The 57,671-nt window shown below is 60.2% G+C and carries 44 protein-coding genes and 1 pseudogene (1 of these 45 running past the window's edge); 27 read left to right on the forward strand and 18 right to left on the reverse strand.

Translation table 11 applies throughout. The features are described 5' to 3' along the window. Positions 1-172 precede the first annotated feature (172 nt). On the forward strand, positions 173-1,582 hold the full coding sequence (gene mapR / locus E4O98_RS23080) for a GntR family transcriptional regulator MpaR (RefSeq protein ID WP_005788562.1): 1,410 nt from the start codon (positions 173-175) through the stop codon (positions 1,580-1,582). Positions 1,583-1,659: 77 nt separating this feature from the next. Next, a complete protein-coding gene (locus tag E4O98_RS23085; protein ID WP_032875740.1) occupies positions 1,660-2,115 on the forward strand; it encodes a hypothetical protein in 456 nt (151 codons plus the stop codon). An 8-nt stretch (positions 2,116-2,123) separates the two neighbouring features. Here E4O98_RS23085 and E4O98_RS23090 read toward each other — a convergent pair whose 3' ends face one another. From E4O98_RS23090 to tpx, 7 genes are all read right to left on the reverse strand, one after another. Beyond that, on the reverse strand, positions 2,124-2,870 hold the full coding sequence (locus tag E4O98_RS23090) for an SDR family oxidoreductase (RefSeq protein ID WP_248136338.1): 747 nt from the start codon (positions 2,868-2,870) through the stop codon (positions 2,124-2,126). 54 nt (positions 2,871-2,924) lie between these two features. After that, positions 2,925-5,021 carry an EAL domain-containing protein gene (locus tag E4O98_RS23095; protein WP_032875746.1) on the reverse strand — a complete coding sequence of 699 codons (2,097 nt, stop codon included), beginning with the start codon at positions 5,019-5,021 and terminating at the stop codon, positions 2,925-2,927. Positions 5,022-5,319: 298 nt separating this feature from the next. Beyond that, on the reverse strand, positions 5,320-6,747 hold the full coding sequence (locus E4O98_RS23100) for an efflux transporter outer membrane subunit (protein WP_248136340.1): 1,428 nt from the start codon (positions 6,745-6,747) through the stop codon (positions 5,320-5,322). A 56-nt stretch (positions 6,748-6,803) separates the two neighbouring features. Further along, on the reverse strand, positions 6,804-9,911 hold the full coding sequence (locus E4O98_RS23105; protein WP_032875751.1) for an efflux RND transporter permease subunit: 3,108 nt from the start codon (positions 9,909-9,911) through the stop codon (positions 6,804-6,806). Further along, on the reverse strand, positions 9,908-13,009 hold the full coding sequence (locus E4O98_RS23110) for an MdtB/MuxB family multidrug efflux RND transporter permease subunit (protein WP_194438387.1): 3,102 nt from the start codon (positions 13,007-13,009) through the stop codon (positions 9,908-9,910). Before E4O98_RS23110 ends, E4O98_RS23105 begins: the two co-directional genes overlap by 4 nt. Beyond that, entirely contained in the window at positions 13,006-14,304 is a 1,299-nt protein-coding gene (locus tag E4O98_RS23115; protein ID WP_078821464.1) for an MdtA/MuxA family multidrug efflux RND transporter periplasmic adaptor subunit, read from the reverse strand. The genes E4O98_RS23110 and E4O98_RS23115 overlap by 4 nt, the downstream gene beginning before the upstream one ends. 231 nt (positions 14,305-14,535) lie before the next feature. Next, entirely contained in the window at positions 14,536-15,036 is a 501-nt protein-coding gene (tpx, locus tag E4O98_RS23120) for a thiol peroxidase (RefSeq protein WP_032875762.1), read from the reverse strand. Between the two features lie 159 nt (positions 15,037-15,195). On the opposite strand from tpx, the gene E4O98_RS23125 reads away from it, so the two are divergent. From E4O98_RS23125 to E4O98_RS23170, 10 genes are all read left to right on the forward strand, one after another. Further along, positions 15,196-16,485: a glycosyltransferase gene (locus E4O98_RS23125; RefSeq protein ID WP_248136342.1), complete on the forward strand. Its 1,290-nt coding sequence runs from the start codon at positions 15,196-15,198 to the stop codon at positions 16,483-16,485. Between the two features lie 72 nt (positions 16,486-16,557). After that, entirely contained in the window at positions 16,558-17,463 is a 906-nt protein-coding gene (locus E4O98_RS23130; RefSeq protein WP_032875768.1) for an AraC family transcriptional regulator, read from the forward strand. A gap of 324 nt (positions 17,464-17,787) precedes the next feature. Beyond that, positions 17,788-18,036: a DUF6124 family protein gene (locus E4O98_RS23135; RefSeq protein WP_032875771.1), complete on the forward strand. Its 249-nt coding sequence runs from the start codon at positions 17,788-17,790 to the stop codon at positions 18,034-18,036. A gap of 199 nt (positions 18,037-18,235) precedes the next feature. After that, entirely contained in the window at positions 18,236-19,558 is a 1,323-nt protein-coding gene (locus tag E4O98_RS23140) for a sugar ABC transporter substrate-binding protein (RefSeq protein WP_248136344.1), read from the forward strand. A 152-nt stretch (positions 19,559-19,710) separates the two neighbouring features. Beyond that, the gene (locus E4O98_RS23145) at positions 19,711-20,601 is read left to right on the forward strand and encodes a sugar ABC transporter permease (RefSeq protein WP_005788581.1); all 891 of its coding nucleotides are present in this window, start codon (positions 19,711-19,713) and stop codon (positions 20,599-20,601) included. 10 nt (positions 20,602-20,611) lie between these two features. Further along, positions 20,612-21,442, forward strand: a complete 831-nt coding sequence (locus E4O98_RS23150; protein WP_005788583.1) for a carbohydrate ABC transporter permease — start codon at positions 20,612-20,614, stop codon at positions 21,440-21,442. A gap of 22 nt (positions 21,443-21,464) precedes the next feature. Next, a complete protein-coding gene (gene ugpC / locus E4O98_RS23155; RefSeq protein ID WP_032875775.1) occupies positions 21,465-22,568 on the forward strand; it encodes a sn-glycerol-3-phosphate ABC transporter ATP-binding protein UgpC in 1,104 nt (367 codons plus the stop codon). A gap of 18 nt (positions 22,569-22,586) precedes the next feature. Then, the gene (locus tag E4O98_RS23160; RefSeq protein ID WP_148854504.1) at positions 22,587-24,068 is read left to right on the forward strand and encodes a mannitol dehydrogenase family protein; all 1,482 of its coding nucleotides are present in this window, start codon (positions 22,587-22,589) and stop codon (positions 24,066-24,068) included. Between the two features lie 138 nt (positions 24,069-24,206). After that, the gene (xylB, locus tag E4O98_RS23165) at positions 24,207-25,688 is read left to right on the forward strand and encodes a xylulokinase (protein ID WP_248136347.1); all 1,482 of its coding nucleotides are present in this window, start codon (positions 24,207-24,209) and stop codon (positions 25,686-25,688) included. 12 nt (positions 25,689-25,700) lie between these two features. Beyond that, complete coding sequence (locus E4O98_RS23170) at positions 25,701-26,639, forward strand: carbohydrate kinase (RefSeq protein ID WP_248136349.1); 939 nt, start codon at positions 25,701-25,703, stop codon at positions 26,637-26,639. Positions 26,640-26,700: 61 nt separating this feature from the next. On the opposite strand, the gene E4O98_RS23175 is transcribed toward E4O98_RS23170, so the two are convergent. After that, positions 26,701-26,970 (reverse strand): DUF1652 domain-containing protein, encoded by a 270-nt coding sequence (locus E4O98_RS23175; RefSeq protein WP_032875782.1) that lies wholly within the window; start codon positions 26,968-26,970, stop codon positions 26,701-26,703. A gap of 366 nt (positions 26,971-27,336) precedes the next feature. On the opposite strand from E4O98_RS23175, the gene E4O98_RS23180 reads away from it, so the two are divergent. After that, entirely contained in the window at positions 27,337-27,537 is a 201-nt protein-coding gene (locus E4O98_RS23180) for a ParD-like family protein (RefSeq protein WP_003190946.1), read from the forward strand. Further along, positions 27,537-28,319: a type I methionyl aminopeptidase gene (map, locus tag E4O98_RS23185; RefSeq protein ID WP_032875785.1), complete on the forward strand. Its 783-nt coding sequence runs from the start codon at positions 27,537-27,539 to the stop codon at positions 28,317-28,319. Before E4O98_RS23180 ends, map begins: the two co-directional genes overlap by 1 nt. 67 nt (positions 28,320-28,386) lie before the next feature. On the opposite strand, the gene E4O98_RS23190 is transcribed toward map, so the two are convergent. Together E4O98_RS23190 and E4O98_RS23195 are read right to left on the reverse strand one after the other, a co-directional pair. Beyond that, a complete protein-coding gene (locus E4O98_RS23190) occupies positions 28,387-29,427 on the reverse strand; it encodes a 2-oxoglutarate and iron-dependent oxygenase domain-containing protein (RefSeq protein WP_078821471.1) in 1,041 nt (346 codons plus the stop codon). Between the two features lie 274 nt (positions 29,428-29,701). Then, the gene (locus tag E4O98_RS23195; protein ID WP_148854500.1) at positions 29,702-31,288 is read right to left on the reverse strand and encodes a RimK family protein; all 1,587 of its coding nucleotides are present in this window, start codon (positions 31,286-31,288) and stop codon (positions 29,702-29,704) included. 94 nt (positions 31,289-31,382) lie between these two features. Here E4O98_RS23195 and E4O98_RS23200 point away from each other — a divergent pair. Beyond that, positions 31,383-31,820: pseudogene (locus E4O98_RS23200) on the forward strand (GNAT family N-acetyltransferase); the annotation flags it as partial. Here the strand turns inward: E4O98_RS23200 and sfnG are convergent. Then, positions 31,793-32,902: a dimethylsulfone monooxygenase SfnG gene (gene sfnG / locus E4O98_RS23205; RefSeq protein ID WP_032875795.1), complete on the reverse strand. Its 1,110-nt coding sequence runs from the start codon at positions 32,900-32,902 to the stop codon at positions 31,793-31,795. The pseudogene E4O98_RS23200 and the gene sfnG sit on opposite strands and share 28 nt — an antisense overlap. 264 nt (positions 32,903-33,166) lie before the next feature. On the opposite strand from sfnG, the gene E4O98_RS23210 reads away from it, so the two are divergent. Further along, positions 33,167-34,405 (forward strand): acyl-CoA dehydrogenase family protein, encoded by a 1,239-nt coding sequence (locus E4O98_RS23210; protein WP_032875797.1) that lies wholly within the window; start codon positions 33,167-33,169, stop codon positions 34,403-34,405. A gap of 591 nt (positions 34,406-34,996) precedes the next feature. Here the strand turns inward: E4O98_RS23210 and E4O98_RS23215 are convergent. The 4 genes from E4O98_RS23215 to E4O98_RS23230 all read right to left on the reverse strand — a co-directional run bounded on the left by E4O98_RS23215 (position 34,997) and on the right by E4O98_RS23230 (position 38,713). After that, entirely contained in the window at positions 34,997-35,782 is a 786-nt protein-coding gene (locus tag E4O98_RS23215) for a sulfite exporter TauE/SafE family protein (RefSeq protein WP_032875800.1), read from the reverse strand. Positions 35,783-35,873: 91 nt separating this feature from the next. Beyond that, a complete protein-coding gene (locus E4O98_RS23220; RefSeq protein ID WP_148854495.1) occupies positions 35,874-36,644 on the reverse strand; it encodes a class I SAM-dependent methyltransferase in 771 nt (256 codons plus the stop codon). Positions 36,645-36,703: 59 nt separating this feature from the next. Beyond that, entirely contained in the window at positions 36,704-38,008 is a 1,305-nt protein-coding gene (locus tag E4O98_RS23225; RefSeq protein ID WP_032875804.1) for an ATP-binding protein, read from the reverse strand. A 3-nt stretch (positions 38,009-38,011) separates the two neighbouring features. Further along, positions 38,012-38,713, reverse strand: coding sequence for a response regulator transcription factor (locus tag E4O98_RS23230; RefSeq protein WP_005788610.1), 702 nt, complete (start codon positions 38,711-38,713; stop codon positions 38,012-38,014). 227 nt (positions 38,714-38,940) lie between these two features. Between E4O98_RS23230 and E4O98_RS23235 the strand changes: the two genes are divergently transcribed. The 6 genes from E4O98_RS23235 to E4O98_RS23260 all read left to right on the forward strand — a co-directional run bounded on the left by E4O98_RS23235 (position 38,941) and on the right by E4O98_RS23260 (position 46,263). Then, a complete protein-coding gene (locus E4O98_RS23235; protein WP_103734304.1) occupies positions 38,941-40,083 on the forward strand; it encodes an efflux RND transporter periplasmic adaptor subunit in 1,143 nt (380 codons plus the stop codon). A gap of 6 nt (positions 40,084-40,089) precedes the next feature. Beyond that, positions 40,090-43,188: an efflux RND transporter permease subunit gene (locus E4O98_RS23240; RefSeq protein ID WP_248092303.1), complete on the forward strand. Its 3,099-nt coding sequence runs from the start codon at positions 40,090-40,092 to the stop codon at positions 43,186-43,188. A 154-nt stretch (positions 43,189-43,342) separates the two neighbouring features. Further along, the gene (locus tag E4O98_RS23245; RefSeq protein ID WP_032875813.1) at positions 43,343-43,984 is read left to right on the forward strand and encodes a DUF1345 domain-containing protein; all 642 of its coding nucleotides are present in this window, start codon (positions 43,343-43,345) and stop codon (positions 43,982-43,984) included. Between the two features lie 72 nt (positions 43,985-44,056). Beyond that, positions 44,057-44,896: an AraC family transcriptional regulator gene (locus E4O98_RS23250; protein WP_032875816.1), complete on the forward strand. Its 840-nt coding sequence runs from the start codon at positions 44,057-44,059 to the stop codon at positions 44,894-44,896. Between the two features lie 54 nt (positions 44,897-44,950). Then, positions 44,951-45,550: a LysE family translocator gene (locus E4O98_RS23255; RefSeq protein WP_148853729.1), complete on the forward strand. Its 600-nt coding sequence runs from the start codon at positions 44,951-44,953 to the stop codon at positions 45,548-45,550. A 251-nt stretch (positions 45,551-45,801) separates the two neighbouring features. Next, the gene (locus E4O98_RS23260; protein ID WP_032875821.1) at positions 45,802-46,263 is read left to right on the forward strand and encodes a hypothetical protein; all 462 of its coding nucleotides are present in this window, start codon (positions 45,802-45,804) and stop codon (positions 46,261-46,263) included. Positions 46,264-46,324: 61 nt separating this feature from the next. Here E4O98_RS23260 and E4O98_RS23265 read toward each other — a convergent pair whose 3' ends face one another. The 3 genes from E4O98_RS23265 to E4O98_RS23275 all read right to left on the reverse strand — a co-directional run bounded on the left by E4O98_RS23265 (position 46,325) and on the right by E4O98_RS23275 (position 52,288). Beyond that, on the reverse strand, positions 46,325-48,592 hold the full coding sequence (locus E4O98_RS23265; protein ID WP_032875824.1) for an autotransporter outer membrane beta-barrel domain-containing protein: 2,268 nt from the start codon (positions 48,590-48,592) through the stop codon (positions 46,325-46,327). A 272-nt stretch (positions 48,593-48,864) separates the two neighbouring features. Next, a complete protein-coding gene (locus tag E4O98_RS23270) occupies positions 48,865-50,865 on the reverse strand; it encodes a hypothetical protein (protein ID WP_032875827.1) in 2,001 nt (666 codons plus the stop codon). Positions 50,866-51,043: 178 nt separating this feature from the next. After that, positions 51,044-52,288, reverse strand: a complete 1,245-nt coding sequence (locus E4O98_RS23275) for a hypothetical protein (RefSeq protein WP_032875830.1) — start codon at positions 52,286-52,288, stop codon at positions 51,044-51,046. A gap of 261 nt (positions 52,289-52,549) precedes the next feature. Here E4O98_RS23275 and E4O98_RS23280 point away from each other — a divergent pair, with 261 nt between their 5' ends. From E4O98_RS23280 to E4O98_RS23300, 5 genes are all read left to right on the forward strand, one after another. After that, complete coding sequence (locus tag E4O98_RS23280; protein WP_348984641.1) at positions 52,550-53,611, forward strand: LacI family DNA-binding transcriptional regulator; 1,062 nt, start codon at positions 52,550-52,552, stop codon at positions 53,609-53,611. An 86-nt stretch (positions 53,612-53,697) separates the two neighbouring features. Continuing rightward, positions 53,698-54,480: a sugar phosphate isomerase/epimerase gene (locus E4O98_RS23285; protein WP_248136352.1), complete on the forward strand. Its 783-nt coding sequence runs from the start codon at positions 53,698-53,700 to the stop codon at positions 54,478-54,480. After that, positions 54,473-55,414: a sugar kinase gene (locus E4O98_RS23290; protein ID WP_103734312.1), complete on the forward strand. Its 942-nt coding sequence runs from the start codon at positions 54,473-54,475 to the stop codon at positions 55,412-55,414. The genes E4O98_RS23285 and E4O98_RS23290 overlap by 8 nt, the downstream gene beginning before the upstream one ends. Positions 55,415-55,459: 45 nt before the next feature. Continuing rightward, a complete protein-coding gene (locus E4O98_RS23295; RefSeq protein WP_032875841.1) occupies positions 55,460-56,752 on the forward strand; it encodes an MFS transporter in 1,293 nt (430 codons plus the stop codon). Next, positions 56,749-57,671, forward strand: the 5' portion of a protein-coding gene (locus E4O98_RS23300) for an NAD(P)-dependent oxidoreductase (RefSeq protein ID WP_248136354.1). 58 nt of this gene lie beyond the right edge of the window; 923 of the gene's 981 nt are visible here — the first part of the coding sequence; it begins with the start codon at positions 56,749-56,751; the stop codon falls past the right edge of the window. Before E4O98_RS23295 ends, E4O98_RS23300 begins: the two co-directional genes overlap by 4 nt.

Below are 57,671 nucleotides of genomic sequence, written 5' to 3' on the forward strand. Positions count from 1 at the left end.
GGATCTCGGAGCATCAGATAGATATGCGCTGGCTGACTGGTCGTCACGGGAGCAAGCTCCCTCGCCACAGGTACAGCGCCGTACCAAAAATGTGTAGATACCTATGCTAATCGTGGGCAAGCTCCCACACACACTTACCCGGCGTACAGACTGAAAACTGTTTAAGGCTGCCATGAAACGCTACGAAAAATTCGCCGATGACATCGCAGAACTGATCCGCTCCGGCGTCCTTGGCCCAGGTCAGCGCGTACCGTCGGTGCGCTATGCCAGCCAGACCTACGGCGTCAGCCCGTCTACCGTGTTCCAAGCGTATTACTTGCTGGAACGCCGTGGCCTGATTCGCGCGCGGCCGCGTTCGGGCTACTTCGTCAACACCCATGCGCCGAGCCCGTTTTCCGAGCCAGTGGTGAGCGAGCAGGTGCATGAGTCCACCCATGTGGACGTCAGTGAATTGGTGTTTTCGGTACTCGACTCCATCAAAGACCCTAATACAGTGCCCTTCGGCTCGGCCTTCCCCAGCCCGATGCTGTTCCCGTTGCCGCGCCTGGCCCGCTCCCTGGCCAGCGCCAGCCGCGAAATGGACCCGCGCCTGGTGGTCACCGACATGTCGCCGGGCAACCCGCAACTGCGCCGACAGATTGCCCTGCGCTACATGGTCGGCGGCCTGATGCTGCCCATGGAGGAGTTGCTGATTACCAACGGTGCCCTCGAAGCGCTGAACCTGTGCCTGCAAGCCGTGACTGAACCGGGCGACCTGGTTGCCATCGAGGCACCGGCGTTCTACGCCTGCCTGCAAGTGCTGGAGCGCCTGAAACTCAAGGCCGTGGAAATCCCGGTGCACCCGCGCGATGGTATTGACCTGAACGCCTTGGCACAAAGTCTTGAGCGCTACCCAATCAAGGCCTGCTGGACCATGACCAGCTTCCAGAACCCCATGGGCGCCACCCTGCCCGAAGCAAAAAAACAGGCGCTGGTAGAGCTGTTGCGCAGCCATCAGGTGCCGTTGATCGAAGATGATGTCTATGCCGAGTTGTACTACGGGCAACACGCGCCAAAACCGGCCAAGGCGTTTGATACCGAAGGGCTGGTGATGCACTGCGGTTCCTTTGCCAAGAGCCTGGCACCGGGCTACCGCGTCGGCTGGGTCGCGGCCGGGCGCTTTGCGCAGAAGGTCGAGCGCCTGAAACTGATGACCTCGCTGTGCCCGTCGATGCCGGCCCAGGCGGCGATTGCCGACTACCTGCAACACGGCGGTTATGACCGGCATCTGCGCAAATTGCGCTATGCCCTGGAAGAACAGCAAAGCGCCATGCTGGCGGCCATCGCCCGCTACTTCCCGGCCCAGACACGGGTCAGCCAGCCGGCGGGCGGTTATTTTCTGTGGTTGGAATTGCCGGAGCAAACCGACTCGCTGAAATTGTTCCAGATGGCCCTGGCCCAAGGCATCAGCATCGCACCGGGGCCGATCTTTTCAGCGACCCAGCGCTTCAGAAACTGCATACGCTTGAACTATGGCAGCCCATGGAACGAAGCCTCGGAAAAGGCCATGGAGACGCTGGGGCGGATAGTGCGGTCTTTTTAACGGCGCGAAACACAGCCCGTGGAACCGTGTGCCATCAGGAACCACCTAGCTATGCCTATCCTCATGTCGAGATCGTCATGCGCATCAACCCTCTTGCGGCATCGACCGCCTATCGGCTTGGCGAAGGTCGCCCTGAAAATAACTGGCTTATTGCGCCGACTGCGCCCGAAGAACCTCCCGTCGGTGACCGTCGTACCACCCGGCAGATCATCAACGCCAATCCTGCGCTCAAGCACCTGTTCAAGCGCCGCGATAGCTACCCGGTGACAGACTTGCTCAAGCGCCGACTGGGGGACTGGACATTCGCCAACCCTGATGCCAAGGCCAGGGCCCACGCGGCCTATAACCTGGCGAGAGTGATTAACGTCCTCGACAATGTGAATGATCGCCGCGTCGGTAACAGCGAACGACACGACGGCAAGATCAATGGCTTTCACAACGCCGGCTATTCCACCCGAAAGAACTCAGAAGCCCGTCTACTTGTAGCATTCGCGGAAAACGGCTACGACGTGCTGCAAAACCTCGGGCAGTAAGCTGCTTTTCAGCGTCCGCCCCCTAGGTCTAAAAAGGTGCCGGTGGCGTATGAAGCCTTGTCCGACAGCAACCAGATAATCGCCTCAGCCACTTCATCCGGACGCCCGCCACGCGCCATGGGGATACCGGACTCCAACTTGCTGACGCGGTCCGGGTCGCCGCTCAGGGCGTGGAAATCGGTAAAGATATAACCAGGGCGTACCGCGTTGACTCGAATGCCTTCACCTGCGACTTCTTTGGACAGACCGAGGGTGAAGGTATCCAGAGCGCCCTTGGACGCAGCGTAGTCCACATACTCACCTGGCGACCCCAGCCGCGCCGCCATCGAGGACACGTTGACGATACTGCCACCCTGCCCGCCATGCCGAGGCGACATACGCAGCACCGCGTGCTTGGCGCACAGGATCGGGCCCAGCACGTTGGTCTTCATGATCTTCAGGATACGAAACTCGGACATCTCGTCGACCCGCGACTTTTGCCCCACAGTACCGGCGTTGTTGACCAGCGCCGTGACACGCCCCAATTCGGCATCCACGCGATTGAACAGCGCTATCACTTCATCTTCGATGCTGACATCAGCGCGCACCGCAATGGCCTGGGCGCCGAGGCCGCGCACTTGTTCAAGCACGGCATGGGCAGCCTTCTCGTCCGACTGATAGTTAATGCAGATGCGATAACCTTCGCGAGCAGCCAGCAAGGCCGTCTCGGCGCCAATCCCGCGGCTGCCTCCGGTGATGATGACGACTTTGTCCATGGCTACGGTCTCCTGATTCAACCTGATGGTTAGGGTTGGATCCAAGAATACCCGTCACTGATGGCTTTTGTCAGGCGCTGGCGCATCTTCGCCGGCGAGGATGTTTGCCATGAAATTGTCGGCCGGCAATGGATGCCCCAACAAATAGCCTTGCAAGGAATCACACCCCAGGCGGGTAAGGAAATTTTGCTGCGCATCGGTTTCCACGCCTTCGGCAACGATCCGCAAGTCCAGGGCCTGGCCGAGGGCGACAATGGCCGAGACGATGGCGGCGTCGTCGCTGTCGTGCTCCAGGTCGCGTACAAAGCCGCGGTCGATCTTCAACTCGTTGGCCGGCAGGCGCTTGAGGTACATCAGGCTGGAGTAACCGGTGCCAAAGTCATCGATGGACAGGTCCACGCCCATGTCCGAGAGCTGCTGCAATACCGTCATGCTCGCATCGGCATCGCTCATGGCAGTGGTCTCGGTGATCTCCAGCGTGAGGCTGTTGGCGGGTAATTGGTGGCGCTCCAGAGCAGCCGCAACACTGTTGACCAACCCGGCATGACAGAACTGCAGCGCCGAAAGATTCACGGCGATGCGCCAGCTCTGATAACCCTGTGCGTACCACAGGCTCATCTGGCGGCAGGCTTCGTCGAGTACCCATTCACCGATGGCAATGATCAGCCCGGTTTTCTCCGCCAGCGCGATAAAAGCTGCCGGCAGCAACAAGCCCTGTTGCGGATGCTCCCAGCGCAACAACGCCTCGGCCCCCACGGCAATACCGCTCACCGCATCGAACTTGGGTTGGTAATACAAGCGAAACTCGCCGAGTTCAAGGGCATTGCGCAGGTCCTGCAACAATTGCAGTTGCTTGCGCGCATTGGTGTTCATTGACGCATCGAAGAAGCTGTAGCCGTTCTTGCCCATGCCCTTGGCGTGATACATCGCCGCGTCGGCGTTCATCAACAGCTCCTGGGGGTTATTACCGTTGCCCGGGAACATGGCGATACCGATACTCGCGGAGATTTTCAGCTCATGCTCGGCCACCGTGAAAGCGCGGTTGATCAGACCGACCTGACGCTCGGCCAGGCCCATGGCATCGTCCGGCTGGGTCAATTGCACCAGCAACACGAACTCGTCACCGCCAATACGGGCCAGGGTGTCCTGGCTGCGCAAGTCCTCGCGCAGACGCAGGCCAACCTCGCGCAGCAGTTGATCGCCCATGTGATGACCGAAGGCATCGTTGACCGGCTTGAAGCCGTCCAGGTCGATAAACATCAGCGCAAAGCAACCGCCCTGCTCGTACACCGCCTGAATGCCTTGTTGAATGCGATCCGCCAGCAGTGTGCGATTGGGCAAGCCGGTGAGCATGTCGTGCAGTGCCAGGTGGGTCAGTTCCTGGTTGGCCAGGGTCAAGGAATCGGCGAGTACAGCGGTGCGCGCCTCCAGGCGGGCATCCAGCAAGGAGGTCAACAACGCTATGACCAACACCGCAAGGGAGGTCACCAAGACCAGGTTATCCAGGCCCTTGCCGCTCAAGCCCGTTAGCGCGGCACCGCAGAAACTGTCATCGGCAAACTGCGCCGCGGCCATCCCGGTGTAGTGCATGCCGACAATGGCCACGCCCATCACCACCGCCGCCGCACCCCGCGCCAGGCGCACGTAAGGCGTATTGCGACGCAGGTTGAAGGCGATCCACAGCGCGGCGCCGGAGGCCATTACCGCGATCAACAACGAAGCGCCGAACAAGGTCGGGTCGTAGTCGATACCCGGGGTCATGCGCATCGCTGCCATGCCGGTGTAGTGCATGCTGGCGATACCGGCACCCATCACCAGCGCACCGAACGCCAGTTGCCAGGCCGGCAGACGTGGCTGGCTGACCAGCCATAAGGCGAAGCCACTGGATAACACAGCGATCAACAGCGACAGCGCAGTGATGCCCAGGTCAAACCCGAGGGCAAACGGCAGGCGCAGGGCCAACATGCCGATAAAGTGCATGGACCAGATGCCCACGCCCATGGCTGCTGCGCCGCCGGTAATCCATAGGTAAACGGCACGCCCCTTCGTCGTAGCGATACGCCCGGCCAGGTCCAACGCGGTGTAGGACGCCAGCATTGCAACGCACAGGGAAATCACGACCAGGGAGGTTGAATAGCTACCGATCAACATGGGGCTTCTCGCAGGCAACAGGGCGTAAAAGCCCATGCCGGGTGGCAAAGCGGGCGATTGTAGCGAGAATGATTCTGGGGCAGGTGATTAATTAAGCAGATAGCCATTAGTCATTTTTTGGCGTCAATCTGCTGGCTTAATGCGGGTATTTTTCAATACCTATGGAAAGGGGCCTCCCCACTGTAGGAGCGAGCTTGCTCGCGAAAAATCATAGGCGCCGCGTGTATTCAGGAAACACGCGTTATCGTTGACGTTTTTCGCGAGCAAGCTCGCTCCTACAGGATGCCCAGGTATTCGCTCACTCCTTCTCGGCCAGAGACGTCTGGCCGTCCCAGCCACCACCCAACGCCGCAATCAACTGCACACTCGCTACCAGCCGCGACTGCAACAAGGTCAACACGGTGCGCTCGTTGCTCAAGGCCGTCGCCTGCACAGTCACCACATCCAGGTAAGCGATCAAACCCGCCTTGTACTGGTTCTCGGTCAAGCGCAACGACTCACGCGCCGATTCCAGCGCTTCATTGCTGACCACAGCTTCGTCCGCCAGCACCTTGAGTTGCACCATGTAGTTTTCCACTTCACGGAACCCATCCAGTACGGTCTGGCGGTACTTGGCCACGGTCTCGTCATAGCTGGCCACGGTGCGGTCGACTTCCGCCGAGCGCTGGCCGCCATCGAACAGGGTCATCGCCAGTTTCGGCCCCACCGACCAGAAGCGGTTCGGCAGGCTGATCCAATCTTCATACGTGCTGCTGGAGTAGCCGCCCTGCAAGCTCAGGCTGAGATCCGGGTAATAGGCCGCCTTGGCCACGCCGATGTTGGCGTTGGCGGCGATCACCGAGCGTTCGGCCGAGGCAATATCGGGGCGACGTTCCAGCAACTGGGACGGCAGGCTCACCGGTATTTGCGGCAGCGCCGGAATGTCTTTGCTCACCGCCAGGTTGAAGTTGGCCGGGGCTTCGCCGATCAGCACGGCAATGGCGTTTTCCAGTTGGGCGCGCTGCCAGATCAGGTCGATCAGGCTGGCCTGGGTGGTCTTGAGCTGAGTTTGCGCCTGGGCGATGGCATCCTTGCCGGCCACCCCGGCACGATACTGGTTTTCGGTCATTTTCAATGAACGCTGGTAGGTGTCCAGGGTGGCTTGCAACAGGCGCGTCTGTTCGTCCATGACCCGCAGTTGCAGGTAGCTCTGCACCAGTTCCGACTGTTGGCTCAGGCGCATCGCGGCCAGGTCTGCCGAGCTGGCCTCGGCGCTGGCTTCATTGGCCTCTAGTCCACGGCGCAACTTGCCCCAGATATCGGCTTCCCAACTCACGCCCAACTGCGCATTGAGGGTGTCGCGGATACCACTGCTGGAACTGCTGAGGCTGGCGCTGCTGCTGCCGGTACCCTGGCTGGCGCGGGTTTTACCCACACTCAGGTCGACGCTGGGGTAAAACGCCCCGCGGGAACTGCGCACCAGCGCCTGGGCCTGGCGAAAGCGCGCTTCGGCCTGGGCAACGGTCTGGTTGGACGTGTTGAGGCGCTCTACCAGCTCATTGAGTTGGCGGTCGCCATACAGCTCCCACCAGGCGCCACGGGCCAGGGAATCGCTGGGGTTGGCCTGGCGCCAGCCCTGGGCTTCTTTGAACTGCACCGGTTCGATGACCTCCGGGCGCTTGTAGTCAGGGCCAATGGCGCAGGCGCTGAGCAACACCCCACACATCATCATGGCCAATAACTTCATTGTGTTGTTGTGGCTAGGGTGCTTGCTCCCTCGCCACAATAATTTGGTTGAATCGGTCATAGCGCAGTGTCCAGGGCAGCATCGGTACGCACGCCGCGCCAGGCATTGAAGCGGTGGCGCGCGCGGTCGAGATAGAGGTAGACCACCGGGGTGGTGTAAAGGGTCAGGATCTGGCTGAAGACCAGGCCACCAATAATGGTCAGGCCCAACGGATGGCGCATTTCCGCGCCATCGCCGGTGCCGAGCAGCAACGGCAAGGCGCCGAGGATGGCGGCCAGCGTGGTCATCAAAATGGGTCGCAGGCGTAGCAGACAGGCGCTGCGGATCGATTCCAGCGGGCTCATGCCGTCGTTGCGCTCCAGTTGCAGCGCCAGGTCGATCATCAGGATCGCGTTTTTCTTCACCACACCGATCAGCAGGAACAAGCCCAGCAACGATATCAGACTGAACTCGCCGCCCAGCAGGTAGATCGCCAGCAACGCGCCAACACCCGCCGACGGCAGGGTCGAGAGAATGGTCAGCGGGTGGATATAGCTTTCATACAGAATGCCCAGCACCAGGTACACCGCCACCAACGCACCGAGAATCATGAACGGCTGGCCCTTCTGCGTGGCCGCAAAGGCGTCGGCGGTGCCGGCCATCTTGGCGATCACATCTTCAGGCAGGCCGACCTTGGCAATCGCTCGCTCGATGGCCGCGGTGCCCTGCTCTACCGTCACCCCGGGCGCCATATCGAAGGCGATGTTTTCTGAAGCGAACTGGCCTTCATGGCTGACGCGATCGTCGGCCAGGCTGTTCTCGTAATGGGCAATGGTCGACAACGGCACCCGCGCACCATCGGCAGTAATCACCTGGACCTGGTTCAGGGTGATCGGGTCCTGGGCATACTTGGGGTTGACCTCCATCACCACCTGATACTGGTTGAGGCTGTCGTAGATGGTGGAAATCTGCCGCTGGCTGTAGGCGTTGTTGAGTACCGACGTGACCATGTCCATGTCGATGCCCAGACGCTTGGCCTGGTCCCGATCGACGATCAGCGTGACCTGCGCCGCGCCCCGGCCTTCGCGAGCGTCGATGGCAGTCAGCTCGGGCAACTCACGCATCGCCGCGACCACTTTCGGGTACCACAGGCGCAACGCGGCCAGGTCGCCGCTTTGCAGGATGTAGGAATATTGCGCGCTGGTCTGGTCGCGGCCGCCGCCGAACTGCAGGTCCTGGTCGGCCATCAGGAACAGGCGCCCGCCCGGTACCAACGGCACCTCTTTGCGCAGACGCTCGATCACCGCCTGGGCAGAGATCTTGCGTTCACTGATGGGTTTGAGGCGCACCAGCATCACTGCGTTGTTAGTGCCTTGGTTGCCACCGATAAAGCCGGCCACGCTGAGCACCGCCGGATCCTTGAGCACCGCCTGGCGGAAGACTTCCATCTTCGGCTGCATCACGCTGAACGACAGGCCATCGTCACCGCGCACAAACCCGATCAATTGGCCGGTGTCCTGCTGAGGCATGAAGGTTTTTGGCACCACCACATACAGCGCGATATTCACCCCCACGGTAATCAACAGGCTGAGCAGGGTCAGGCGCCGGTGGCGCAACACCCAGTCCAGGCTGGTGGCGTAGCCGGCGACCATGCGGTCGTTGACCTTCTGGCTCCAGCGCTGCAAACCGGTCTGCCGGGTCTTGTCATGAGGCTTGAGCCAGCGGGCGCAGAGCATCGGCGTCAAGGTCAGCGAGACAATCAGCGAGACGATGATCGCCGCCGACAAGGTGATGGAAAACTCGCGAAACAGGTTGGTGACAATCCCGCCCATGAACAGGATCGACAGGAACACCGCCACCAGCGACACGTTCATCGACAACAAGGTAAAGCCGACTTCTTCGGCACCCAGGTACGCCGCCTTCATCGGCGGCACACCCTCGTCGATGTGCCGGGAAATGTTCTCCAGCACCACGATGGCATCGTCCACCACCAGCCCGGTGGCCAGGATCAGCGCCATCAACGAAAAGTTGTTCAGCGAAAACCCGTACAGGTACATCACCGCAAAGGTGCCCACCAGCGACACCGGCACTGCCAAGGTAGGGATCAGCGAAGCACGGAAGTTACCCAGGAACAGGTACACCACCAGAATCACCAGGCCCACGGCAATCAGCAGGGTCATTTCCGCTTCATGCAGGGTGGCAGTGATCACTGGCGAGCGGTCCATGGCCAGGCTGAGCTTGACGCTGGACGGCAGCACCGCCTGCAATGCCGGCAACTGGGCCTTGATCTGCCTGACCGTTTCAATGATGTTGGCGCCGGACTGGCGGTTGATCACCAGCAGCACCGCCGAATCATTATTGAAGAAGCCACTGTTGTAGCGGTCTTCCACACCATCGGTGATCTTCGCCACATCCCCCAGGCGCAGGGCCGCACCGTCCTGGTAGCGGATCAATAGCGGCGCGTAGTCCTTGGCTTTTTCCAGCTGGTCGTTGGCCTGGATCTGCCAATTGCGCTCAGCGTCTTCCAGGGAGCCCTTGGGCCGGCGCTGGTTGGCATTGGCGATGGTATTGCGCACATCGTCCAGGGCCACGCCGTATTGGTCGAGGGCCTTGGGTTCCAACTCGATGCGCACTGCCGGCAGGGAGCTGCCGCCGATCTGCACTTCACCCACGCCTGGCACCTGGGACAGGCTCTGGGACAGGATGGTCGACGCCAGATCATACAGCTGGCCCTTCTGCAGCACGTCGGAGGTCAGCGACAACACCATGATCGGTGCCTGGGACGGGTTGATCTTCTTGTAGGTGGGCATGCTGCGCATACCGCTGGGCAACAGGTTGCGCGAGGCATTGATCGCCGCCTGCACTTCCCGCGCCGCACCGTTGATATCGCGGTCGGAATCAAAGGCCAGGATCACCCGAGTCGAGCCCTGGCTCGACGAACTGCTCATGGTGGTGATACCGGCAATCGAACCGAATGAACGCTCCAATGGTGTCGCCACGCTGGACGCCATCACCTCGGGGCTGGCGCCGGGCAGGCTGGCCGACACCACGATCACCGGAAAGTCGATCTGCGGCAGCGGCGACACCGGCAACAGGTTGAAGCTGACGCCACCGAGCAGCATGATCGCCAGGCTCAGCAGCATGGTCGCTACCGGCCGGCGAATGAAAGGTCCGGACAGGTTCATGGCTCAACCGGCTCCAGGCGTTGCGGCTCTTTGCGCCAGCGCCGGCCAAGGCGATCAAAGTACAGGTAGATCACCGGCGTGGTGAACAGCGTCAACACCTGGCTCACCAGCAAGCCACCGACCATCACCAAACCCAGCGGTTGGCGCAACTCCGCGCCGGAACCGCTGGCAAGCATCAGCGGTACCGCACCGAACAACGCGGCCAGGGTGGTCATCAGGATCGGCCGGAAACGCAACAGCGCCGCCTGGTAAATCGCCGTCTGTGGGTCCAGGCCCTGATTACGCTCGGCGTCGAGGGCGAAGTCGATCATCATGATCGCGTTCTTCTTCACGATACCGATCAGCAGGATGATGCCGATGATCGCGATCATGCCCAGGTCATTGCCACTGAGCAGCAGGGCCAGCAAGGCCCCCACCGCCGCCGACGGCAAGGTCGAAAGGATAGTGATCGGGTGGATATAGCTCTCGTAAAGCACGCCCAGCACGATGTACATGGTGACCACCGCGGCCAGGATCAGCAGCAAGGTGCTCGACAGGGACGCCTCGAACGCCTGGGCGGCACCCTGGAACTGGGTTTGCACGCCCACCGGCATGCCAATGTCCTTCTGGGTCTGGTTGATCAGCTCCACACCCTTGCCCAGGGCGACGCCGGGGGCCAGGTTGAACGACATCATCACCGCCGGGAACTGGCCGATATGGGCAATCGCCAACTGCGCCTGGCGCTGCTCGACATGGGCCAGGCTCGACAGCCGCACCTGGCCGCCGTCGGTGGTCTTCACATGGATCTGGTTGAGCGCGGCCGGGCCGAGGGTTTCGCCGGACTGAGCCTGCAGCACCACGCGATATTGGCTGGCCTGGGTATAGATGGTGGAGATCTGCCGTTGGCCAAAGGCGTCATACAACGCGTCGGTAATGGTCGAGACACTCACACCCAGGCGCGAGGCCGCGTCGCGGTCGATCACCAGGTACACCTGCAAGCCTTTGTCCTGCAAGTCGCTGGCAACGTCGGTGAGTTCCGGCTGTTGACTGAGGGCGTGCACCAGCTTGCCACTCCACAGTGCCAGCAACTCGGCGTCCGGCGACGACATGCTGAACTGGTACTGGGTACGGCTGACGCGGTCCTCGATGGTGAGGTCCTGCACCGGCTGCATGAACAGGCGGATGCCCACCAGCTTGTCGATTTGCGGTTGCAAGCGGGTGATCACCTCGGCTGCGCTCAAGTCGCGCTGGCCGTGGGCCTTGAGGTTGATCAGCAAGCGGCCACTATTGAGGGTGGCGTTATCGCCGTCCACACCGATGTAGGACGACAGGCTCTGGACCGCGGGATCAGCAAGGATGATCTTCGCCAGCTCCTGCTGACGCTGGCTCATCGCCGCAAAGGAAATCGACTGCGGCGCTTCGGAAATACCCTGGATCACCCCGGTGTCCTGCACCGGAAAAAAGCCCTTGGGCACCACCAGGTACAGCACCACCGTAAGCCCCAGGGTAGCGATGGCCACCAGCAGGGTCAGCGGCTGGTGCTTGAGCACCCACTGCAACTTGCGGCCATAGGCCTGGATCAGCCAATCGATCCAGGCGCCGCTGGCCTTGTAGAAACGTCCCTGCTCTTCTTCCTTCGGTTCGCGCTTGAGCAAGCGCGCGCACATCATCGGCGTAAGGGTCAGGGACACAACCAGCGAAATCAGGATCGCCACCGCCAGGGTGATGGCGAACTCGCGGAACAGCCGCCCGACCACGTCAGCCATGAACAGCAGTGGGATCAGTACCGCAATCAGCGACAAGGTCAGGGAAATCAGGGTGAAGCCGATCTGCTTGGCGCCCTTGAGCGCCGCCGCCATCGGCGTCTCGCCCTCCTCGATATAGCGAGAAATGTTCTCCAGCATAACGATGGCGTCATCCACCACGAACCCCGTGGCGATGGTCAGGGCCATCAGCGTCAGGTTATTGATGGAGAACCCCGCCAGGTACATCACGCCAAAGGTACCCACCAGAGACAGCGGCACGGCGATGGACGGAATGATCGTGGCGCTGACCCGACGCAGGAACAGGAACGTCACCATCACCACCAGGGCGATGGCAATCAGAAGCTCGTGTTGTACGTCTTTCACCGAGGCGCGGATGGTCTGGGTACGGTCGGTAAGCACCGTCACGTCCAGGCCGGCCGGCAGGTTGTCGGTAATGCTCGGCAGCAGCGCCTTGATACGGTCGACTACCTCGATCACGTTGGCGCCCGGCTGGCGCTGGATGTTGAGCAGTACCGCCTGGTTCTCGTTGGCCCAGGCCGCGAGGCGCTCGTTTTCGGCGCCGTCGACGATTTGCGCTACATCCTTGAGGCGCAACGGTGCGCCATTGTTGTAGGCCAGGATCAGCTCGGCATATTGCTGGGGTGAGACCAACTGGTCGTTGGCATCGAGCATCGACACGCGGGTGGGGCCGTCGAAGTTGCCCTTGGGCTGGTTGACGTTGGAGGCGGCGATCAGCGCACGCACATCCGACAGGTTCAAGCCATTGGCCGCCAGGGCTTGCGGGTTGACCTTGATGCGCACGGCCTGGCGCTGGCCACCGGCGATGCTGACCATGCCGACGCCGCTGATCTGGGCGATTTTCTGCGCCATGCGCGTATCGACCAGGTCATTGAGCTTGGGCAGCAGCATGGTCTTGGAAGTAATCGCCAGGGTCAGCACCGGGGTGTCGGCCGGGTTGACCTTGTTGTACACCGGCGGCGCCGGCAAATCCTTGGGCAACAGGTTGGTGGCGGCGTTGATTGCGGCCTGCACCTGTTGCTCGGCGACATCCATATTGACGTCGAGGTTGAAACGCAGGGTCAGCACCGACGCACCGCCCGAGCTGGTGGACGCCATTTGGGTCAGCCCGGGCATCTGCCCGAACTGACGCTCCAGCGGCGCAGTGACCGCGCTGGTCATCACGTCTGGGCTGGCGCCGGGGTACAGGGTCATCACCCGGATCGTCGGGTAGTCCACCTGGGGCAAGGCCGATACCGGCAACAAGCGGTACGAAATGATCCCGGCCAATACAATCGCCAGCATACTCAGCGTGGTGGCGACCGGGCGCAGGATAAACAGGCGTGACAGGTTCATGAACCGACCTTTTGCGCCTTGCCGGCGTCAGCGCCGGTCTCCCCTTTTGCCGCGGGCTTGCCTTGCAGGTGTTCGGTCGGCGTGGTCGGCACTTCCTTGCTTTCGTTGACCACTTCGATTTCGCTGCCGTCCTTGAGACGGTCAGTGCCTTCCAGCACCACGCGATCGCCTGCGACCAGGCCCTCCTTGACCACGGTGTTCTCACCGTCGGTGTCACCCAGCACCAGGGGCTGGACCTTGACCTTGTTGTCACCGTCAAGCTTGTAGACAAAGGTGCCGGTGTTACCGAACTGGACCGCCGCTGACGGCGCCAACACCACGTTATGCAAGGTGTCAGCAAGCAAGTGCACATTGACGAACTGGTTGGGAAACAGCGCCTGGTCCTTGTTATCAAAGCGCGCCTTGAACTTCAAAGTACCGGTGGTGACGTCGATCTGGTTGTCCAGGCTCTGCAGCACGCCGACCGCCTGTTTTTTCACGTCGCTACGGTCCCAGGCTTCCACGGGCAGTTTGTTGCCGGCGTGGTAACGGGCGAGTACGGTTTCCAGGGTATTTTCCGGCAGGGTGAACGCCACGCTGATCGGCTGGGTCTGGGTGATGACCGCCAGGGCGGTGGTGTCATTGGCTGCGACCAGGTTGCCGACATCGAGCTGGCGCAGGCCAACGCGGCCGCTGATCGGCGCACGGATCCTGGTGAATTCAAGGTTGAGCTTGGCATCGTCGACCGCGCCCTGGTTGGTCTTGACCGTGCCCTGGTATTGCAGGACCAGCGCTTCGGCGGTGTCCAGGGTCTGCTTGGCGATACTGTCCTGGGCGTACAGGCCGCGATAACGCTCCACATCGACCTGGGCGTTTTTCAACTGCGCCTGGTTCTGCAGCAATGTGCCCTGGGCCTGGAGCAAGGCGTTCTGGTAGCTGCGCGGGTCGATTTCTGCCAGCAGGTCGCCGGCCTTGACCATCTGGCCTTCTTCAAAGGCGATCTTCACCAGCTCACCGCCCACCCGGCTGCGCACATTAATGGTGTTGAGCGCGGTGACCGTGCCCAGCGCCTTGTAGTACACCGCAAACTCCCCCTGCACCACCGGCGCCACGCGCACCGGCACCGGGCCGGTGGAACCGCCGAAGCCCGGGCGCGCCATGCCGGTCTTGCCGGTGTGCCCCGCAGGAGCGTCCTTGTGAGCCGCGCCGCCGGGCCAGAATTTCCAGCACAGGCCGGCGATAACCAGCAGCACAAGCAGGCCAAACAGCCAGCGGCGGGAGTTGCGGGAGGAGGATTGCATGGAGTGATCAACCATTGGGGATGAGAGCTTCTTCTTCGGGAGGCTGAAAGATAAGCACTGGGGGGCGTTTAGAAAAGCACCTTTACCGGCTATTTACCTTGGGCTTACAACTTTTAACGTCTGATCTTAGTCCGCCAGCTATTTCGCTAAACCGCTGACACTCAAATAAAAACGGCCTGGACTAGGCCAGGCCGCAATCATGCATCATACGTGTTACTGCCAAACGACAGTTACGCGCAGAAACAGTTACTTCAATACAGCCAGGGCCGCATCGTAGTTTGGCTCTTCAGCGATTTCCTTGACCAACTCGCTGTGCAGCACATTGTCGTTTTCGTCCAGTACCACGACAGCGCGAGCGGTCAGGCCTTTGAGCGGGCCGTCGGCAATCGCCACACCATAATCAACGGCGAAATCCGAATCACGGAAGTCCGACAGGTTCTTCACGTTTTCCAGGCCTTCGGAACCACAGAAGCGCGCTTGGGCGAATGGCAGGTCGGTGGAGATGCACAGCACCACGGTGTTGGCCACATCGTTGGCCTGGGCATTGAACTTGCGCACGGAAGTGGCGCAGGTTGGGGTATCAACGCTTGGGAAGATGTTCAGCACTTTGCGCTTGCCGGCAAAGGTGGCCAGGGTGGCGTCGGACAGGTCGCCGGCGGTCAGGGTGAAATCTGCGGCTTTGGCGCCGACTTTCGGCAGTTCGCCTTCAACCTGGACCGTGTTGCCTTTGAGGGTGACTTGAGCCATGAACGGAATCCTTATGCTGGTTTTTGGTTAAACGAATTCGAGAGGCCGAAGTTAACCACAAAGTGCCGATGCTACCTACCGCCAGACACAAATTGTCATGTCGCCAGGTTGTGGTTTAATTGCGCGCTTTTCGCCTGCCCTTCAAGGAAACCGTCGTCGATGAATCAGCCTGCCACCAAAGTTCTGGTCATTGGTTACGTCTGGCCAGAGCCCCGCTCCTCGGCTGCGGGGGGGCATATGATGCAGATCCTTGAGAGTTTTCTTACGCAAGGTTGGGACATTACCTTCAGCAGCCCTGCGACCATCGGCGAACACAAGGCCGACTTGCCGGCACTTGGCATCGCCGAATGCGCCATCGAACTGAATAACAGCAGTTTCGATGACTTTATCCGCGAACTGGCCCCGGATATCGTACTGTTCGACCGTTTCATGATGGAGGAGCAATTCGGCTGGCGCGTGGAGCAATGCTGCCCCAACGCCCTGCGCGTGCTGGAAACCTCCGACCTGCAAAGCCTGCGCGATGCCCGCCACCAGCGTTTCAAGGAGCAGGTGAAAGCCAACCCCGACAGCGACGACTTCAGCGCCCTGTTCGCGCCTGCGCTTCAAGACGAGTTCCAGCGCATGGCCGATACCGACCTGGCCAAGCGCGAAATCGCCGCGATTTACCGCTGTGACATCAGCTTGATGATCTCCGACGTGGAAATCCGCCTGCTCACCGAGCAGTTCAAGGTGCCCGCCGCTCTGCTCCATTGGTGCCCGTTGATGTTGCAACCGCCCACCGCCGCGTTTGCGCCGTTTGAAGACCGTGCGCACTTTCTCAGCATCGGCAACTTCCGCCACGCGCCCAACTGGGATGCGGTGCTGTGGATGAAGCAAAGCCTGTGGCCGCTGATTCGCCAACAGTTGCCGGGCGCGCAGCTGCATATCTATGGCGCCTACACCCCACCCAAGGCCACCGCCCTGCACAACCCGGCACAGGGTTTTCATGTGATGAACTGGGCCGAAGACGCGCTGCAAGTCATGACCGCCGCACGCATCTGCCTGGCACCGTTGCGCTTTGGCGCGGGCATCAAGGGCAAGTTGATCGACGCCATGCTCTGCGGCACCCCCAATGTCACCACCCCGATCGGCGCCGAGGCCATGGGCGATGATCAACCCTGGCCCGGCGTGATCGAACACGACGCCCCGGCCCTGGCCGCCGCCGCTGTGGCCCTCTACCAGGACCACGAGCGCTGGACCCAGGCCCAGGAACACGGGCGCCAACTGCTGGCCCGGCGCTATGACCAGACTCTGCACGGGCCAGCCTTGGTGAACTGCCTGGAGCAATGCCGCCGCAACCTCGACGCCCATCGCCGGGACAACTTCACCGGCAGTATGCTGCGCCATCACGCGCACAAGAGTACCCAGTACATGTCCCAGTGGATCGAGGCAAAAAACCGCAACCTGTAAACACTGCTGCTGGCGAGGTCGTGCGCGACGGGGCATTATCCTACGCAGCGACCACAATAAAGCGACGGCAGCATGACCCGAGCAACGCGCATCACCGACCCCTCCTACGAGCTGATGGACGATCACAACGGTCTGTCCATCATCTATCGCCAGCACGGCTTCCCCTGCCCGCTGGTGCGCTGGCACTTCCACAAGGAATACGAGCTGCACCTGATCGTCGCCAGCTCCGGCAAGGTGTTTATCGGTGACTACATCGGCAACTTCTACCCGCAAAGCCTGTTCCTCACCGGCCCCAACCTGCCCCACAACTGGATCAGCCAGGTGGAAGAAGGCGAAGTGGTCCCCAAGCGCGACATGCTGGTGAACTTCACCGACGAGTTGTTCGAACACGGCAGCCATATCTTCACCGAACTCAAACGCCTGGCGCCGCTGCTCGAACGCGCGCAGTACGGCATCGAATTCCGCTGCAAAAAAACCATTGCCCACGCCATGACCCTCATGCAGCACATTGAAGACGCCCACGGCATGGCGCGCCTGGGGCATTTCTTTATCCTGCTGGAGGTATTGAGCGCCTGTGAGGACTACCAGCTGCTGTCCGGCGTAACCACACCACAGCAAGCCGATGAACACAGCATCGACCGCACCAACCGAGCGGTGGACTACATCTTTGCCCACTACGCGCGCGAGCTGCCGCTGGAGGAAGTCGCGGAGTACCTGGGGATGAAACCGACGTATTTTTCCCGTGTATTCAAGCAGGCCACCGGGCGGACTTTTATTGAATTCGTCAATCGGCTGCGCATCAGCAAGTCCTGCGAGTTGCTGGCCGATGGGGACAAGGCGGTGACGGATGTGTGTTTTGAGTCGGGGTTCAACAATATTTCCAACTTCAATCGGCGTTTTCAGCAGCTTAAGGGTATGACGCCGTCCCACTACCGGCGATTGGCGGTGCAGCGGTTGACTGAGCAGAATTTGGCTTGAGGTTGATCGTTCGGCAGGCGTCAGGAAACAGAAACGTCTTACAAGGTTTTGAGGTTGTCCCTAGGACACTCAATCTCTAGTCTCCGTACACCGCTGCACACGCAGCGGTCGGGCGTCGCGGCCCGGTTTAATCAGACGCAAAGTGCCATTTCCGCTTTCAGTTGACGTCTTTTTATCGTCTACTGTGCGCCCTTATGGTGGCTGTGCGCGGGATACCTTCGGGTATGCCGGTTTCCTGATTCCGGTCCGCGAACCTGCGTACAGCTACCACCCGATCGCGTCGCGGCGATCAGTGGTAGCTCCACTTAAATCAGGAGTTCCACCATGATCAAGCCCACCCCAAATCCCCCAATCGATCCAACACCCAGCGTGCTGTTCACCGTAAAAGACGGCATCTCCACGCAAGACCTACTGGTCAACCTCAGCGAATCCCTCGCCTCTGCCCACGCCCTCACCTGCGATTTCGCCTTTGATCTCGACGGCTCACGGCGCGAAGGGGCGCTGGGGATTGCCCAGTTGATCGAGGTATCTCGCTTGCTGGCTGAGCGAGCACTGGCTGATATCGAGCGTTAAATACGGCATCGATCGTCCCCACGCACCACGGGGACGATCATCGAGTGCAAAAAAGTATCAGTGCGCGTGCGCCCAAGGATTTGTCACAACCCCATTTCAAGGCTGTAATCGACGCACACTCTTCCTGGCTACCTGTAGGAAGACACAACAACAATAACCGTCCTTCTGTAGCCCCCTGGGCGCGGAAATGGAGTGCGCGATGAAGTTCACAGCAAAAGCTCTGCTTGCCTGTTCCTGCATGACTGCATGCATGACCCTCAGCGCCGCCAGCCTTGGCGCGCAAACCCTGACCATTGCCACCGTCAACAACAGCGACATGATCCGTATGCAGAAGCTCTCGAAAACCTTCGAGGCCGAGCACCCGGAGATCAAGTTGAACTGGGTGGTGCTCGAAGAAAACGTGCTGCGCCAACGCCTCACCACCGACATCGCCACCCAGGGCGGGCAGTTCGACGTGTTGACCATCGGCATGTACGAAGCCGCACTGTGGGGCGCCAAGGGTTGGCTGGAGCCGATGAAGGACCTGCCGGCCTCCTACGACCTTGATGATGTGTTCCCTTCGGTACGTGATGGCTTGTCCGTCAAGGGTTCGCTGTACGCCCTGCCGTTCTACGCCGAAAGCTCGATCACCTATTACCGCACCGACCTGTTCAAGGACGCCGGGCTGACCATGCCCGAGCACCCGACCTGGAGCCAGATCGGCGAATACGCGGCCAAACTTACTGATAAGTCCAAAGAGCAATACGGCCTGTGCCTGCGCGGCAAAGCCGGTTGGGGTGAGAACATGGCGCTGATCACCACCCTGGCCAACGGCTTCGGTACGCGCTGGTTCGATGAGAAGTGGCAACCGCAATTCAATGGCCCCGAGTGGAAGGACGCGCTGAACTTCTACGTCGACAACATGAAGAAATCCGGCCCGCCGGGTGCGTCCAGCAACGGTTTCAACGAGAACCTGGCGCTGTTCAACAGCGGCAAATGCGCGATCTGGGTAGACGCCAGCGTCGCCGGTTCGTTTGTCACCGACAAGAGCCAGAGCAAGGTCGCCGAGCATGTCGGTTTCACTTTTGCGCCCCACGAGAAGACCGACAAGGGCACCTCGTGGCTGTACTCCTGGAGCCTGGCGATTCCGACCAGTTCCAAGGCCAAGGACGCCGCCAAGGTGTTCACCAGTTGGGCCACCTCCAAGGAGTACGGCCAGCTTGTGGCCAAGACCGATGGCATCGCCAATGTGCCGCCAGGTACGCGCCAATCCACCTACAGCGACGAGTACATGAAGGCCGCGCCGTTCGCCAAGGTGACCCTGGAATCACTGAAAGTGGCCGACCCGACCAAGCCGACAGAGAAGCCGGTGCCATATATCGGCATCCAGTTGGTGACCATTCCGGAGTTCCAGGCGATTGGTACTCAGGTCGGCAAGTTCTTCTCCGGTGCGTTGACCGGTCAGCAAACGGTGGATGCCGCCTTGACCGCCGCGCAGACCACCACCGAGCGTGAAATGAAGCGGGCTGGTTACCCCAAGTAACCCCTGCCCTCACCACAGTCAAATGTGGGAGGGGGCTTGCTCCCGATAGCAATCTACCAGTTGATGATTGTGTGACTGATACACCGCTATCGGGAGCAAGCCCCCTCCCACACTGACCGCGCTCCGATTCGTATCTGACTGGTCTTGATTCTATGAATACACCCGCCAAAAACCGCCTGGCCAACCCCGGCTGGTTCCTTGTCAGCCCCTCGGTGGCCTTGTTGCTGCTGTGGATGATCGTGCCTCTGGGCATGACCCTGTACTTTTCGCTGATCCGCTACAACCTGCTCTACCCCGGCGAAAACCAATTCGTGGGGTTGGAAAACTTCAGCTACTTCATCACCGACTCGGGTTTCCTGCCCGGCGCTACCAATACCCTGTTGCTGGTGGGCAGCGTGTTGCTGATCAGTGTGGTGTTCGGCGTGTTGATCAGCGCGCTGCTGGAGGCCAGTGAGTTCCTGGGGCGTGGCATCGTGCGGGTGCTGTTGATTTCGCCATTCTTCATCATGCCCACCGTCGGCGCGCTGATCTGGAAAAACCTGATTTTCCACCCGGTGTCGGGGATCCTCGCCGCCGTATGGAAGTTCTTCGGCGCCGAGCCGGTGGATTGGCTGGCGCACTACCCGCTGCTGTCGATCATCATCATTGTGTCGTGGCAGTGGCTGCCCTTCGCGATCCTGCTGCTGATGACCGCCATGCAGTCCCTGGACCAGGAACAAAAGGAAGCTGCACGCCTGGACGGTGCCGGCGCCATTGCGATCTTCTGGCACCTGACCCTGCCACACCTGGCCCGCCCGATTGCCGTGGTGGTGATGATCGAAACCATCTTCCTGCTCTCGGTGTTCGCCGAAATCTTCACCACCACCAACGGTGGCCCGGGCTACGCCTCGACCAACCTCGCCTACCTGATCTACAACCAGGCGCTGGTGCAGTTCGACGTGGGCATGGCCTCGGCCGGTGGCTTGATTGCCGTGGTCATCGCCAATATCGCGGCGATCATCCTGGTGCGGATGATCGGCAAAAACCTGACTGACAAGCCTTGAGGGCCGCGCCATGACACTTCAACAATCCCGCCGCCTGCAAAGCCTGCTGCTCGGTACGTTGGCCTGGGCCATCGCGATCCTGATTTTCTTCCCGATCTTCTGGATGGTGCTGACCAGCTTCAAGACTGAAATCGATGCGTTCGCCACCCCGCCGCAGTTCATCTTCACGCCGACGCTGGAGAACTACCTGCACATCAACGAACGCAGCAACTACTTCGCCTACGCCTGGAACTCGGTGGTGATTTCGTTCAGCGCCACCGCCCTGTGCCTGCTGATCTCGGTGCCGGCTGCCTACTCCATGGCGTTTTACGAAACCCAACGCACCAAGGGCACGCTGCTGTGGATGCTGTCGACCAAGATGCTGCCACCGGTGGGCGTGCTGATGCCGATCTATCTGTTGGCCAAGAGCTTTGGCCTGTTGGACACGCGCATCGCGCTGATCATCATCTACACCCTGATCAACCTGCCGATCGTGGTGTGGATGGTGTACACCTACTTCAAGGACATCCCCAAGGACATCCTCGAAGCCGCCCGCCTGGACGGCGCCACCCTGTGGCAGGAAATGGTCCGCGTGCTGTTGCCGATCGCCAAGGGTGGCCTGGCCTCCACGGTGTTGCTGTCGCTGATCCTGTGCTGGAACGAGGCGTTCTGGTCGCTGAACCTGACCTCGTCGAGCGCTGCGCCGTTGACCGCACTGATCGCCTCCTACTCCAGCCCCGAAGGTTTGTTCTGGGCCAAGTTGTCCGCCGTCTCGACCCTGGCCTGCGCGCCGATCCTGATCTTTGGCTGGATCAGCCAGAAACAGCTGGTGCGCGGTTTGTCCTTCGGCGCCGTCAAATAATAATTCGATAAGGAGGCCCATCATGGCCAACCTGAAAATCAAGAATCTGCAAAAAGGCTTCGAAGGTTTCTCGATCATCAAGGGCATTGACCTTGAAGTGAACGACAAGGAATTCGTGGTGTTCGTCGGCCCGTCGGGCTGCGGCAAATCCACCCTGCTACGCCTGATCGCCGGCCTGGAAGAAGTCACGGAAGGCACCATCGAACTGGATGGCCGCGACATCACCGAAGTGACCCCGGCCAAGCGCGACCTGGCCATGGTGTTCCAGACCTACGCGCTGTACCCGCACATGAGCGTGCGCAAGAACATGTCGTTTGCCCTGGACCTGGCCGGTGTCGACAAGAAGCTGGTCGAGAGCAAGGTCAGCGAAGCGGCGCGCATCCTGGAACTGGGGCCGCTGCTGGAGCGCAAGCCCAAGCAACTGTCCGGCGGCCAGCGCCAGCGCGTGGCGATTGGCCGGGCGATTGTGCGTAACCCGAAAATCTTCCTGTTCGACGAGCCGCTGTCCAACCTCGACGCGGCGCTGCGCGTGCAGATGCGCCTGGAACTGGCGCGCCTGCATAAAGAACTGCAAGCCACCATGATCTACGTGACCCACGACCAGGTCGAAGCCATGACCCTGGCCGACAAGGTGGTGGTGCTCAACAGTGGCCGTATCGAGCAGGTCGGCTCGCCGTTGGAGCTGTATCACCAACCGGCCAACCTGTTTGTGGCCGGCTTTCTCGGCACGCCGAAGATGGGCTTTCTCAAGGGCAAGGTCACGCGTGTCGAAGGCCATGGCTGCGACGTGCAATTGGACGCTGGCACCCTGATCAGCCTGCCGTTGAGTGGCGCGACCTTGAGCGTCGGCAGCGCGGTGACCCTGGGCATTCGTCCCGAGCATCTGGAAATCGCCGCGCCAGGGCAAACCACCCTGACCGTCACCGCTGACGTTGGCGAGCGCCTGGGCAGCGACACCTTCTGCCACGTCATCACCGCCAATGGCGAACCGCTGACCATGCGGATTCGCGGCGACATGGCCAGCCAGTACGGCGAGACGTTGCACCTGCACCTGGACCCGGCGCACTGCCATCTGTTCGACACTGACGGCGTAGCGGTGGCCCGCCCACTGCGCGCAGCCGCCTGACTCCGCGAGTATTTTTAGATGAAACTGAATAAACACAATCTCACGCAGTTGGCGCCGCAAGTGAAAATCCCGGCTTATGCGCTTGCCGACACCCGCCAGGGCATCGCCCATATCGGCGTCGGTGGCTTTCACCGCGCACACCAGGCGTATTACACCGACGCCTTGATGAATACCGGCGAGGGCCTGGACTGGGGCATTTGTGGCGTGGGCCTGCGTGCCGAGGACCGCAAGGCTCGCGACGACCTGGCCGGCCAGGATTACTTGTTTACCCTGTATGAGCTAGGTGACACCGACGACACCGAAGTACGCGTCATCGGCGCCCTCAGCGATATGCTGCTGGCCGAAGACGGCGCCCAGGCGTTGATCGACAAACTGGCTGACCCGGCTATCCGCATCGTCTCGTTGACCATCACCGAGGGCGGCTACTGCATCGATGACAGCAACGGCGAATTCATGGCCCACCTGCCACAGATCCAGCATGACCTGGCGCACCCCAAGACACCCAAAACCGTGTTCGGTTTTATCTGCGCAGCGCTCACCCAACGCCGCGCCGCCGGCACTGCGGCATTTACCGTCATGTCCTGCGATAACCTGCCGCACAACGGCGCCGTCACGCGCAAGGCACTGCTGGCCTTCGCCGCGCTACACAACGCCGAGCTGCATGACTGGATCAAAACCAACGTGAGCTTCCCGAACGCCATGGTCGACCGCATCACGCCAATGACCAGCACCGCCCACCGCCTGCAACTGCATGATGAACATGGCGTCGACGATGCCTGGCCGGTGGTGTGCGAACCGTTTGTGCAGTGGGTGCTGGAAGACAAGTTCGTCAACGGTCGCCCGGCCTGGGAGAAGGTCGGCGTGCAGTTCACCGATGACGTCACGCCTTACGAAGAGATGAAGATCGGCTTGCTCAACGGCAGTCACCTGGCCCTCACCTACCTGGGGTTTCTCAAGGGTTATCGGTTTGTCCACGAGACCATGAACGACCCGCTGTTCGTGGCGTATATGCGTGCGTACATGGACCTGGACGTTACGCCGAACCTGGCGCCGGTGCCGGGCATCGACCTGACGGTGTACAAGCAGACGCTGGTGGAGCGCTTTTCCAACCAGGCGATTGCCGACCAGTTGGAACGGGTGTGTTCCGATGGTTCGTCGAAGTTTCCCAAGTTCACCGTGCCGACCATCAATCGCTTGATTGCCGATGGCCGCGAGACTGAGCGTGCAGCGCTGGTAGTGGCGGCCTGGGCCTTGTATTTGAAAGGGGTGGATGAGAATGGCGTGAGCTACAAGATCCCCGATCCAAGGGCCGAGTTCTGCCAGGGGCTGGTGAGTGATGACACACTGATCAGCCAGCGCTTGCTGGGGGTAGAGGAGATTTTTGGCACGGCTATTCCCAAGTCCGCTGAGTTTGTGGCAGCGTTTGAGCGGTGCTATGCAAGCCTGCGCGACAAAGGCGTCACCCAAACCCTGCAACAACTCCTGAACAAACCGGATTAAAACTGTGGGAGGGGGCTTGCTCCCGATAGCGGTAGGTCAGAGAAAGGTATTTGACTGACACTCCCTCATCGGGAGCAAGCCCCCTCCCACACTTGACCGGGTTACCAATCCAAAAATAATACTGCTGAGCACTCCATCATGACCCAGCAAAACCTGTTCCTCGGAATCGACTGCGGCACTCAAGGCACCAAGGCCATCGTCCTCGACGCCTCCAGCGGCAAGGTGCTGGGCCTGGGCGCCGCCGCGCATACCTTGATCAGCGGCGCCAACGGCCGGCGCGAGCAACACACCCAGGAATGGCTGGACGCCTTCACCGAAGCCACCCACCGCGCCCTGCAACAAGCCGGGGTGGACGGCCAGGACATCCTTGGCATCGGCGTTTCCGGCCAGCAGCACGGCCTGGTGCTGCTGGACGAACAAGGTGAAGTGCTGCGCCCGGCCAAGTTATGGTGCGACACCGAAACCGCGCCGGAGAACGAGCGCCTGCTGGCACACCTGGGCGGCGAAAGCGGCTCCCTGGAACGCCTGGGCGTAGCCATCGCGCCGGGCTACACCGTCTCCAAACTGCTCTGGACCCGTGAACAGCACCCGGACGTATTTGCCCGCATCGCCCATATCCTGCTGCCCCACGACTACCTCAACTACTGGCTCACCGGTCGCGCCTGCGCCGAGTACGGCGACGCCTCGGGCACCGGTTACTTTGACGTGCGCAGCCGCACCTGGGATGTGGCGCTGCTCAGGCACATCGACCCCAGCGGCCGCCTGGAGGCAGCGCTCCCGCAGTTGATCGAAGCCGACCAGGCGGTGGGCACGATCCTGCCGGCCATTGCCGAGCGCCTGGGGATCAACCCCAACGCCGTGGTGTCCAGCGGCGGCGGCGACAATATGATGGGCGCCATCGGCACCGGCAATATCGCTCCCGGCGTGATCACCATGAGCCTGGGCTCATCAGGTACCGTGTATGCGTTTGCCGACCAGCCCAACGTCAGCCCGCAGGCGTCGGTAGCGACCTTTTGCTCGTCCAGTGGCGGCTGGCTGCCGCTGATCTGCACCATGAACCTGACCAACGCCACCGGGGTAATTCGCGAGCTGTTCGAACTCGACTTGCAGGCGTTCAACGCCCTGGTCGAACAAGCCCCGATTGGCGCCGACGGGGTGAGCATGCTGCCGTTTCTCAATGGCGAACGCGTGCCTGCCCTGCCCCACGCCACCGGCAGCCTGCACGGCCTGACCATGACCAACCTGACCCGTGCCAACCTGTGCCGTGCCGTTGTCGAGGGCACCACCTTCGGCCTGCGCTATGGCCTCGACCTGCTGCGCCAGACCGGCTTGCAAAGCCAGAGCATCCGCCTGATCGGCGGCGGCTCGAAAAGCCCGGTGTGGCGGCAGATGGTCGCCGATATCATGCACACCGAAGTGGTGTGCACCGAACAGAGCGAAGCCGCCGCCCTTGGCGCGGCAATCCAGGCTGCCTGGTGCCAGAGCGGCGAACCCTTGGTCAGCCTGTGCGACAAATGTGTGAGCGTCGACCCGGCCAGCCGTACCTTGCCGGCAATCGAGAGTGTCAGCGCCTATCAACAGGCGTATGAGCGTTATCAACAGCACGTGGCATCCCTTTAAGAGCGAACGACTATGTATCTGGTGTGTGGTGAGGCGCTGTTTGATTTTTTCAGCGAGGAGGATGCCAGCGGGCAGGCCGCCAAAGTCAATTACAAGGCGATTGCCGGGGGCTCGCCATTCAATGTGGCCGTGGGCCTGCGCCGCCTGGGTATTGAAGCCGGGTTGTTCGGCGGCCTGTCCAGCGACTTCCTCGGCCGGAGCTTGTTGCAGGTGCTGAAAAATGAAGGGGTCAGCGAGCAGTTCCTGGTGGAGTTTGCCGCGCCGACCACGTTGTCGATGGTCGCTGTGGGCGCCAATGGCTCACCGCAGTACAACTTCCGTGGCGAAGGCTGTGCGGATCGGTTGCTGGAAGTCGCGCATTTGCCGGTACTCGGCGAAGAGGTGCGCGGGCTGCATATCGGCTCGTTCTCACTGGTGGTGCAACCGATTGGCGACACCCTTCTGGCGCTGGTCAAGCGCGAAAGCGGCAAGCGCCTGATCAGCCTGGACCCTAACGTGCGCCTTAACCCGCAGCCGGACATCCAACTATGGCGTGATCGCGTCGCCGAGCTGGTCACACATGCCGACCTGATCAAGGTCAGCGACGAAGACCTGCACCTGCTCTACCCCGACCAGTCACCCGAAAGTGTGCTGCACGGTTGGCTGCAACACCGCTGCCAACTGGTGTTCCTCACCCGCGGCGGCGATGGCGCCAGCGTATTCAGCCGTCAGCACGGCAACTGGTCGGCGCCGGCAGTCAAGGTGGTGATGGCTGACACTGTGGGCGCCGGCGACACCTTCCAGGCCGCGTTGATTGCCTGGCTGACCGAGCATCAGCTTGACTCAGTGACTGGCCTGCAACAGCTCACGCGCGTGCAGATTGATAACATGCTCGGCTTTGCGATTCGGGCTGCCGCGTTGACCTGTACCAAGACCGGCCCCGACCTGCCGTACCGTCATCAGCTGGGCTGACACGCATAACAATGGGCCTGGCGAATGCCAGGCCCTGGGTCAACTTGAATTCAAGGCTTAACTAGAAATAACCGCGCCCTCCTGCTCGACGCAGGGTGTGGGTCTGGGTGTGCTTGAGGTCTTCACGCAAACCGGCGATCAGGTTGCAAATGGCTCGACTGCTGTCGAGTTTGTCGGCGTTTATACCTTTGACTTCCAAGTCCACCCGGTCACGGTCGCGGTCGTCATACACCTTGATCGTCAACGAAGCATCCTCGGCTTTGGTGCATTCGCACCGTTTAGGCAGAAAACTTCCTTCAATAATGCTGCGAAGTTCCAGTTCCGAAAGCATGGCCAACCTCTCCTTTTTTGAGACTGCCAATCAGTTTTTATGGGCTGGCAGGCGCTAGCCTGCCCCGTCTTGCCAACCCTGGCAGACGCCTGTACTCACCCAGCCTACTCGGCAAATCTCAGCATTGTTGTAACTTTTCTTCATAAGCGACCTGCCGATTAATATGAAGCCGATTGCAGCCTTTAAATAATCGTCGAACCACTGCGATTAAACGTTTAACCCTGCATGTCAGTTCAAACAGCAACCTGTGTCGACGCTCTTTTCGGCAACATGTCGCAACTATCGCGCGCCTCATTTGAACCAGGGGTTTACGCAAAGCATACGAAACGTATACGCTTTGTATATCAAACCTACACAGTGAACCTCATGGGCATCGTCAAAATCACCGACCAACTGCACGAACAGCTTCGCCTGGCCAGCGCCGCCATGGACCGCTCCATCAACGCCCAGGCCGAGTTCTGGATCAAGATCGGCCTGCTCGCCGAGCTCAACCCGCACCTGCCCTACAACGAGCTGATCAACAAGTTGTTGCTGGACAAGCCCGACCTGATCCGGGGGCGCAGCTGATGATCAAGACAGCCGCCCAACTGGCCGTGATGCGAGAGTCGGGGCGCCTGCTGGCCCAGGTGTTCGACATGCTCGACGGTTATGTCGCCGCCGGCCTCTCCACTCTTGAGCTGGACAGCGCCGTCGAAGCCTTCATCCGCCACGAACTCAAGGCCCGCCCCGCCAGCCTGGGTCAGTACGACTACCCCTTTTGCATCAACACCTCGATCAACGAAGTGGTGTGCCATGGCATGCCCAGCGCCACGCAGTTCCTCAAGGACGGCGACATCATCAACATCGACATCACCCTGGAAAAAGGCGGTTTCATTGCCGACTCCAGCAAGATGTACATGATCGGTAACGTGGCGCCCAAGGCCAAACGCCTGGTAGAAATGACCTTCGAGGCGATGTGGGCCGGCATCCGCCAGGTCAAGCCCGGCGCTCGCCTGGGTGATATCGGTCATGCGATTCAGAGTCACGCCCAGGCCAACGGCTACAGCGTGGTGCGTGAATACTGCGGCCATGGCATCGGCAAACAGATGCATGAAGAGCCACAGATCCTGCACTTCGGCCGCCCTGGCACCGGCCTCGTTCTGCGCGAAGGTATGGTGTTTACCGTGGAGCCCATGCTCAACCAGGGCGGCGCCAAGACGCGCAGTCTCAAGGATGGCTGGACGGTGGTGACCAAGGACAACAGTCTGTCGGCGCAGTGGGAACATACTGTGGCAGTGACGGCGGACGGGTTTGAGGTGCTCACGTTGCAAAAACAAACTGATGCAGAACCGGTGGAATCACTACCTTGAGCAATGGGCGCTGATCGGCCATTGAAAAGTCTCCCGAGCGGCCTACCCGCTCGGGAGCGTAACGAACTCAAGGGTGCGCGTGGGCCAGACTAATACCTTCCAAGTGGCTCAAGCGATTCTCCTTGAGAATGCACTGGGTCGTTATCCGTTGCGGATAGCAACGCATAAACATGTTGGTGAAATGTGTGCCGTAATGAATACGTTCAGTACAGCTCTGACTGAATAATGGCTTGGCTGAAACGCTGAAACTCGGCTCGTGAAAGTAGGCCATGGCAAAACGCTCACGTGAGTTTAGCTTGACCTTGTGAGGCGTCGAGAGCAGAAGTCCATCGGTCATGAATTGCAAAATATCACCCGGAAACACTGTGAACACGCGCGGTACCGGTTTCACGAACGTCCAGGGCTCGTCGTTTTCGAATAAACCTGCAGTGCTTTCGTCAGGCAACCAGTTGCGCTTGCGATGTTCGCCGTCGACCGGAGGCCGAATATACAAACCTCCCACCTCATCCTGAGTAGCGATCACCAGCATGCCGTAGTCGGTATGGGCCCCAATACCTCGGCAGGTTTGCGCCGACTCGGCAGGGAAACGCAGAACACGCATATGGTGCCAGCCATCCTCGCTAAGCTGCGTCAAAGCATTTATTTCCAATCCCAGTCCGAGTGCCACCAGCTTCAACAACTTTTCGCCCGTGTCACCCAATTCCTCCAGGAAGGCTTTCATGCTGTCGCGGTATTCGTCATTGGGCCATGGCACGGGACCGTGGCACGGCCAGCCGTCTACGACGCGCTGATCCTCCAGTGGCAGATCTTTGCAAATGGTGAAAATTTCCGATTGATCCTGCTCGCCAGCCGTGACCTCTTCGCCAGAAGCAACATACCCTGCATAGGTAAGACTGCTGACTAAGCGCGACTTCTCTTCCCGGGGCAGTTTGAAAAAAGCCTTGCTGGCTGCCATGGCGCGCTTGACCTTCTGGTCCTGTTCGTCATGGATGCTGATCTGAAAAATACCGTCTTTGCGCCAAGCATCTATGAGCGCTCGGCCCAATTGGCGATCGGCCTTGCTATCAGTTACAGCTTCAGGCAGGGCAAAAGTTATTAAGTCAGTCATGTCGTGTCTCCTTAAATCCATTAAAGAGACGTGCACTCACAAATGTGACGCTGAACTGCTCCATCAACGGAACTGCTTCAGGCCCAACGTTGCGAGCCTGAATCATGAACGTCGTTATATTCCCATCTGGGAACGGTATTTATAGACTCCGGCGGACAACCTGAATATAACCGGATGTCGGTTTTACTGGCATCGAATCAACCGTCCGACGGCAGGTAAAGGTTGCTCGCCTTCCTGCCCTGGCAACCGCGAGTTTCGGCGATCTGCTTGATTGTTACCACACCTGGCCCTGGCGCTTAAGTTCCAGGCGGCGCACAAACTCCTCCAGCACCAGGCCATACAGGTCGTCCTGCAAGTAGGCGTCTTCGATGCCCGCATCCAGGTTGGGGTTGTCGTTGACCTCGATCACCACCACCTTGTCGCCGGACTGCTTGAGGTCCACGCCATAGAGGCCGTCGCCGATCAGGTTGGCAGTCTTCACTGCCAGTTCCACCACGGCTTTTGGCGCTTCGTGGACCGCCAGGGTGCGACACTCACCGTTGACGGCCTGGCCAATGGCCTTGTGGTTGTAGATCTGCCAATGCCCCTTGGACATGAAGTACTGGCAGGCGAAAATCGGTTTACGGTTGAGCACGCCGATGCGCCAATCGTATTCGGTGTAGAAGAACTCTTGGGCCAGCAGCAGTACCGAATGCTCGAACAGCTCGGCCGTGGCCTTGAGCAACGCAGCCTGGCTTTCGACCTTTATCACCCCTCGGGAGAAACAGCCATCGGGGATCTTCAGCACCAGTGGGAAGCCCAGGCGCTCGCCGACGCGCTCGAAATCTTGCGGCCGCTCCTTGTAAAGAATCTCGGTGGCCGGCATGCCCAGTTGGTGGCTGTTCAGCAGGTCGGTGAGGTAGACCTTGTTGGTGCAGCGCAGGATCGATGCGGGGTCATCCATCACCACCAGCCCCTCGCTTTCGGCTTTCTTGGCGAAACGGTAGGTATGGTTATCGACGCTGGTAGTCTCACGGATGAGCAAGGCGTCGTACTCGGCCAGGCGCGCGTAATCCTTGCGCTCGATCAACTCCACATCAATGCCCAGGCCCTTGCCGACCCGTATGAAATTTTCCAGGGCGCGGGGGTTGGACGGAGGCAGTTGCTCCTGAGGATCGTGAAGAATTGCCAGGTCATAACGGGCCAACCGACGTGAGCGCGGCTGACGCCAGACCTTGCGACTGAAGTTGTCGAGGGCGTGGGCGAATTGGTCTTCCTGATCGTCGCGTAACTTGTGCAATACGCCAGACTTAACGCCTTCGATATGCCAGCCGTTATGTTGACGGAATTCAACTAACAAGATCGGACAGGGAAAGGTTTCAAACAACTGGCGCGCTAACTCCTGCAAAGGTTCTATCGTGGTCCGACCGAAATACAGTGTCAGGGTAAAGCCTTCGGTATTGCTGTAGAGATGATGACTCAGGGCCTTTTCCAGGCTTTTGTCCAGATCATCCAGAGACAGGCCATACAGGGCTTTCCTGGTCAGTTCGCTGATGGTGCGCACCGATGGAATCACCTTGTGCCCACGCGCCTCGGCCAGCAACGAGCAGTAGTAGCCGTGCCCCAGGTACTTGTAGCTGCGGCACAGGTTGATTACCTGTACGCGCTTGCCTGTTTCGTTTTCCCGGGTCTGCTCCAGGTACTCCTGGGCGGTGACGATATCCTCGCTGGGAAAATAGGAGGCCCAATCTTCCTTGCGCTCGACAATAATCACCACTTGGCTCGAACTTCGGGGTGGCGCGGAAAAATAACCGTTGGACGTTATTGTCGCCGCAACTGTTTGCTCGGATACTTGACGCCAATGACCTTGTACCGCCGACATAATAGTTGATCCGCTTTAGAGAACTCGACCTTTTCTATTAAGCACGATCTTTTAGGGAAGTCCCGTTTCGTTACGCAACTTTTACGGTGGTCTTATGGCTCTTTTCTTTCGCGTTGCAACCCTCGACGATGTGCCTGCATTAGTGGCGTTGGAGCAGCAGTGTTTCAGCAGTGATCGGCTGTCTTCGCGCAGTCTGCGCTGGATGATCAGCCGGGCCAATGGCCAGTTGTGGCTTGTGCAACAGCACGGTGAACTGCTCGGCTATGGGCTGGTGCTGTTTCGTCGTGGCGCCCGGCTGGCGCGCTTGTATTCCATCGCCATTGCCGAGCACGCTCGAGGCATCGGTCTGGGCCATCAGTTACTGGAGCACATCGAAGCCTGCGCCCTGGCCAACGATTGCGCGTACCTGCGTCTGCAAGTGCGCACCGACAACCCCGGCGCACTCTCCCTGTATGAGCGCAATGGCTATCGGCGCTTTGCCTGGGTCGACGACTACTACGAAGATCACACAGCTGCCTTGTGCCTGGAAAAACCGCTCGCGCCTGCATCGGCCGTGGCTTCCAGCTCACGCACCAGCGGCAAAACACGTTTGCCGAAGTACTCCACCTCCTCCTGAAAATGCAGAAAGCCCGCGAGCACCAGGTCCACGCCCACGGCCTTGAGCGCGACAATGCGTTCGGCGATCTGCCGCGGGGTGCCAATCAGGTTGGTCTTGAAGCCATCGTTGTACTGCACCAGGTCTTCGAAGCTGGACTTGGCCCAGTTGCCCTCGCCTTCCGGCGAAGCCTTGCCCGCCTGCTTGGCGGCATCACCAAAGGCGTTGACCGCTTCCGGGTCGGCCTGGTCGATGATTTCCGCCAGCACGGCCCGGGCTTCTTCTTCGGTGTCGCGGGCGATCACAAAGGCGTTCACGCCGACCTTAACCGAATGGTGATTGGCAGCGGCCTTGGCGCGGATATCATCGACCTGGGCCTTGATGCCTTCGGGGGTGTTGCCGTTAGTGAAGTACCAGTCCGAGACCCGCGCCGCCATGTCCCGTGCCGCCCGTGAACTACCCCCCTGGAAAACCTCTGGCTGGCCCAATGGCTTGGGCTTGAGGGTGTAGTTGTTGAAACGATAGAAATCGCCCTTGAAGGTGAAATCGTCCTGGGTCCAGATGCCTTTGAGGGCGCGGATGAATTCTTCTGAACGACGGTAGCGCTCATCGTGCTCCAGCCAGGGTTCGCCAATGGCCTGGAACTCGCCCTTGAACCAGCCACTGACGATATTCACCGCAATACGGCCGTTGGTGAGCTGGTCGATGGTCGCCAATTGCTTGGCCGCCAGCGCCGGTTGCCAGGGACCTGGCAGGATCGCCGCGATCACTTTGAGCGTGGTGGTCGCCGCCAGCAAAGCATGGCTGAACGCCACGGACTCATGCTGGTTTTCGGCGCCATAACCGGCGGTGAAGCGAATCTGGGTCAGGCCGTATTCAAAGCCTGCGGCTTCGGCCAACTGCGCCAGTTTGCGGTTGTAGTCGATGCCCCAGTGAGTGCGCTGTTCGATCTTGCTGACCACCAGCCCACCGCTGACGTTGGGCACCCAATAGGCAAATTTCACGGCTTGCTGACTCATCGGACGGTACCTCGCACAAATGGATGTCATGTAGCTTACGCAGCAAGCGTGCCAGTCACCCGCAAATGCCCGCGCCATGGGCGCTGCGTTAAAAAACGGATATCTGATCAGCCTGCCGGCAATGTCACCGATCGCAGCGGTTTGTCGATCTGCTGTTGCAGGAGCAACACCCAATCACCCTCTCGTACCGCAAACAGGGGAGCAAAGTCCCGGCACGAACTGTGCAATCTCCAGCACATTCGATCACTGCCAGGAGCCCTACCCATGACTGAACATCAGGTCATCAACCCGCTGTCTACCGGCGCCGATTACCCTGCGCTGGCCGCACGTTTTCGGCCGATCTTCCAGCGCATCGCCGAGGGTGCGGTTGAGCGCGAGCACAGCCGCACACTGCCCTACGAACCGATTCAATGGCTTAAGGACGCTGGTTTTGGCGCGGTGCGGGTGCCGGTGGAATACGGCGGTGATGGCGCGTCACTGCCGCAGTTGTTTGAACTGTTGATCGAACTGGCAGCGGCCGACTCCAACGTGCCCCAGGCCCTGCGCGGGCACTTCGCATTTGCCGAAGACCGCCTGAATGCGCCACCCGGCGCAAGCCGTGATCTGTGGTTCAAGCGTTTTGTCGATGGCGATATCGTCGGCTGCGCCTGGACCGAAATCGGCACGGTGGCCATCGGTGAGGTGGTGACCCAGGTCAGCCCTGACGGCGACCGCTGGAAACTCAACGGCGAAAAGTTCTACAGCACCGGCAGCCTGTTCTCGGACTGGATCGATGTTTACGCTCAACGCAGTGACACCGGCGCCGCCGTGATCGCCGCCACCCGCACCCATCAGCCAGGCGTAGTGCAGAGCGATGACTGGGACGGCTTTGGCCAGCGCACCACCGGCAGCGGCACCTCGCGGTTTACCGACGCGGTGGTGGAAACTGAAAACCTGATCGACTTTGCCACCCGCTTCAAATACCAGACTGCGTTCTACCAACTGGTGTTGCTGGCGACACTGGCCGGTATCGGTCGCGCTGCGCTCATCGACGTGGGCCACCAGGTGCGCAACCGCCAGCGCATCTACAGCCATGGCAATGCAACGCACGTCAGCCAGGATGCGCAGGTGCAACAGGTGGTGGGCGAAGTCGCCGCGTTGGTATACGCCGCCCAGGCCAGCGCGTTGAAGGCCGCAGTGCCGGCGCAACGGGCTTATCTGGCGCGCTTTGGCGGCAATGACGTGGCCGAACACGAAGCCAATGTGGCGGCTGAGATTGAGTCGGCGACGGCGCAAGTGGTGGTTTCGGATTTGATCCAGCGTGCCACCAGCCAATTGTTCAACGCCTTAGGGGCCTCGGATGTGCGCCAAGGCAAGGCGCTGGACCGGCATTGGCGCAACGCACGGACGGTGTCTTCGCACAATCCGATGATCTACAAGGCGCGGATCGTGGGCGACTGGGTGATCAACGGGACAGAGCCACCGTTTGTGTGGCAAATCGGCAACGGCCCGGCGAAGGCCTGAAGTTGATCTGGGTCAAACTGTGGGAGGGGGCTTGCTCCCGATAGCGGTGGGTCAGTATCCAATTCCTTGGCTGAACTACCGCTATCGGGGCATAGGTATCTACACAACTTTGTAGCTGCCGACCGTAACCACGATGCGAAGCGAGCCGCTCTTGATCTTGATCTTAGGCGCCCCGTCAAACCACGCTGGCCGGAATTCGACAGGGATTTGGGGGGTAAACCGGCAGGGATGCCGGTTTAGCCGCCCCGCGCCATGGATGGCGCGTGGCGGCGGCCCCCCAAATCCATGGCGGATTACGGGCACACCGAGCCAAAGCGAGGTGCCGAGTGGTGGGGCAAGAGCGTTTTGCTTACTTTTGCGCTCTTTTCAAAAGTGAGCCGCTGTAAAAGCGGAACCAATATCAGCCGTTACCTAAATAACGGATATGTACTCGGTCTAATCCAACATCCTGGTCGGCCCTGAGGCAGCCATCGGGAGCAAGTCGAATCGTCGCACCGCCCCTCCCACAGGGTGTAGCGCCGTACCAAAAGATGTGTAGATACCTATGCTAATCGGGGGCAAGCCCCCTCCCACATGTGGAGCACATGCGGCTCAGAACGCCAGCTTGTACCCCACCGCCATCAACATCACCGCCAGGCACGGGCGTAACACGCTGTCGGAGATCTTGCCGGTCATATGGCTGCCGAAGTAGATCCCCGGCAACGAGCCCATCAGCAAGAAGCCCAGCAGATGCCAGTCCATATTGCCCATGCTCGCGTGGCCCAGGCCCGCCACCAGGGTCAGGGGCACGGCATGGGCGATTTCGGTGCCGACCAGACGCCGCGTGGCCAGGAATGGGTAGAGGATAAACAGCGCCACCGTGCCGAGGGCCCCGGCGCCAATGGACGTCAGGGCTACCATGGTGCCAAGGACCGCGCCGGTCACCACGGTCAGGGCGTTCAGGTTGCGCGGGCGCATGTGGTAGTCATCACCGGCATGTCGCTGAGCAAAGGCCAACAGGCTTTTCTTGAACAGGATCGCCAGGGCCGTCAGCAGCAATACCACACCGAGTGCCTGCTTGATCACCGCGTTCATCGCGCTGGGATCGGTGTGCAAGCTGGCAAGGAACCATAAGGTCAACAACACCGCGGGCACGCTGCCCAGGGTGAGCCAGCCGGTGATGGTCCAGTCGATGTTCTTGTTCTTGCCGTGCACCAGCACGCCACCGGATTTGGTGATGGCGGCATACAGCAAGTCAGTGCCCACGGCAGTCGCCGGATTGATGCCGAACCACAACAGGATCGGGGTCATCAATGAGCCTCCGCCTACGCCAGTCATGCCCACGATAAAACCTACGATCAGGCCGGCAACCACGAAACCAAAATTACCTACATCCATTACAGCTACCCGCGGCCTTATAAATTTCTGGCCGCAGGATAGCGATTTTTCTTATAACCACTTATACCAATGTGATCTGACTTTATGCCTTTTAGCTTAGACGTTCACACAGATAAGCTTGAGTTTGATATGGGAAGGCCACGGTATCGCGGTTTTGCAGGCTGGGATGGGTAGCGATCAAGGTGCGTAACTGAGCGGTGACCTTGGCTTTTTCCGCAGGCGGCAACGCTGCGATAAAGCTCACCGAGAGAAAACGATCCATAATCACTTCTTGCGGGCTGCCCACATGTTGATAGGCAAAGCAGGTCATCTGTGGGGTGCCAAAATACTCACCGGTGAAAGCTTCCCGCCAACGCCCGCTATGAAAACGCGGGGTGTCCCCCTCATACGGCGTGATGATTTCAGTGATTGCCGCCACCCAGTCCACCGACTCATCGCGCACATTCCACACCAACCCCAGTCGCCCGCCAGGCTTGAGCACGCGATGAATTTCCGCCAGTGCGGCGCGGGTGGAGAACCAGTGGAATGCCTGGGCACACACCAGGGCATCGGCGCTGGCGGACGCCAAGGGGATGGACTCGGCGGTGCCGTCGAGCAGGCGTACATCCGGCAATAGTTTGGCCAACTGCGCGCCCATCTGTGCCACTGGCTCGACCGCAATCAGGGTCGGTGCCAGGCTGCTGAGCAAGCGGGTGAACTTGCCAGTGCCGGCGCCGAGGTCGATCACCGTCGATTGCGAATTGATATGCAGCGCCTCGGCCAGCCAACCGGTCAGTTGGCGCGGATAGTCCGGTCGGCCTTGGGCGTAAGTGACGGCCTGGGTCGAGAAACCCTGTTGAGCGGACGTGTGGACACCAGTCATTGCCAATCTCTCCTCGGGTAGAGCGGGTCGCACAGTGTGCGCCCTTCCCCGCGGATTTTCTAATCGGCTCGAGTAGGCAACCACACCCGAAACCGCGCTCCGCCCAGAGGCGAGGCCAGGGCTGTCAAGGTGCCGCCCTGGGCCTCCAGGGCACGTCGGCTGATCGCCAGGCCCAGGCCGAAGCCGCCGGTGGCACGGTCGCGGCTGCGGTCCAGGCGGTAGAACGGTTCGAAGATGCGCTCGCGCTGGTCCATCGGTATGCCGATGCCGTCGTCGTCCACCCAGATTTCGCAGCCGTTGGGACACACCTTGACCCCCACCTGAATGCGTTTGTCGCAATAGCGCGTCGCGTTGCGCAGCAGGTTCTGCAAGGCGCGGGCGGTAAGGCGCGGGTCGAGGCTGAAGCGCTCCACGGTGCAGTCGAGCGCCACGTCGATGACAATCTCGGGGTTTTCCAGCTCGTCGTCGACGCTGCCCAGCACGCTGTCGATAAACTCATCGAGCGCCACCTCGACCCGTTCGGGCAATTGCGCAGGATTTTGCAGGCGGCTGTAGGACAGCAATTCCAGCACCAGTTCATCCAGCTCGCGAATATGCGCCACCAGGCTTTGCAGACGCTCGCGACTGGCCTGGGGCAAGTCTTCGGAGAGCGCCAGCGCCAGGCCGAAATCCAGGCGGGTGAGCGGTGTGCGCAGTTCATGGGAGACCGCATTGAGCAAGTCGCGCTGCTGGTTCAGCAGGTGCTCGATATCGTCGGCCATGGTGTCGAACACCGTCGCCAGGCTGCCGATGCTGGAGCTGGGCGGAAGGCGCGTGCGCTCTCCAAGGTGGCCCTTGCCCAACAGCGCGGCGGTGCTTTTGAGGCGCTCCAGGTCACGCCAGTGCGGGCGCAGCCACACCAGCAGGCACGCCAGCAGCGCCGCGCCGATCAGCACGTTCATCGACCAGTACAGCAGGTTCATGTCCAGCGGGTCCGGCGGAATGGTCAGCTTGACCGCGAACTGCTGGTTGATCGGCGAGCTGATTTCTTCCATCCAGCCCCACTCGCCCAGGCGGATCACCGACTTGCCTTGCTCCAGCAGTTGTTCTTCCTGCGGCGTATAGCGAGCGTCCTGGCGCAGCAACAGTTCAACCTTCAATGGCGCAAAATCGCGACTCAACTGGTCGGTCACCTGGGACCAGTGCTCCACCGGTGCGCGCTGGTATTGCTTGACCATCAGCTTTTGCAGGCCACGGGACTGTTCGATGTTGTAGTCCATGTAGCGGTGTTCGAACAGTTGGATCACCAGCTTGGGAATCAGAAAGATGGCTGCACTGTAGGTGACGATAGTGATCAGGTAGAGGCGTAGCAGCACACGGAACATGGTTCAGCATTCCCACTCGGAGCGGCTGAACAGATAACCCTTGCCCCACACGGTCTTGATCTTGCGCGCCTCGCCGGCGTGGTCGTCGAACTTGCGCCGCAACTTGGAAATGGCCACGTCCACCGAGCGATCGGTACCGTTGAACTCGATGCCGCGAAGGCGTTGCAGGATCTGGTCGCGGCTGAGCACTTCACCGGCGTGGCGCGCCAGTACCACCAGCAGGTTGTATTCGCCGCTGGACAGCTCCACCGCCTGCTCGCGCCAGGTGACGGTGCGTTCCGACAAGTCGATGCACAGGTTGCCCATGATGATCCGGTCGTTGGCCACCTGGGGCTCGGACAGACTGCTACGGCGCAGCAGCGTGCGCACCCGGGCCAGCAGCACGCGCGGCTCGCAGGGTTTGGTCACATAATCGTCGGCCCCCATTTCCAGGCCCAGCACCTGGTCGTGGCTGTCGTCGCGGGCGGTCAGCATCAGGATCGGCAAGCCCGCCGAGTCGGCGCGCAGCAGGCGGCAGACTTGCAGGCCGTCCAGGCCCGGCAACATCAGGTCGAGGATCACCAGGTCCGGCGGGTTGAGACGCGCACGTTCGCGTACGTGGTCGCCACGGCTGAGCACACTGACGTGATAGCCATTGCGTTCCAGGTAGCTGGCGATCAGCTCGGAGAGTGCGGCGTCGTCTTCGACCAGAAGGATGTTGGGCATAGGGTGTTTCCAGAAAATACACTGATAAGTCGTACACAAATCCCATGTGGGAAGGGGCTTGCTCCCTCCCACATTTGATCTTCATTGTAAGCAAGGTTGTGCAAGGATATACGCCCCCGACGCCACGCGCGCCGTACCTTACACTTCTTCACACACGACCTACACAGCTTCACAGCACCACGGCGCAGGTGACTTTAGGATGCGCCAGTCAATATTGGGATAAGAGCATGTCGAAGAATCTATTTGCGCCGTTTTGCCTGTTGGCCCTCACACTGGCGCTGAGCGCGTGTGGTCAGTCTGCAGACGAGGCGCCGGAAATGCCCCTGGCCAAAGTGCGCATCGAAACCCTGCAGGCCAAGCCCCTGTCCATTACCAGCGAACTGAGCGGGCGTATCGCCGCGCCGCGCATTGCCGAAGTGCGTGCCCGAGTGGCCGGTGTGGTCATGCAGCGTGTGTTCAAGGAAGGTCACGATGTGAAACAGGGCGACGTGCTGTTCCGCATCGACCCGGCGCCCTTCAAGGCTGACCTGGACAGCGCCCAGGCCAACCTGAGCAAGGCCGAAGCCAATGCGTTCCAGGCCCGCCTGCAAGAGCAGCGCTACAGCCAGTTGGTTGAAGGCAACGCCATCAGCGGCCAGGAATACGACAACGCCCGCGCCGCCCTGCGCCAGACCAACGCAGAGGTTGCTGCGCAAAAGGCTGCCGTCGAGCGCGCCAGGCTGAACCTGGGCTATGCCACCGTGACCGCGCCGATTTCCGGGCGCATCGGCCGTGCCCTGGTGACCGAAGGCGCGCTGGTCGGCCAGAACGAAGCCACGCCGCTGGCGATCATCCAGCAACTGGACCCGATCCACGCCGACCTCACCCAGTCCACCCGCGAGTTGAACGACCTGCGCCGCGCCTTTCGTGCCGGCAGCCTGAAACAGGTCGGCCAGGACCAGGCCAAGGCCACCCTGATCCAGGACGACGGCAGCCTGTACCCGTTGCCGGGCAAACTGCTGTTCGCCGAGATCAGCGTTGACCCGGGCACCGGGCAGATCATTTTGCGCAGCGAGTTCCCCAACCCGGATCTGGACCTGTTGCCCGGCAGCTTTGTACGGGTGCGCCTGGAGCAGGCCGTGGACAAGCAAGGCATCAGCGTGCCGCAACGTGCCATCACCCGTGACAGCGCCGGCATCCCGATGGTGTTGCTGCTGGACGCCGAGCAGACCGTCAGCCAGCAGCCGGTGGAATTGGGCGCGGTGATCGAAGATCGCTGGATTGTCAGCAGCGGCCTCAAGCCAGGCGATCGCATTATCGTCGAGGGCCTGCAACATGCACGCCCCGGCGAAAAAGTTGAAGTGGACGACAGCCCGCTCGTAAAGGAATAACCCGTCATGCCGCAGTTCTTTATTGACCGCCCGATTTTCGCCTGGGTGGTGGCCCTGTTTATCCTGCTGGCCGGCTTCCTGGCCATCCCGCAGTTGCCGGTGGCCCAGTACCCCAACGTCGCGCCACCGAAGGTGGAAATCTACGCGGTGTACCCGGGTGCCTCTGCCCAGACCCTGGACGAAAGCGTGGTCAGCCTGATTGAGCAGGAGCTCAACGGCGCTGATCACCTGCTGTATTTCGAATCCCAGAGCAGCCTGGGCTCGGCGACGATCACCGCGACCTTCCAGCCGGGCACCGACCCGGAAATGGCCCAGGTGGATGTGCAGAACCGCCTCAAGGTCGTCGAGCCGCGCCTGCCCCAGGCCGTGACCCAGCAAGGCTTGCAGGTGGAAAAGGTCTCCGCCGGCTTCCTGCTGCTGGTGACCCTGACCTCCAACGACGGCAAGCTCGACGACGTTGCGCTCAGCGACTACCTGGCGCGCAACGTGATGAACGAGCTCAAGCGCCTGGACGGCGTCGGCAAGGCCCAGTTGTATGGCGCCGAGCGGGCGATGCGTATCTGGATCGACCCCCAGAAGCTGATCGGTTTCAACCTCACGCCGGCGGACGTCAACGCTGCAATCAGTGCGCAGAACGCCCAGGTCTCGGCAGGCAGCATTGGTGACTTGCCGGGCACTAACACCCAGGAAATCACCGCGGCGATCCTGGTCAAGGGGCAATTGTCGACCCCGGCGGAATTCGCCGACATCGTGCTCAAGGCCAACCCCGACGGCTCCACCGTGCGCATCGGCGACGTGGCACGGGTGGAAGTCGGCAGCCAGGAATACCAGTTCTCCACCCGTCTGAACGGCAAGCCGTCCACCGCCGTCAGCGTGCAGCTGTCGCCGGGCGCCAACGCGCTGAGCACCGCAACCCTGGTGCGGGCGAAGATGGATGAACTGTCGCGCTACTTCCCAGCCAACGTGGAATACAAGATTCCGTACGACACCTCGCCGTTCGTCAAGGTCTCGATCACCAAGGTGGTCTACACCTTGCTGGAGGCGATGGCGCTGGTGTTTGCGGTGATGTTCCTGTTCCTGCAGAACGTGCGCTACACCCTGATCCCCACGCTGGTGGTGCCGATTGCGCTGATGGGCACCTTTGCCACCATGTTGCTGCTGGGTTTCTCGATCAACGTGCTGACCATGTTCGGCATGGTATTGGCCATCGGCATCCTGGTGGACGATGCCATTGTGGTGGTGGAAAACGTCGAGCGCATCATGGCCACCGAGGGCCTCTCGCCCAAGGACGCGACCAAGAAAGCCATGGGCCAGATCACCGGCGCCATCATCGGTATTACCCTGGTGCTGGTGGCGGTGTTCTTGCCGATGGCATTCATGCCGGGCTCGGTGGGCGTGATCTACCAGCAGTTCTCGCTGTCGATGGCCACCTCGATCCTGTTCTCGGCGTTCCTGGCCCTGACCTTGACGCCGGCCCTGTGCGCCACCTTGCTCAAGCCGATTGCCAAGGGCGAGCACCATGCCAAGGGTGGTTTCTTCGGCTGGTTCAACAAGCGCTTTGACCAACTCACCAATCGCTATGAAGGTTGGGTGGCCTATGCCCTCAAGCGCAGCGGCCGCTACCTGCTGATCTACCTGGTATTGCTGGTCGGCATGGGGCTGTTGTTCAGCCGCCTGCCCTCCTCGTTCCTGCCGGTGGAAGATCAGGGCTACACCATCACCGATATCCAGCTGCCGCCAGGTGCCAGCAAGAACCGTACGGTGCAGGTGGCCGAGCAGATCGAGGCGCATAACGCCGAGGAGCCGGGGGTGGGTGACACCACCATGATCATGGGCTTCAGTTTCTCCGGCTCCGGACAGAACGCGGCGCTGGCATTTACCACGCTCAAGGACTGGTCGGAGCGCGGCAGTGATGATTCGGCAGCGTCGATTGCCGACCGCGCCAACATGGCCTTTGGCGACCTCAAGGATGCGATTGCCTACGCGATTCTGCCACCGCCGGTGGACGGCCTCGGCACCTCCAGCGGGTTCGAGTTCCGCTTGCAGGACCGTGGCGGCGTCGGCCATGCCGGGTTGATGGCCGCGCGTACCGAACTCCTGGACGCTGCGGCAAAAAGCCCGATCCTGGCCAACGTGCGCGAAAGCGCCCTGGCCGAAGCCCCGCAAGTGCAACTGGAAGTCGACCGCAAGCAAGCCAATGCCTTGGGCGTGTCGTTTGCCGACGTCGGCAATGTGCTCTCCTCGGCGATTGGTTCGGCGTATATCAATGACTTCCCCAACCAGGGCCGTATGCAGCGGGTGGTGGTGCAGGCCGAAGGCGACCAGCGCAGCCAGGTGGCCGACCTGATGAAGATCAACGTGCGCAACAACGCGGGCAAGATGGTGCCGCTGTCGGCCTTTGTCGAAGCCAAGTGGACCCAGGGCCCGACGCAGTTGACCCGCTATAACGGCTACCCAGCCATCGCCATCAGCGGTGAGGCGGCGCCGGGGCACAGCACGGGCGAGGCCATGAACGAAATCCAGCGCCTGGTCAGCCAGTTGCCCGCAGGGCTGGGCCAGGAATGGACGGGCTTGTCGTTGCAGGAGCGCTTGTCCGGCTCCCAGGCACCGTTGCTGTTGGGCCTGTCATTGCTGATCGTGTTCCTGTGCCTGGCCGCGCTGTACGAAAGCTGGTCGATCCCGACCTCGGTGTTGCTGGTGGTGCCGCTGGGCGTACTGGGAGCGGTGCTGGCGGTGTCCTTGCGCGGGATGCCCAACGACGTGTTCTTCAAGGTCGGCCTGATCACCATCATCGGCCTGTCGGCGAAAAACGCGATCCTGATCATCGAGTTCGCCAAGGACCTGTATGACCAGGGCGAGGACTTGATCGACGCCACCTTGAAGGCGGCGCGGTTGCGATTGCGGCCGATCATCATGACCTCGCTGGCGTTTATCCTCGGCGTAGTGCCGCTGGCAATTGCCACCGGGGCCAGTTCGGCCAGCCAGCAGGCAATTGGTACCGGTGTGATTGGCGGGATGATCACGGCGACCTTGGCGGTGGTGTTTGTGCCGGTGTTCTTTGTGGTGGTGATGAAGCTGGTGCGCAAGCGCCACAAAGCGCAATAATCCCGCCGCACGCGATAAAAAATGTGGGAGGGGGCTTGCTCCCGATGCAATGTGTCAGCCAGCCTATTTGGCACTGATACACCGCAATCGGGAGCAAGCCCCCTCCCACAGGATCAGGTACAGTCTGCTCAACTATCGCCAGCTGTGACCAACCATGCCCTTCCTCGCCCGCACCCACCCTCGCCTCTCGTCCGCCGCCGTACTGGGCCTTGCCGTGGGCATTCTGGTACCGGCTGACACCCTTGCCAGCAAAATCCTGATCGGCTGGAACGCTGGGGTCTGGACCTACCTGATACTGATGCTGTGGTTGACCATTCGCGCCAAGGCCGAAGACGTCAAGCGCATCGCCGAAATCGAAGACGAGAACGCCGGCCTGGTGCTGTTCATGGTGTGCATTGCCGCCATCGCCAGCCTGGCGACCATCACCTTCGAACTGGTGGGCAGCAAGGACCTGGCTGCTTCCGAGCGCCTGCTGCACTACGGTTTTACCGGGCTGACGGTGATCGGCTCGTGGCTATTGATCGGGGTGATTTTCAGCGTGCACTACGCCAGGCTCTATTACACTTGGCCAGGCAAGGAGCCCGCCCTACGTTTTGCCGAAGGCTTGCTCACGCCCAACTATTGGGACTTCCTGTACTTTTCCTTCACCATCGGCGTAGCGGTACAAACCTCGGATGTGGGCGTCGCCACCCGTGGCCTGCGCAAGGTGGTGCTGGGGCAGTCGTTGATCGGTTTTTTGTTCAACACTGCTATTCTGGGCTTTTCGATCAACATCGCCGCCGGGTTGTTTGGCTAGACTGCACAAACCTTCTAGACGCCCACCCCGGTGTTGCCGCTAATAGCCCTTCACTTTCCGCCTCGGTGTTGTATGCCTGCGCACAATTGGATCGACTTGTCCCAGGACGCCGACACCGGTATCGAGACCCTGCGCGCGCATTTCGAAGGCCATGCGTATGACCCCCATTGGCACGACAGCTACCTGGTGGGCGTCACCGAACAAGGCGTGCAGCAATTCAACTGCCGGCGCATGCGCCATGACAGCGTGCCGGGGCAGGTATTCCTGCTGGAGCCTGGGGAACTCCACGACGGCAATGCCCCGACGGTCGACGGCTTCACTTACCGCATGCTCTACCTTGACCCGCAGTGGCTGGAACGGGAAATCGCCAGTGTCTTCGAGGAAGCACCCGCCCATCATCAGTTGAGTTTCGCCCGCACCTTGGCCAGCGATCCACGCCTGGCCCTGGCCACCAGTCAGGCGTTTGAGAGTTTGCACCACGGCGAACTGCGGATCGTGCGGCAGAGCGCGCTGGACTACTTGCTGGAACGCCTCACCGGCCAGCTCTATTGGCGCATGCGCTACCGCGATGACCCACGTTTGCCGCAGGTGGCGCACAAGGCCCGGGAATACCTGCACGCCCATCTGCATCAGGACGTCGGCATGGATGAACTCGGGCTGGCCTGCGGCGTCGACCGCTTTCGCCTGAGCCGCGCGTTCAAGAGCGCCTTCGGCCTGCCGCCCCACGCGTATCTGGTGCAACTGCGCCTGGCCCGTGCCCGGTATCTATTGGCCAAGGGCGATCAACCGGCAGACGTGGCGATGGCCCTGGGTTTCGCCGATCAAAGTCATTTGGGCCGCTGGTTCATGCGGGCTTATGGGCTGACACCGGCCGCGTACCGCAAACGCTGCACAAATCTTCCAGACCGGTAACGCCCGGGCTTGTGAAGATGGGCGCTCTAAATGAGCTCGCCGGAGTCCCCCGTCATGCTGTCCACGTTCGTGCCTTTCATGCTGTTCGCCTTTGTCGCCTCCATCACCCCCGGCCCGACCAATATCCTGGTGCTGAGCAACAGCGCCCGTTACGGCTTCAAGGCTGCATTGCCCATTATTCTGGGGGCTGGTGTGGGGGCGTCGGGGATTGTGCTGCTGGTGGGTTCCGGTGTGGGCCAGTCGCTGGCGCAGATGCCCAGAGTGCAAACGGCGATGCAGTGGGTCGGCATGGCCTGGCTAAGTTACCTGGCCTGGCAGATCTTCAGCGCACCGCCACATGTCATAGGGGAGCAATCTGCGCACAGGCGACTCGGCCTGTTCGGCTCAGCGTGCTTGCAGCTGATAAACCCCAAGACCTGGATGATGGCACTCGCTGTGGTCAGCGTATTTGCCGGCAACGGTGCAGAGCAGCAAAAACGGGTAATGTCTTTGTCGCTGATATTTTTTTTGATATCGCTGCCTTGCCTCAGCGCCTGGGCAGTCTTGGGGGCAGGCTCTAATCGATGGCTGGCGTCCCCCCATGCGCAGCGACGTTTCAATCAATGCATGGCGTTGTTGCTCATGAGTTCAACCTGGATAAGTACGATCATGTGAGATTCTTCGGTAGGGGATCTAAACAGAGTTAAATTTCCAGACTGTCATTCTTAACAGTAGACACGCCCGTCAATAAGCATCTAATACATCGTACGCCCAAGCAAGCCGGGCGCCAGAGAGCCACACGCAGCAGGATTTGTATACTGTTAGTTTTGACAGTTTACGGCGTCGATGCACTGCTGTTACATGAACAAGGCAGAGCCCCACCGACCTCTGTTACTCGCACAATCATCAGCGATGGAGAAGCGATCATGACCGTACTAGCGCAACCGTTAACCTTGGCGCAACAAAAGGCATTACGTCCCAAACGAATTACTGCGACTGGCCTCTTCGAGGCGAAGGTCGATTTATCCCCCATCGAATTTCAAACCACCACCGTGGTGCACGACTTCGAACAAGCTGTCTATAGAATCAATGGCCGACACGCCGATAACTCAGTGACCATAAAAGAAATATTCATTCAGATACCCGATAACGTTCGGGTAGGGCAGGAGATCGACCTCGCAAAACAAGAGTTCACGAATGTTAAGGTCTGGTATTCAGTAAAGTTGCCCCAGGATCATTATACAGTGAGCGCCATTGAGGGTACTTTGATCATTCGGGGACTCGCGGCCGGCGTCATTAAAATCAGAGGTACGCTGCATGCTACAACCGATCATGATGTTAACGGGCATGCGCACGTCTTGGACGTCGACTTCGACCTGACCAGTTGATGTTATTCGCAAAAAAAAGCGCCCGCATCTTTCGATACGGGCGTTGTTGTGTGTTACGTCTTTACCAGGTGTAACGCACCCCTACGTTAGCGCCCCAAGGCTGTTCAACCCGGCCGCCGCTGCTGTGCTCAAGGTCGGCATGCAGCTGCAGGTTCTGCGAGAGCTTCACCGCCATACCCGCCCCGAATTCGGCGCGAGAGCCGGAAAGGTCGTTGTTGAACACATTGTTGTTCACCGAGACCTTATTGTTGTTGGCAAACTCATGCACCATCGCTGCGCGCAGATAAGGCTGCACAACACTGCCGGAGTCGAGCTGTATATCCCGCCCGACGGTCGCGCCGGCCTTGGCCATGATCGAGCGTGTACGCTCACCCTTGGCCTCCAGGCCGTTATCCAGGCTGTAATTGGCACCCTGGATCACCACCGTAGACATTTGCGCGTAAGGCTCGATAAAGAACCCGTCGTCCAACTTGATGTTACGACCGAACTCAGCCGACAGGCCGCCACCGGTATTGTTGTACTTGCCCTTGGATGAGGTGCCGTCACTCAGGCCCACCTTGGACTCATTCTGGAAGCGGTTAACCTTGGCCACCGCATCGAAATACAGACCGCTCTCCTCGTCCAGCCAGGTCGCATACGCACCCAGGTAGTAACTCTTCACGTTCCCCGAGGTACCGCGCTTGAGGTTCAGGTCAGAGGTGCTGTGACCGGCCATTACGCCCACCAGCCACTGGCTGTCGGCCAAGGGTGTGTCTGCACCGAGCGTAAAGCCCCGCTGGTTCTGGCTGTAGCCAATCCCGGTGCTGTCGGACACTTCGTACTTGTTGCCATAACCGCGTATCCACACGCCCGCCTGTCCAGGCTCGAAACGCAGCTCGCCCATACGCGAACGCAGGGATGTCGCCTCGCCGTACCACACGGTCGGTGCGGTGTTGAACAGCGCCAATACCGAGCGGGTACCTGGGCTGATCACACGGTTGTTCGGGTCGAGGAACCAGTCGGTGCCTTCCTTTTTCAGGCCATAGGAATAAGCGCCGACATCAACTACATCGCCCACCAGGGAAAACTGTGCATCACCGCCGCCGGTGTGAACGACGCGGATATCTTGCGGGTTGGTCGGTTCCGCACCGCTGGCTGCGAGCAACAGCTTGTGGTCGCCTTTGGCCTCGCCCTCGACGTTCAAGAAGTCCGTAATGCCACGGGCGAAATCGGTCCCCATGACGAAGGTGCCATTACCCTCAAGGCTGTCTACGTCCAACTGGTAGAACGCATCGGTATCACCGAACTTCACCGTACCGCCGGCGAGGCTCAAGGCGCCCACTTGGCTGTCGCCTGTCAACGCCCAATAAGACTGATCACCGACAGCTAGACTGGTGACATTCTGCAGTTGGCCCGTCAGCCCGGCACGGTTTTGCAAGCTCAAATGCGCCGTGCTGCCGTCCTCGACGATAACGTTGCCACGTAGGTCGCTGTTATCGACATTCATGCTCGCCACGGCGCCGCCGTTGACCTCCAGCAATGAGCCGTTACCGCCGATCAAGGTCGAGCCGTTGCGTATATCGATCTCAACGGCCATGGCCTCGCCGGGAAAACCATTGACGGCAATGGCGGCACCGCTGCGGCCTTCGACGCTGGAGTTATCCAATACCAACTTGCCCGTATTCGCGCTGTTGAGGTCATTGGTGAACACCACGCCGTTCTTGCCACCGATAATCCTGCTTTTTTGGCTGGCAGTTGCCGTTGCACCATCGAGCGACACGCCAAAACTATCGACGCCGGTACCTTCGACCAACGTGTGGTCGTTAAAGTGCAGCTCGCTGTTGCCAGTCGCCACTGCGCCACCGATGTGACCACGGATGGTGCTATTGAATACTTCGGCTACCCCGCCCTTGTCAGAGTCGTGACTCTGGAACGCTTGCAGACCCATGGTGGTATGGCTGGTGATGTTGCTGCCGTTAATAAGCGCATCGCTGTCATCCAGACGCACCGCACCAAACACTGCGTGGCTTGAATCAACGGTGGCGCCGTCCAGGCTCACTAAAGAGCCTTGGGTGGCTCGGATGTCATTGATGCGGCTGCCCGCATTGACAATCAGTGCCGAATCGTTGACCAGGATATGTTGGGCACGAGCACCATTGACGGTCAGTTCAGATCTGAAATCCAGCTGCCAGTCATTATTGAGTTCGTTGCTTCCAATGGTTTTTGACTCACCAATCAGGTGGTCTGCCTGAGCGGTGGAATGCACAGCCGCAAACATCAAAAAAGTAATAGTTGGAACCTTCATCATCTTGCTCAAAGGTTTGAGCTCGAATTCAGTTAACAGTCGCATGTGAGTTCATCCTCTGGGTGGAGCCTTCGAAACGGTTTGGCTCGTTCCCTGGGAATGAAGCCTTACCGGTGCGGCGCAGAGGTTACGCAGCGAACATACCCATGGCTGTAGGATTTATCTTAGATGGATGTAGCGATTGATATTTTAGAGTGTTGGAAAAACATACTTAACAAAGAAGCTGAAGGTCTTTCCGACAAGGAGCAATACATAACTGTCAGACACACAAAAGGGAAGCCGTGCTTCCCTTTTGTATTTAACGTTTTTCATTGAGTTCAAGGTCTTACGATAGTTCCCCCATCACAGTATGTCTCAGGGTTGGAAAATACCGTGTACACCTCAGCCAATTCACTGTTACCGGTAGCCCCAGTGTTGACGATCGTTGAGTAGGTCACCTCGCAAGGGCCAAGCACGGACTGGGTCAGGAATGGACGATAAGGAATTTCAACGACAAATCCATTGTCCTTATCCCCTTGGCTCAACGATGGGTGGGTAAAGGTCTGCGTGAATGGACCCGGTGGAAAGCCAAAGGCTTCACTGAAGATCGTAACGGTTACCGTCACGCTATTACCTACCTCCAACCTCGGATCGCCTGGAATGAAGAGCTCGGCGTAAAGCGTCGGTGGTGCTCCGGGCGCGCGGGTTCGCAGCGATTGGCAACTCCACTCGTCGTTGGCGTCAAGGTGTAAGAACTCAGCAGGCGGCAGTACGACCCTCACTGCATCGATCACGTCGACCATGGTAACGCCCGACGGGTTTTCATTCGTGGTGCCGGGTCCAATGACCACATAGCTGACGGGCTGCAGCTCATTGCCGTGGCGGGCAACGACCTCCCAAGGAATGGTGAACGTCGCGTCAGCTCCGGGCACTGTCGTGCTGAGGGGGAAAGGCCCTACTCGCTCTTTCGTAGCCCCCCACAACAGGACAAACTCGTTATTCGCATGGGGCAGCGCTGCAATGGTCCAGAGCGGGATCACAATGGTGACGGGTTGATTCGCATCGCCAATGCGCAGGGTGTTCAGCTCCGGAGTGGGCCCCCCGCCGAACACCTGCGCCAGGTTCAGCGCTGGGTTTACATCGCCGGGTTCAAGAGTGCCTGGAAGAACAGGCCCCTCCACCGACAGGTCAAGCCGCACCGTTTTATCAGGAGAAGGGAAAAACACGCCATTTCGTTCGATACGGTAGCGCAGGGTCACCGTCTGCGGCCCCAGCGTTGCGGTATATGCGTCTTTAATCGCATCATTCATGTTGCTGAAGACCACCGGAAAATCAACCAGCTCAGCGGTTTGCGGCCCAAAGGGCTGTGCTTCCCATTGCATCTCGAACTTGTCCAGGCCAGTGGCGTGGTCAGGATAATCTTCAACGTGGGCTTCAATCCCCTGACGATAATCCTGAATATCGAGAAGATCATCCGTGCTGCCGGCACGTGGTGCCGGCGCCAAGGGCAGGAACGGCTCCAAAGGCTGCGGATCGTCCAACAACGAGACTGTTCGAAAATCATTGAACGAGGGACGGCTGACGTTACCTGCCCGGTCAGTGATGGTGTAGAAAATATAATATAGCCCGCTCAGGATAATCAGGTTCCTGGCCAGGAAAAAAGTGCTTACATCAGGGGATGGCAACATAGGCACACCTGAGCCACTCACCAGATACTCGGGGCGCGGGTCCATCACCGGGCTGAAGTACACGTTAATCATATCCCCCGCTTCGAATCGCCCAGTCTGTGGACCAAAGTCATTCGGGGGGATCTGAATCTCCACGCCGCCTTGATCGATCAGGAAGGCATCGTTAATGACCGTGCCCGGCGGCACATTTGCGAAGACTGGAACAAGCGGCTGCTCGCGTGAAGTCGCTACGGCATAGGGTGCAATGGTATCAACCCGAAAAGCACCCGGGTTGGAGGAGTCAAGGGAGGGGCCTGGTATGCCGGCCTGATTACGGTATTGAGTATTCCTGAGCTCGTAGTAGCCATGTGGAAATTCAGGTACCGGCGCGGGAATAAACCTGCTGATTATCGGAGGAACGGGCGTCTGGTTGATTTGATAAGGCGCCACCAAGGTGGTCCAGGTAGGCGGGCTCACAGTGATATCCCGGATTTCAACGCCCATCCAGTCCGTGCCCCTTGATGCTGTCCCGGTCCGTAACTGAACGTTAATGCCAACACGGGCGACGACCGCCGAGATAAGGCCAGTCGCATCATCCAACGCCTCGTCAATCGTGGGTGCATTGAGAACCAAAGGCGCTGGCGTCGTAGTCGAACCACGTTTTCTACTCATTTCAGTCTCTCCTTGCTGCTTTAGAATAGGCACCGCGCGCACTGGCGGGCCGCAAACGCTCGTTCAGTCACTTGAGTTACGGCCAGGAGACTGAAACCGGGACACACTCTCTTCAGCCGAATGATTCTTCGACCAACTACATTCAGTTCAAAATGTTCTACTAAACCCGCACCCTGGCTCAGGGCTCGGGACCATTGCCGCCTTCCCAGCAGTAAACCGGGTTGGGCGGTGGTGGCGATGTAGGCACCAAACGATCGAACTGCACAAACCTGGAAGCTGAACGGCCAATGGGCGTTCGATTCCTGGACACAAGGTAATGAGCCTCTCCACCGGCATTTATTTTCAATGGCCGGATTACGCGCTCGACGTCACGAATCCAGAAGTTGTAGCCGGATGCATCCGCCACTGCATCCCAGTAATGCTCAAGGGTTTCCACAACATTCGGATCTGGGTCGACGTCCGGATACTGGCCATACCCCTGAAACCTGAGCGTGATCAAATCCCCGTGCTGGATGTTCGGGTCTGCCGGGATTGCCACCTCGACTCCGTACCAGATTGGCGGTTGGGTGCTGCAGGTCAAATACCGGTTTGGGTGAAGCAAAGCCTGAGGAAATTCAGGCCGAGTGAACTGGATGGGTGGAAGATCGGTTGCCAACCCGACCCGCGCCAACAATGAAAAGGTCGGGTTCACATTACCGGCGCGATCCTCCAAACGATAAAAACAGAAAAGCCATAGCGCGCCAGGGTAGGCGCGGAACACGTCATTGGGCACGTCCACAAAAATGCGGCCGCTATCACTGGTCAGCGGTGGCGAAACCCAAGTGGGTAGGCCGGTTGGCAGCATATTCATATCCGAAAAGTACATCAGCACCTTGTCCCCGACTTCACGTCCGAGATAGCTCTCGGGGATCTCCATGCGCACCATGGGATTTGCATCCAGATAGGGTTGGGTGATCGGATCGATCGGGAAAATGGCAGGCGCCAGTAACGAGCCGACGCCTGGAGCGTCGCGGTCGATTCTAATCGTCACGGGCGACGAGGTATCGACACTCGGGCTATCTGGCCGGGTGTTATGAATCCGGTAGCGCAGGTCAACGATGGCACTGCTCAGCAGGAACGCCTGAGGAATCGTCATGGGCAGAGGGAAGTCGGCATCCGTCAGTGGGCCACGCAGCTCAAAGTGCGGGGTATCAACGGACCTGGCACCTCGGACATGCCATTCGAAAATCACGTACTGAAACCTTCCGGGGCCGGGCAAAACCGCCCAAGGTGTCTCAAGCAAGATGCGTAGATCAGTGAAATTGAATCGAGCGGGTAATAATCCATCTGGTAATACGTCGACGACTGTTGGCGCCTCAAGCACAAGGATGCCTCCTGAGCCCGTAGGCCCATTGGCACTCTGGCCAGTAGTGGAAGTAGTCATTTAAACCTCCCGTCATTCAAGCATTTTCTAAACCGCCCCCTGCTCTCAGCGTGCCAATACCAGAGGTTCTGTTGGCGCCATTGAACACCTCCTCTGGCCCAGCCGATACTGTCAAAACTCACAGGTAGGACCACCGCTCGTCGGATCTCCCCGCTGACCAGTGGCTTCACACGACCAAGATTCTCTTGACGAAGACGATGGGCTAGTGTTTTCTGAAACCGGTTTCATCCCGTTACTCATTCCAATAAGAAAGGCTTTGCCGTGACTCCATTTTCCGCCGCCCAGCGCAGCCGCGTGACCATGCTCGACGTCGCCGAGCGAGCGCGCGTGTCCAAGGCCAGCGTGTCGCGCTTTATCGGCGATGACCGCGCCCTGCTCTCCGATGCCATCGCCCTGCGTATCGAACACGCCATCGCAGAACTCGGCTACCGCCCCAACCAGATGGCCCGTGGCCTCAAGCGTGGGCGCACGCGCCTGATCGGCATGCTGGTGGCTGATATCCGCAACCCCTACTCCATCGCGGTGATGCACGGCGTCGAAACCGCCTGCCGCCAGCACGGCTACAGCCTGGTGGTGTGCAACACCGACCGCGATGACGAGCAGGAGCGCCAGCACCTGGCAGCGCTGCGCTCGTACAACATCGAAGGGTTGATCGTGAACACCCTGGGCCATCACCTCGACCAACTGCTGGAACTGCAACGGGAAATGCCCCTGGTGTTAGTGGACCGCAAGGTCGAGCCGTTGCACAGTGACTTGGTGGGCCTGGACAACCCGGCGGCGGTGCGTATTGCGGTAGAGCATCTTGAGCAACAGGGTTATCGCGACGTGCTGTTGGTAAGCGAAGCCACCGACGGCACCAGCTCGCGTCTTGAGCGCCTGGAGAGTTTCACCACCGAGATTGCCAAACGCCCGGCGTTGACCGGTGCCGTGGTTGAGCTGAACGGCGAACTGGAAAAACGTCTGCAAGCCTTTCTCGCCAAGCCCGGCCCCAAGGCGCTGTTTTGCGCCAACGGTGTTGCTGCGCTGGCCTGCACACGTGCGCTCAAGGCATTGGGTTGCGAGCTGTTCACCGACGTGGGCCTGATTGCCCTGGATGACCTGGACTGGTACCCGCTGGTGGGTAATGGGATTACCGCCCTCGCCCAACCGACGCAAGCGATTGGCGCCAGCGCTTTTGACTGTTTGCTCAAGCGCCTGCGCGGCGATACCGCCCCCACGCGCACCCTGGATTTTTTACCGGAGCTGATTATCCGCGGCTCTACCCAATCCCCTGTGGGAGCGGGCTTGCCCGCGAAAGCGATAGGTCAGCCACTTCCAAGCTGACTGACACACCGCTTTCGCGGGCAAGCCCGCTCCCACATTTTTTGTTCTGCGCATGAAAATGAAACCGGTTTCAGAGGTAAACAACAATGCATAAATACCCCGTCTCCATCAGCCTTTCCAGCTACGGCGCCGACCTGGTTCGCCAGCAGGGTCAATTGAGTTTTGTCGCGCTGCTCAGCGCCGCCGGTGCCCAGCGCATTGAATGGCGTGAAGAACTGCTCACCACCGAGCAACCGGCCGAGCTGGCCCTGGCCGCTGCAGAACAAGTCCTGGAATCAGTATTTTCCTCGCCCTTGGAGCTGTGGGTCGCCGGCCGTGCGCAGCCCAATGTCGAGCTGGCCTCCACCCTGGACCGCGCCCAGGCCTTTGGCTCGGGCTGGCTGAAGGTCTCGCTCGGTTACTTCACCGACACAAACGACCTGGAAAGCCTGCACGCCTTGCTCAACCGCCACCCGGTCAAGCTGCTGGTGGAAAACGACCAGACCCTGCACGGTGGGCGCATTGAACCCATGCAACGGTTTTTCACCGAAGTCGAACGCCTGGGCTTGCCGGTGAAAATGACCTTCGATATCGGCAACTGGCAGTGGCAAGACCAGTCCGCGCTGACCGCTGCACGCCTGCTGGGCCGGCATGTGGATTACCTGCACTGCAAGGCCGTGGCCCGTCGCCCGGACGGCAAGCTGGTGGCCTTGCCACCCGGCGCCACCGACCTGCATCTGTGGGAACAACTGCTCAAGCATATGACTCAAGGTATTACGCGGGCGGTGGAATTTCCGTTGCAGGGCGATGACCTGGTCGAGGTCACTGCGCAACAGGTCGCCACCCTCGCCTGCCTTGGCCAACCCCGCGTGGAGAATGCGCATGTCTGAGATCGATATCCTGTCGTTTGGTGAAACCATGGCGATGTTTGTCGCCGAGCAGACCGGCGATCTGGGCCAGGTCGCGCAGTTTCACAAACGCATTGCCGGCGCCGACAGCAATGTCGCCATCGGCTTGTCGCGCCTGGGGTTCAACGTGGCATGGCTGAGCCGAGTAGGTGACGACTCCCTCGGGCGCTTTGTGGTCGACACGCTGGGCAAGGAAGGCATTGATTGCCGCCATGTGGCCGTCGACCCGTTGCATCCCACCGGGTTTCAGCTCAAGTCGCGCGAAGAGGCCGGCGCTGATCCCCAGGTCGAGTACTTTCGCAAAGGCTCGGCGGCCAGCCATTTGTCCATCGCCGATATCAGCCCTGCGTTGTTGCAAGCCCGCCATCTGCACGCTACCGGGATTCCACCGGCATTGTCCGATGCCACCCGTGAACTCTCCTTCGAACTGATGACGCAGATGCGTAACGCCGGGCGCAGCGTGTCATTCGACCCGAACCTGCGTCCCTCGCTCTGGGCCAGCCAGGCGCAGATGATCCGCGAAATCAACGCCTTGGCCGCTCTTGCCGACTGGATTTTGCCGGGCCTGGGTGAAGGCCGCCTGCTCACCGGTTTCGAGGATCCTGCGGATATCGCTGCGTTCTACCTCGACCAGGGCGCCGAAGCCGTGGCGATCAAACTCGGCCCCGAAGGCGCCTATTACCGCACCCACATGGACCAGGGCTTTATCGCCGCAGTCAAGGTGGAAAAAGTCGTGGACACCGTCGGCGCCGGCGATGGTTTTGCCGTGGGCATGATCAGTGCCCTGCTGGAAAACTCAAGCTTCCCCGAGGCCGTCCAGCGCGCTAACTGGATCGGCAGCCGCGCCGTACAGAGCCGTGGCGATATGGAGGGTTTGCCGACCCGCGCCGAATTACCCACTCGATCCGTTGCGTAACCCATTACCTGTTGCCACAACTACAACAAGCTCAGGAGCAACCCCATGGAAACCGTGAAACTCGCCACCCGTCGTTGGTGGTACATCATGCCTATCGTGTTTATCACCTACAGCCTGGCCTACCTGGACCGAGCCAACTACGGCTTTGCCGCCGCCTCCGGGATGGCCGAAGACCTGATGATCACGCCCGGCATGTCTTCGCTGCTCGGTGCGCTGTTTTTCCTCGGCTACTTTTTCTTCCAGGTACCGGGAGCAATCTATGCGCAAAAGCGCAGCGTCAAAAAACTGATCTTCGTCAGCCTGATCCTCTGGGGCGGCCTGGCGACTCTGACCGGCGTGGTGTCCAACGCCTATATGCTGATCGCCATCCGCTTCATGCTCGGGGTGGTCGAAGCCGCGGTGATGCCAGCCATGCTGGTGTACCTGTGCCATTGGTTCACCCGTGCCGAACGCTCGCGGGCCAATACCTTCCTGATCCTCGGCAACCCGGTGACCATGCTGTGGATGTCGGTGGTCTCGGGCTACCTGGTGCAGCACTTCAGCTGGCGCTGGATGTTTATCATCGAGGGCCTGCCGGCCGTACTGTGGGCGTTCATCTGGTGGAAGCTGGCGGATGAAAAACCCGCCGACGCCAAGTGGCTGAGTGAACAGCACAAAAAAGACCTGGAAACCGCCCTCGCCGCCGAACAGGTGGGTATCAAGGCGGTGAAGAATTACGCCGAGGCGTTCCGTTCGCCCAAGGTGATCATCCTCGCCCTGCAATTCTTCTGCTGGAGCATCGGCGTGTATGGCTTTGTGCTGTGGCTGCCGTCGATCCTCAAGGCCGGCTTGCAGATGGACATGGTCGAAGCCGGCTGGCTCTCGGCGCTGCCGTACCTGGCGGCGGTGATCGGGATGCTGGTGGTGTCCTGGGGCTCGGACAAACTGCAAAAGCGTAAGCGCTTTGTGTGGCCACCATTGCTGATTGCGTCCATCGCCTTCTACGCGTCCTACGTGTTGGGTGCCGAACATTTCTGGTGGTCCTACACCCTGCTGGTGATCGCCGGTGCATGCATGTATGCACCCTACGGCCCGTTCTTTGCCATTGTCCCGGAAATCCTCCCAGCCAACGTCGCCGGTGGCGCCATGGCGCTGATCAACAGCATGGGCGCGCTGGGCTCGTTCGGTGGCTCGTACCTGGTGGGTTACCTCAACAGCAGCACCGGCTCGCCTGGCGCTTCGTACCTGTTGATGAGCGGCGCGTTGCTGCTGTCGGTGGTGCTGACGATTTTCCTCAAGCCCGGCGCGAGTGACCGCTCGCCGGTGCCAACCCTGGAGTTGAAGGTAAAAACCTCATGAAAAAGTCCGTTGTGTTGTACAAGAAACTGTCCGCGCCGCTGATGGCCCGCCTGCATGAGCAGGCCGAGGTCACGCTGATCGATGCACTGGATGAGGCCGGCCTGGCCAAACTGCGCGATGCGCTGCCCAGCGCCCATGGTCTGTTGGGTGCAAGCCTGCGCCTGGATGCCCGGTTGCTCGACCTGGCACCCAAGCTGGAAGCCGTGGCCAGCGTCTCGGTCGGGGTCGACAACTACGACATCGACTACCTGACCCAACGCGGCATTCTGCTCAGCAACACCCCGGATGTGCTCACCGAAACCACCGCCGACACCGGCTTTGCGCTGATCCTGGCGACCGCCCGGCGTGTGGTCGAGTTGGCCGACATGGTGCGTGCCGGCCAGTGGAACAAGAACATCGGCCCGGCGCATTTTGGCAGCGATGTGCATGGCAAGACGTTGGGTATCATCGGCATGGGCCGCATCGGCGAAGCCTTGGCCCAGCGTGGGCATTTTGGCTTCGGCATGCCGGTGATCTACCACAGCCATTCGCCAAAGCCTGCGGTGGAGGCGCGCTTTGGCGCGCAGTACCGAAGCCTCCAGGACTTGCTCAAAGAGGCGGATTTTGTCTGCCTGACCCTGCCGTTGACCGCCGAAACCGAGAAGCTGATCGGCGCCGAAGAGTTCGCACTGATGGGGCCGGAGACGATCTTTATCAGTATCTCCCGCGGCAAGGTGGTGGACGAGGCTGCGCTGGTCGAAGCGTTGCAGCAACGCACCATCCGGGCGGCTGGGTTGGATGTGTTCGAGAAGGAACCGCTCAGCCACGACTCGCCGTTGCTGCGCTTGAACAACGTGGTAGCGACGCCGCATATCGGCTCGGCGACTCATGAGACGCGCGAGGCGATGGCCAAGTGTGCGGTGGATAATCTGCTGCAGGC

Origin of the sequence: Pseudomonas sp. W2Jun17 (genome assembly GCF_023127795.1) — a bacterium.
In the GTDB taxonomy this organism is placed as follows: Bacteria; Pseudomonadota; Gammaproteobacteria; order Pseudomonadales; family Pseudomonadaceae; genus Aquipseudomonas; species Aquipseudomonas synxantha_A.

Bases quoted from the DNA above. Each gene is read 5' to 3' on its own strand.
- mapR (WP_005788562.1), top strand. From the start codon at position 173: ATGAAACGCTACGAAAAATTCGCCGATGACATCGCAGAACTGATCCGC.
- E4O98_RS23085 (WP_032875740.1), top strand. From the start codon at position 1,660: ATGCGCATCAACCCTCTTGCGGCATCGACCGCCTATCGGCTTGGCGAA.
- E4O98_RS23090 (WP_248136338.1), bottom strand. From the start codon at position 2,870: ATGGACAAAGTCGTCATCATCACCGGAGGCAGCCGCGGGATTGGCGCC.
- E4O98_RS23095 (WP_032875746.1), bottom strand. From the start codon at position 5,021: ATGTTGATCGGTAGCTATTCAACCTCCCTGGTCGTGATTTCCCTGTGC.
- E4O98_RS23100 (WP_248136340.1), bottom strand. From the start codon at position 6,747: ATGAAGTTATTGGCCATGATGATGTGTGGGGTGTTGCTCAGCGCCTGC.
- E4O98_RS23105 (WP_032875751.1), bottom strand. From the start codon at position 9,911: ATGAACCTGTCCGGACCTTTCATTCGCCGGCCGGTAGCGACCATGCTG.
- E4O98_RS23110 (WP_194438387.1), bottom strand. From the start codon at position 13,009: ATGAACCTGTCACGCCTGTTTATCCTGCGCCCGGTCGCCACCACGCTG.
- E4O98_RS23115 (WP_078821464.1), bottom strand. From the start codon at position 14,304: ATGGTTGATCACTCCATGCAATCCTCCTCCCGCAACTCCCGCCGCTGG.
- tpx (WP_032875762.1), bottom strand. From the start codon at position 15,036: ATGGCTCAAGTCACCCTCAAAGGCAACACGGTCCAGGTTGAAGGCGAA.
- E4O98_RS23125 (WP_248136342.1), top strand. From the start codon at position 15,196: ATGAATCAGCCTGCCACCAAAGTTCTGGTCATTGGTTACGTCTGGCCA.
- E4O98_RS23130 (WP_032875768.1), top strand. From the start codon at position 16,558: ATGACCCGAGCAACGCGCATCACCGACCCCTCCTACGAGCTGATGGAC.
- E4O98_RS23135 (WP_032875771.1), top strand. From the start codon at position 17,788: ATGATCAAGCCCACCCCAAATCCCCCAATCGATCCAACACCCAGCGTG.
- E4O98_RS23140 (WP_248136344.1), top strand. From the start codon at position 18,236: ATGAAGTTCACAGCAAAAGCTCTGCTTGCCTGTTCCTGCATGACTGCA.
- E4O98_RS23145 (WP_005788581.1), top strand. From the start codon at position 19,711: ATGAATACACCCGCCAAAAACCGCCTGGCCAACCCCGGCTGGTTCCTT.
- E4O98_RS23150 (WP_005788583.1), top strand. From the start codon at position 20,612: ATGACACTTCAACAATCCCGCCGCCTGCAAAGCCTGCTGCTCGGTACG.
- ugpC (WP_032875775.1), top strand. From the start codon at position 21,465: ATGGCCAACCTGAAAATCAAGAATCTGCAAAAAGGCTTCGAAGGTTTC.
- E4O98_RS23160 (WP_148854504.1), top strand. From the start codon at position 22,587: ATGAAACTGAATAAACACAATCTCACGCAGTTGGCGCCGCAAGTGAAA.
- xylB (WP_248136347.1), top strand. From the start codon at position 24,207: ATGACCCAGCAAAACCTGTTCCTCGGAATCGACTGCGGCACTCAAGGC.
- E4O98_RS23170 (WP_248136349.1), top strand. From the start codon at position 25,701: ATGTATCTGGTGTGTGGTGAGGCGCTGTTTGATTTTTTCAGCGAGGAG.
- E4O98_RS23175 (WP_032875782.1), bottom strand. From the start codon at position 26,970: ATGCTTTCGGAACTGGAACTTCGCAGCATTATTGAAGGAAGTTTTCTG.
- E4O98_RS23180 (WP_003190946.1), top strand. From the start codon at position 27,337: ATGGGCATCGTCAAAATCACCGACCAACTGCACGAACAGCTTCGCCTG.
- map (WP_032875785.1), top strand. From the start codon at position 27,537: ATGATCAAGACAGCCGCCCAACTGGCCGTGATGCGAGAGTCGGGGCGC.
- E4O98_RS23190 (WP_078821471.1), bottom strand. From the start codon at position 29,427: ATGACTGACTTAATAACTTTTGCCCTGCCTGAAGCTGTAACTGATAGC.
- E4O98_RS23195 (WP_148854500.1), bottom strand. From the start codon at position 31,288: ATGTCGGCGGTACAAGGTCATTGGCGTCAAGTATCCGAGCAAACAGTT.
- sfnG (WP_032875795.1), bottom strand. From the start codon at position 32,902: ATGAGTCAGCAAGCCGTGAAATTTGCCTATTGGGTGCCCAACGTCAGC.
- E4O98_RS23210 (WP_032875797.1), top strand. From the start codon at position 33,167: ATGACTGAACATCAGGTCATCAACCCGCTGTCTACCGGCGCCGATTAC.
- E4O98_RS23215 (WP_032875800.1), bottom strand. From the start codon at position 35,782: ATGGATGTAGGTAATTTTGGTTTCGTGGTTGCCGGCCTGATCGTAGGT.
- E4O98_RS23220 (WP_148854495.1), bottom strand. From the start codon at position 36,644: ATGACTGGTGTCCACACGTCCGCTCAACAGGGTTTCTCGACCCAGGCC.
- E4O98_RS23225 (WP_032875804.1), bottom strand. From the start codon at position 38,008: ATGTTCCGTGTGCTGCTACGCCTCTACCTGATCACTATCGTCACCTAC.
- E4O98_RS23230 (WP_005788610.1), bottom strand. From the start codon at position 38,713: ATGCCCAACATCCTTCTGGTCGAAGACGACGCCGCACTCTCCGAGCTG.
- E4O98_RS23235 (WP_103734304.1), top strand. From the start codon at position 38,941: ATGTCGAAGAATCTATTTGCGCCGTTTTGCCTGTTGGCCCTCACACTG.
- E4O98_RS23240 (WP_248092303.1), top strand. From the start codon at position 40,090: ATGCCGCAGTTCTTTATTGACCGCCCGATTTTCGCCTGGGTGGTGGCC.
- E4O98_RS23245 (WP_032875813.1), top strand. From the start codon at position 43,343: ATGCCCTTCCTCGCCCGCACCCACCCTCGCCTCTCGTCCGCCGCCGTA.
- E4O98_RS23250 (WP_032875816.1), top strand. From the start codon at position 44,057: ATGCCTGCGCACAATTGGATCGACTTGTCCCAGGACGCCGACACCGGT.
- E4O98_RS23255 (WP_148853729.1), top strand. From the start codon at position 44,951: ATGCTGTCCACGTTCGTGCCTTTCATGCTGTTCGCCTTTGTCGCCTCC.
- E4O98_RS23260 (WP_032875821.1), top strand. From the start codon at position 45,802: ATGACCGTACTAGCGCAACCGTTAACCTTGGCGCAACAAAAGGCATTA.
- E4O98_RS23265 (WP_032875824.1), bottom strand. From the start codon at position 48,592: ATGCGACTGTTAACTGAATTCGAGCTCAAACCTTTGAGCAAGATGATG.
- E4O98_RS23270 (WP_032875827.1), bottom strand. From the start codon at position 50,865: ATGAGTAGAAAACGTGGTTCGACTACGACGCCAGCGCCTTTGGTTCTC.
- E4O98_RS23275 (WP_032875830.1), bottom strand. From the start codon at position 52,288: ATGACTACTTCCACTACTGGCCAGAGTGCCAATGGGCCTACGGGCTCA.
- E4O98_RS23285 (WP_248136352.1), top strand. From the start codon at position 53,698: ATGCATAAATACCCCGTCTCCATCAGCCTTTCCAGCTACGGCGCCGAC.
- E4O98_RS23290 (WP_103734312.1), top strand. From the start codon at position 54,473: ATGTCTGAGATCGATATCCTGTCGTTTGGTGAAACCATGGCGATGTTT.
- E4O98_RS23295 (WP_032875841.1), top strand. From the start codon at position 55,460: ATGGAAACCGTGAAACTCGCCACCCGTCGTTGGTGGTACATCATGCCT.